Source organism: Dolichospermum lemmermannii CS-548 (assembly GCF_028330815.1).
Lineage (GTDB): Bacteria > Cyanobacteriota > Cyanobacteriia > Cyanobacteriales > Nostocaceae > Dolichospermum > Dolichospermum lemmermannii.
On record NZ_JAQMTJ010000068.1, the window covers coordinates 1 to 46,849 of the forward strand.

51 protein-coding genes and 4 pseudogenes are annotated in these 46,849 nt (G+C 38.1%); 30 read left to right on the forward strand and 25 right to left on the reverse strand.

Going from position 1 to position 46,849, the window contains the following annotated elements; translation table 11 throughout:
* The first annotated feature begins 481 nt into the window (after positions 1-481).
* Positions 482-877 carry a hypothetical protein gene (locus tag PN450_RS04130; RefSeq protein WP_271835501.1) on the forward strand — a complete coding sequence of 132 codons (396 nt, stop codon included), beginning with the start codon at positions 482-484 and terminating at the stop codon, positions 875-877.
* A 100-nt stretch (positions 878-977) separates the two neighbouring features.
* On the opposite strand, the gene PN450_RS04135 is transcribed toward PN450_RS04130, so the two are convergent.
* Complete coding sequence (locus PN450_RS04135; RefSeq protein ID WP_271835502.1) at positions 978-3,170, reverse strand: recombinase family protein; 2,193 nt, start codon at positions 3,168-3,170, stop codon at positions 978-980.
* 58 nt (positions 3,171-3,228) lie between these two features.
* On the opposite strand from PN450_RS04135, the gene PN450_RS04140 reads away from it, so the two are divergent.
* Positions 3,229-4,542: a proton extrusion protein PcxA gene (locus PN450_RS04140; protein WP_271835503.1), complete on the forward strand. Its 1,314-nt coding sequence runs from the start codon at positions 3,229-3,231 to the stop codon at positions 4,540-4,542.
* Positions 4,535-5,788 (forward strand): murein transglycosylase A, encoded by a 1,254-nt coding sequence (gene mltA, locus PN450_RS04145; protein WP_271835504.1) that lies wholly within the window; start codon positions 4,535-4,537, stop codon positions 5,786-5,788. Before PN450_RS04140 ends, mltA begins: the two co-directional genes overlap by 8 nt.
* Before the next feature lie 338 nt (positions 5,789-6,126).
* Here the strand turns inward: mltA and PN450_RS04150 are convergent, their stop codons facing one another.
* Positions 6,127-6,261, reverse strand: coding sequence for a hypothetical protein (locus PN450_RS04150; protein WP_256370317.1), 135 nt, complete (start codon positions 6,259-6,261; stop codon positions 6,127-6,129).
* Positions 6,262-6,267: 6 nt separating this feature from the next.
* On the opposite strand from PN450_RS04150, the gene PN450_RS04155 reads away from it, so the two are divergent.
* The 3 genes from PN450_RS04155 (at position 6,268) to PN450_RS04165 (ending at position 7,433) form a co-directional block, all read left to right on the forward strand.
* Positions 6,268-6,825, forward strand: a complete 558-nt coding sequence (locus tag PN450_RS04155; RefSeq protein ID WP_148764955.1) for a Uma2 family endonuclease — start codon at positions 6,268-6,270, stop codon at positions 6,823-6,825.
* Positions 6,826-7,033: 208 nt separating this feature from the next.
* Positions 7,034-7,240 (forward strand): prevent-host-death protein, encoded by a 207-nt coding sequence (locus tag PN450_RS04160; protein ID WP_148764957.1) that lies wholly within the window; start codon positions 7,034-7,036, stop codon positions 7,238-7,240.
* On the forward strand, positions 7,221-7,433 hold the full coding sequence (locus tag PN450_RS04165) for a Txe/YoeB family addiction module toxin (protein ID WP_148764959.1): 213 nt from the start codon (positions 7,221-7,223) through the stop codon (positions 7,431-7,433). Before PN450_RS04160 ends, PN450_RS04165 begins: the two co-directional genes overlap by 20 nt.
* Here the strand turns inward: PN450_RS04165 and PN450_RS04170 are convergent.
* The 9 genes and pseudogenes from PN450_RS04170 to leuC all read right to left on the reverse strand — a co-directional run.
* Positions 7,421-7,552, reverse strand: a pseudogene (locus tag PN450_RS04170) (polysaccharide deacetylase family protein); the annotation flags it as partial. The gene PN450_RS04165 and the pseudogene PN450_RS04170 overlap by 13 nt on opposite strands.
* A 135-nt stretch (positions 7,553-7,687) precedes the next feature.
* The gene (locus PN450_RS04175) at positions 7,688-8,878 is read right to left on the reverse strand and encodes a TRC40/GET3/ArsA family transport-energizing ATPase (protein WP_148764960.1); all 1,191 of its coding nucleotides are present in this window, start codon (positions 8,876-8,878) and stop codon (positions 7,688-7,690) included.
* A gap of 43 nt (positions 8,879-8,921) precedes the next feature.
* Complete coding sequence (locus tag PN450_RS04180) at positions 8,922-9,314, reverse strand: DUF2358 domain-containing protein (protein ID WP_168697187.1); 393 nt, start codon at positions 9,312-9,314, stop codon at positions 8,922-8,924.
* A gap of 74 nt (positions 9,315-9,388) precedes the next feature.
* On the reverse strand, positions 9,389-9,871 hold the full coding sequence (locus PN450_RS04185) for a hypothetical protein (RefSeq protein ID WP_148764963.1): 483 nt from the start codon (positions 9,869-9,871) through the stop codon (positions 9,389-9,391).
* Between the two features lie 91 nt (positions 9,872-9,962).
* On the reverse strand, positions 9,963-10,526 hold the full coding sequence (locus tag PN450_RS04190; protein WP_148764964.1) for a hypothetical protein: 564 nt from the start codon (positions 10,524-10,526) through the stop codon (positions 9,963-9,965).
* A 117-nt stretch (positions 10,527-10,643) separates the two neighbouring features.
* Positions 10,644-11,906, reverse strand: coding sequence for a YcjF family protein (locus PN450_RS04195; protein ID WP_271835505.1), 1,263 nt, complete (start codon positions 11,904-11,906; stop codon positions 10,644-10,646).
* A gap of 151 nt (positions 11,907-12,057) precedes the next feature.
* Positions 12,058-12,525 carry an EVE domain-containing protein gene (locus PN450_RS04200; RefSeq protein ID WP_271822545.1) on the reverse strand — a complete coding sequence of 156 codons (468 nt, stop codon included), beginning with the start codon at positions 12,523-12,525 and terminating at the stop codon, positions 12,058-12,060.
* A gap of 91 nt (positions 12,526-12,616) precedes the next feature.
* Positions 12,617-13,225 (reverse strand): 3-isopropylmalate dehydratase small subunit, encoded by a 609-nt coding sequence (gene leuD / locus PN450_RS04205; RefSeq protein WP_148764968.1) that lies wholly within the window; start codon positions 13,223-13,225, stop codon positions 12,617-12,619.
* Between the two features lie 139 nt (positions 13,226-13,364).
* Positions 13,365-14,768: a 3-isopropylmalate dehydratase large subunit gene (gene leuC / locus PN450_RS04210; RefSeq protein ID WP_148764970.1), complete on the reverse strand. Its 1,404-nt coding sequence runs from the start codon at positions 14,766-14,768 to the stop codon at positions 13,365-13,367.
* A 177-nt stretch (positions 14,769-14,945) separates the two neighbouring features.
* Here leuC and PN450_RS04215 point away from each other — a divergent pair.
* Both PN450_RS04215 and PN450_RS04220 read left to right on the forward strand, forming a co-directional pair.
* Positions 14,946-15,029 (forward strand): annotated as a pseudogene (locus PN450_RS04215) (NIL domain-containing protein); the annotation flags it as partial.
* Positions 15,030-15,562: 533 nt separating this feature from the next.
* The gene (locus PN450_RS04220; RefSeq protein WP_271835506.1) at positions 15,563-15,748 is read left to right on the forward strand and encodes a hypothetical protein; all 186 of its coding nucleotides are present in this window, start codon (positions 15,563-15,565) and stop codon (positions 15,746-15,748) included.
* 667 nt (positions 15,749-16,415) lie between these two features.
* On the opposite strand, the pseudogene PN450_RS04225 reads toward PN450_RS04220, so the two are convergent.
* The 3 genes and pseudogenes from PN450_RS04225 to PN450_RS04235 all read right to left on the reverse strand — a co-directional run.
* Positions 16,416-16,571, reverse strand: a pseudogene (locus PN450_RS04225) (M50 family metallopeptidase); the annotation flags it as partial.
* 107 nt (positions 16,572-16,678) lie between these two features.
* Positions 16,679-16,975, reverse strand: a complete 297-nt coding sequence (locus PN450_RS04230) for a hypothetical protein (protein ID WP_015080946.1) — start codon at positions 16,973-16,975, stop codon at positions 16,679-16,681.
* 46 nt (positions 16,976-17,021) lie between these two features.
* Positions 17,022-17,450: a hypothetical protein gene (locus PN450_RS04235; protein ID WP_148764978.1), complete on the reverse strand. Its 429-nt coding sequence runs from the start codon at positions 17,448-17,450 to the stop codon at positions 17,022-17,024.
* Between the two features lie 460 nt (positions 17,451-17,910).
* Between PN450_RS04235 and PN450_RS04240 the strand changes: the two genes are divergently transcribed.
* Positions 17,911-19,758, forward strand: a complete 1,848-nt coding sequence (locus tag PN450_RS04240) for a S8 family peptidase (RefSeq protein WP_271835507.1) — start codon at positions 17,911-17,913, stop codon at positions 19,756-19,758.
* Positions 19,759-20,028: 270 nt separating this feature from the next.
* Positions 20,029-21,072 carry an S-methyl-5-thioribose-1-phosphate isomerase gene (gene mtnA / locus PN450_RS04245; protein WP_271835508.1) on the forward strand — a complete coding sequence of 348 codons (1,044 nt, stop codon included), beginning with the start codon at positions 20,029-20,031 and terminating at the stop codon, positions 21,070-21,072.
* A 155-nt stretch (positions 21,073-21,227) separates the two neighbouring features.
* Here mtnA and hemB read toward each other — a convergent pair whose 3' ends face one another.
* The 3 genes from hemB to PN450_RS04260 all read right to left on the reverse strand — a co-directional run bounded on the left by hemB (position 21,228) and on the right by PN450_RS04260 (position 23,307).
* On the reverse strand, positions 21,228-22,205 hold the full coding sequence (gene hemB, locus PN450_RS04250; RefSeq protein ID WP_271835509.1) for a porphobilinogen synthase: 978 nt from the start codon (positions 22,203-22,205) through the stop codon (positions 21,228-21,230).
* A gap of 281 nt (positions 22,206-22,486) precedes the next feature.
* Positions 22,487-22,846, reverse strand: a complete 360-nt coding sequence (locus PN450_RS04255) for a DUF4870 domain-containing protein (protein ID WP_015078650.1) — start codon at positions 22,844-22,846, stop codon at positions 22,487-22,489.
* 35 nt (positions 22,847-22,881) lie between these two features.
* Positions 22,882-23,307: a Fur family transcriptional regulator gene (locus PN450_RS04260; protein WP_271835510.1), complete on the reverse strand. Its 426-nt coding sequence runs from the start codon at positions 23,305-23,307 to the stop codon at positions 22,882-22,884.
* 214 nt (positions 23,308-23,521) lie between these two features.
* Here PN450_RS04260 and PN450_RS04265 point away from each other — a divergent pair, with 214 nt between their 5' ends.
* From PN450_RS04265 to PN450_RS04295, 7 genes are all read left to right on the forward strand, one after another.
* Positions 23,522-24,094 carry a peroxiredoxin gene (locus PN450_RS04265; protein WP_015078652.1) on the forward strand — a complete coding sequence of 191 codons (573 nt, stop codon included), beginning with the start codon at positions 23,522-23,524 and terminating at the stop codon, positions 24,092-24,094.
* A gap of 252 nt (positions 24,095-24,346) precedes the next feature.
* On the forward strand, positions 24,347-24,598 hold the full coding sequence (locus tag PN450_RS04270; protein ID WP_213710372.1) for a hypothetical protein: 252 nt from the start codon (positions 24,347-24,349) through the stop codon (positions 24,596-24,598).
* Positions 24,599-24,869: 271 nt separating this feature from the next.
* Positions 24,870-25,121 carry a hypothetical protein gene (locus tag PN450_RS04275; protein ID WP_015078654.1) on the forward strand — a complete coding sequence of 84 codons (252 nt, stop codon included), beginning with the start codon at positions 24,870-24,872 and terminating at the stop codon, positions 25,119-25,121.
* A 155-nt stretch (positions 25,122-25,276) separates the two neighbouring features.
* On the forward strand, positions 25,277-25,486 hold the full coding sequence (locus PN450_RS04280) for a hypothetical protein (protein WP_148763419.1): 210 nt from the start codon (positions 25,277-25,279) through the stop codon (positions 25,484-25,486).
* A 95-nt stretch (positions 25,487-25,581) separates the two neighbouring features.
* Positions 25,582-26,745, forward strand: a complete 1,164-nt coding sequence (locus tag PN450_RS04285; protein WP_271835511.1) for a phosphotransferase — start codon at positions 25,582-25,584, stop codon at positions 26,743-26,745.
* Positions 26,746-26,760: 15 nt separating this feature from the next.
* Positions 26,761-27,840: a T3SS effector HopA1 family protein gene (locus tag PN450_RS04290; RefSeq protein ID WP_148763415.1), complete on the forward strand. Its 1,080-nt coding sequence runs from the start codon at positions 26,761-26,763 to the stop codon at positions 27,838-27,840.
* Positions 27,841-28,155: 315 nt separating this feature from the next.
* The gene (locus PN450_RS04295; RefSeq protein ID WP_148763413.1) at positions 28,156-28,578 is read left to right on the forward strand and encodes a hypothetical protein; all 423 of its coding nucleotides are present in this window, start codon (positions 28,156-28,158) and stop codon (positions 28,576-28,578) included.
* 92 nt (positions 28,579-28,670) lie between these two features.
* Here PN450_RS04295 and PN450_RS04300 read toward each other — a convergent pair whose 3' ends face one another.
* Both PN450_RS04300 and PN450_RS04305 read right to left on the reverse strand, forming a co-directional pair.
* Positions 28,671-29,459 carry a peptidylprolyl isomerase gene (locus PN450_RS04300; protein ID WP_271835512.1) on the reverse strand — a complete coding sequence of 263 codons (789 nt, stop codon included), beginning with the start codon at positions 29,457-29,459 and terminating at the stop codon, positions 28,671-28,673.
* A gap of 209 nt (positions 29,460-29,668) precedes the next feature.
* Entirely contained in the window at positions 29,669-31,255 is a 1,587-nt protein-coding gene (locus PN450_RS04305) for a glucose-6-phosphate isomerase (RefSeq protein WP_271835513.1), read from the reverse strand.
* A 182-nt stretch (positions 31,256-31,437) separates the two neighbouring features.
* Here PN450_RS04305 and PN450_RS04310 point away from each other — a divergent pair, with 182 nt between their 5' ends.
* The 6 genes from PN450_RS04310 (at position 31,438) to PN450_RS04335 (ending at position 35,973) form a co-directional block, all read left to right on the forward strand.
* Entirely contained in the window at positions 31,438-32,571 is a 1,134-nt protein-coding gene (locus PN450_RS04310) for a branched-chain amino acid ABC transporter permease (protein WP_271835514.1), read from the forward strand.
* 56 nt (positions 32,572-32,627) lie between these two features.
* Positions 32,628-33,197, forward strand: coding sequence for a Uma2 family endonuclease (locus PN450_RS04315; protein ID WP_148763405.1), 570 nt, complete (start codon positions 32,628-32,630; stop codon positions 33,195-33,197).
* A gap of 88 nt (positions 33,198-33,285) precedes the next feature.
* Positions 33,286-34,071, forward strand: coding sequence for an ABC transporter ATP-binding protein (locus tag PN450_RS04320; protein WP_271835515.1), 786 nt, complete (start codon positions 33,286-33,288; stop codon positions 34,069-34,071).
* A 13-nt stretch (positions 34,072-34,084) separates the two neighbouring features.
* Positions 34,085-34,315 (forward strand): type II toxin-antitoxin system HicA family toxin, encoded by a 231-nt coding sequence (locus tag PN450_RS04325; protein WP_148763401.1) that lies wholly within the window; start codon positions 34,085-34,087, stop codon positions 34,313-34,315.
* Positions 34,308-34,532, forward strand: a complete 225-nt coding sequence (locus PN450_RS04330; RefSeq protein ID WP_148763399.1) for a type II toxin-antitoxin system HicB family antitoxin — start codon at positions 34,308-34,310, stop codon at positions 34,530-34,532. Before PN450_RS04325 ends, PN450_RS04330 begins: the two co-directional genes overlap by 8 nt.
* Positions 34,533-34,590: 58 nt before the next feature.
* Positions 34,591-35,973, forward strand: coding sequence for a GTP-binding protein (locus tag PN450_RS04335; RefSeq protein ID WP_148763397.1), 1,383 nt, complete (start codon positions 34,591-34,593; stop codon positions 35,971-35,973).
* A 196-nt stretch (positions 35,974-36,169) separates the two neighbouring features.
* Here PN450_RS04335 and PN450_RS04340 read toward each other — a convergent pair whose 3' ends face one another.
* Positions 36,170-36,595 (reverse strand): type II toxin-antitoxin system PemK/MazF family toxin, encoded by a 426-nt coding sequence (locus PN450_RS04340; protein WP_271835516.1) that lies wholly within the window; start codon positions 36,593-36,595, stop codon positions 36,170-36,172.
* Positions 36,580-36,861, reverse strand: coding sequence for a hypothetical protein (locus tag PN450_RS04345; RefSeq protein WP_271835517.1), 282 nt, complete (start codon positions 36,859-36,861; stop codon positions 36,580-36,582). Before PN450_RS04345 ends, PN450_RS04340 begins: the two co-directional genes overlap by 16 nt.
* A 257-nt stretch (positions 36,862-37,118) precedes the next feature.
* Between PN450_RS04345 and PN450_RS04350 the strand changes: the two genes are divergently transcribed.
* From PN450_RS04350 to PN450_RS04360, 3 genes are all read left to right on the forward strand, one after another.
* Complete coding sequence (locus PN450_RS04350; protein ID WP_168635911.1) at positions 37,119-37,379, forward strand: Calvin cycle protein CP12; 261 nt, start codon at positions 37,119-37,121, stop codon at positions 37,377-37,379.
* 266 nt (positions 37,380-37,645) lie between these two features.
* On the forward strand, positions 37,646-38,215 hold the full coding sequence (locus PN450_RS04355; protein ID WP_271835518.1) for a GNAT family N-acetyltransferase: 570 nt from the start codon (positions 37,646-37,648) through the stop codon (positions 38,213-38,215).
* A complete protein-coding gene (locus PN450_RS04360) occupies positions 38,215-38,748 on the forward strand; it encodes a hypothetical protein (RefSeq protein ID WP_271835519.1) in 534 nt (177 codons plus the stop codon). Before PN450_RS04355 ends, PN450_RS04360 begins: the two co-directional genes overlap by 1 nt.
* Before the next feature lie 124 nt (positions 38,749-38,872).
* On the opposite strand, the gene PN450_RS04365 is transcribed toward PN450_RS04360, so the two are convergent.
* Positions 38,873-39,295, reverse strand: a complete 423-nt coding sequence (locus tag PN450_RS04365) for a type II toxin-antitoxin system VapC family toxin (RefSeq protein ID WP_271835520.1) — start codon at positions 39,293-39,295, stop codon at positions 38,873-38,875.
* The gene (locus PN450_RS04370) at positions 39,288-39,554 is read right to left on the reverse strand and encodes a hypothetical protein (protein WP_271835521.1); all 267 of its coding nucleotides are present in this window, start codon (positions 39,552-39,554) and stop codon (positions 39,288-39,290) included. Before PN450_RS04370 ends, PN450_RS04365 begins: the two co-directional genes overlap by 8 nt.
* A 229-nt stretch (positions 39,555-39,783) precedes the next feature.
* On the opposite strand from PN450_RS04370, the gene PN450_RS04375 reads away from it, so the two are divergent.
* Together PN450_RS04375 and PN450_RS04380 are read left to right on the forward strand one after the other, a co-directional pair.
* The gene (locus PN450_RS04375) at positions 39,784-40,005 is read left to right on the forward strand and encodes a hypothetical protein (RefSeq protein WP_148763383.1); all 222 of its coding nucleotides are present in this window, start codon (positions 39,784-39,786) and stop codon (positions 40,003-40,005) included.
* Positions 40,005-40,265, forward strand: a pseudogene (locus PN450_RS04380) (ParE family toxin-like protein). The gene PN450_RS04375 and the pseudogene PN450_RS04380 overlap by 1 nt, the downstream one beginning before the upstream one ends.
* Before the next feature lie 316 nt (positions 40,266-40,581).
* Here the strand turns inward: PN450_RS04380 and PN450_RS04385 are convergent.
* Positions 40,582-41,400 carry a TlyA family RNA methyltransferase gene (locus PN450_RS04385; protein WP_148766967.1) on the reverse strand — a complete coding sequence of 273 codons (819 nt, stop codon included), beginning with the start codon at positions 41,398-41,400 and terminating at the stop codon, positions 40,582-40,584.
* Between the two features lie 134 nt (positions 41,401-41,534).
* A complete protein-coding gene (locus PN450_RS04390) occupies positions 41,535-42,191 on the reverse strand; it encodes a DUF1361 domain-containing protein (RefSeq protein WP_271835522.1) in 657 nt (218 codons plus the stop codon).
* Positions 42,192-42,706: 515 nt separating this feature from the next.
* On the opposite strand from PN450_RS04390, the gene PN450_RS04395 reads away from it, so the two are divergent.
* Positions 42,707-44,335, forward strand: a complete 1,629-nt coding sequence (locus PN450_RS04395; protein WP_271835523.1) for a peptide chain release factor 3 — start codon at positions 42,707-42,709, stop codon at positions 44,333-44,335.
* A 198-nt stretch (positions 44,336-44,533) separates the two neighbouring features.
* The gene (locus PN450_RS04400; RefSeq protein WP_271835524.1) at positions 44,534-46,660 is read left to right on the forward strand and encodes a zinc metalloprotease HtpX; all 2,127 of its coding nucleotides are present in this window, start codon (positions 44,534-44,536) and stop codon (positions 46,658-46,660) included.
* Positions 46,661-46,849: the final 189 nt, after the last annotated feature.

Sequence of the window (46,849 nt, forward strand, 5' to 3'; positions counted from 1 at the left end):
GGGTTAGGGTGGGGTAAAAAATATTTGATACATCAACCATAACTTTTCAAACACCCTCTAAATCCTGTTAATAAGGTATTGACAATAAATTCAGAAGAAAAAATGAGAAAATGAGTCTGAATGAAATCAAAATACCAAAAAATATAAATAACAAAAAAGAAGAATTTGAGTTTCTTCTTTGTGGATAATGACTTTTATTTTCATAGTTTGAATTTCAAGTTTTTCAGTAGGGGATGATTTTAAATCCTTATATCTTAATAATAAGGTTGAGAGCCTGTGGTTGGTACTTTCTTAAAACCTATCTTGAAAAGCAATTGTTCTAGGTCAGGAAACTGAATATCTCTCATCATATTAATGTCAGTCATCTATCTTAGGGTTAATTTAAAATATCTAACTCAGGATTAATTAAATTACTTTGATTAAAGCATAATCTGTTTATAGCAGGTTAATTCCAACTATTTTATTTTGGAGATATAAGATTATGTTGCAAGCAAATTTGACGACTTTCCAGACAAAAAAAGATACTTCTTTAAACGCTTTTGATGAAAATTGTTTATCGGAATTAAGTTCGGAACAAGCTTCTAATATTGCTGGAGGATTTACACTTAAAAATAATACAGAAGCACCAAGGATTTTTTATAATTTTGGGGAGAAGTCACCCCTACAACAACAAACTTTAAAACCGGGAGAAAGCGGCACTTATCCGGGAGAGTTTCTTTTGTATAATTCTTCAGCAGCAACTTCCGGAATTAGCCCCGCAGTATTCAAAGCAGATCCTTCCGGTACATTCAGTTTAAATCAATCAGGAACTAAGATAATTCCTACTGATCTTAGCTCTTCTAATGGAGGTGGAAATGGTGGAAATGGAGATTGCTAAAAAAGCAATGAAAAGCTAAGAGTCGGTAAATAGATTTTAAATAAAAAGCCTCTATAATTCCATAGAGGTTTTATTTATAGTTATGGAAATTGCCAATTATTTACACCACTTCACAAGCATGAACTAAAGGTAATAAAGGGCCAATTTGTTCCTGTCCATTGACAGCCAAATCACTGTGACACAAATACAATTTATCAGACACCCGCGCCAGCAAATCAGCGACAATTCTTTGTAATCTTTCTTCTTCGGCTAATTCTTCATCTGCTGCTGTCCAAGGTTGTCCTAACCTATCCTGTAAAAATAAAGTAGCACCAAATAAAGTCGCCGCACCACCTTTAGCCCATAGCGGTGAACCAATATCTAACCAAAAATGCCAACGGTGATTTTTGCGACTCGCTCGGTATTGAAATATAGTTGCTAAAGTTACAGCCTTTCTACTGCTACCAATGGGACGGATAGGATAGGGATTTGCGGTAATTGTCCCCCGTCGCAGCAGTTGAATAAATATGGCTATCGCCACGCTATCGCTATCAATAATGGTAATGCTGAGAGTTTCTGGTGTATGCAGCGAAAGAAATAGAGGATCGGTTTGTTTTAAGCGGGTGTCTATTTCCCAATAATGTTGGGCTGTTTCTAGTAATTCTCTTAATACTGCTAATTCTTGATATGAGGGGTTTTTATCATTACACACAAAGTCTTGAATAGCTTGGTATAAGAAAAAAATAGGTGTGAGGAGAAGGCGCTGGTGATATTGCTCCCGTTGTGCTTGAATCCATTGTAATATTTTTTCATAGGACTGAGTGGCAATATAGCCAATTCTATCCCAACGTTCAAAGGTTTTCACGGGTAACAAATTGGGTATGTCGGGGTGGGGAACAAAACAAGCATCGGCGATTAACCCAGCCCGCACTGGATCTATTTTAGAATGATGGAATTCTTTTTCCTCTCCATTTTGAGTTTGATATTGACTCAAAACCACCAACATTTCCGCCACTGCATCCCTATCTACTAACCGTCCTAAACCGGGGTAAACTAGAGCCATGAGGGTAAGTAATGCTCTGACTACCGAGGAACTGATTAAAGGGCGTTGTTCGTTGAGAGATGCAACTTCGATATTTTGTTTAGTTAATATTTCTACCAAGGTATAACGAGCGATCGCATCTAACCCCGGTGCAATAATCGCTACCTCCGCCGCCGCTATTTCCCCGGATTTAACCCCATCAATAATCATCTCGGCTGTTTGGCGTAATAGCTGGGCGCGGGAAGTGGTTTGAATCGGCTGGACATAACTGGGTAAACGTAACATTGTCATGGGCTGTGTTACCAATTCTACCATTTGACTGGTGAGAGAATAACCCAAACTATTCTTAGGTGGTGAGGTTAAATTTTCTACTTGACAACGGGCAGATAATCTGGATAGATATTCAGGATCTCCACCTAAACCCCAGCGTACCTTCCCATGAGAATTGTAGCTAAACGCGCCCACAGCACCAGCATCTAATAAAAATTCAAATAAGTTAGCAGCGATCGCCGGATAATCATCTACATCATCTGCTATGATGCCCTGATAGCGTTGTTTTAGATGTTCCTGATAGCTACTATTAGTTAATAATTTTTGGTGATACAGTTCAGTAATTAGCGCATAAGTCAATAACCCCCGTTCTAAACACCAATTCCGCCAATTTAGTAGTAAAGAACCCAAAAACTGTGGTTCTAAATTGATAGAACTATCTTCTAAACCACTGTGCAATATTTTAGGAATGTCTTCACAGGGTACACCGCTATAAGCTGCTAATTGCCATAAATCCAGGATACGTCTGACCAAACGATTTTCATTCATCCCTACACGCCGCAAAACCTCTGAATCTAGCTGACAACTCCAGAGTTTTGTCGCCAATTCTTGTTCCGTTTCTGGGCGTAATCTGACGGGAAATTGAGCTTTAATTGACAACAAATCAATTAGTAACGGCCAAAATAAAATTACCTCATCTTGGAAAAAACCCAAAGCTGTTTTAACGCGAATAGGATATTTTCCTAATGTTAAAGTGGTAACTCTATCAGCTAATTCCCTGCGGTTATCATCATTAGCAGCTAACAATAAAATACTTAGTTCTTTTTGGTGTAAATTCACCTTTGAATCTATAGGTTGAGGTTGGGAATTGTGAATATTTTTATTATAAAATAAATCAGGTACTTGACTATCAATTTGCAACCAAGCACTAAACTGGTTTACCAAGCGAGTAGTTTTACCACTACGACTAGTACCAAAAATCCAAAGGGAATCAGAAAGCATGGTTTTTGCGTTAACTTAAGTTTAATAATTTAGTAAATAATGCCAAATAATTGTCTCGATGAAAAATACCGTGTTTAGCCAAAAAATATACCCCTTTTTACTAGCTGCTTACAGATGGTATCTACTGACACCAGAACGTTCTTTAGATACAGCTTATCAAGCGGCTATACAAATTAAGGAAATTGAAGATAAACACTTCAATGGTAACAAAATAGACTCCGAATTTACCATGCACAGCACCAGCGTCATGGATTATTTTCAAGGAGATTTGCAAAAGTTATTAAAAACTGTCCAAATGCGGCTGACGGAATTCAAAGCCAGTCGGTGGTTTGCGAATGAATCTAAACAAAAAGCTGCTATGAAAGTGGGGATAGAATATTCTAGCCCAGCATCAATTTTAGAGAAACTAGAATTCATTGATCAAGTTACTTCCAAATACACTAATAATGATATAGATGCAAATTATAGAAATGTCAATTATCAACCTGTTGAACCTTCCACAGATTTAGTTAATTCTCCACAATTTATCCCTAAAACATCAAATAAATCCCCCAAAAATATAACGAAAGGAAAAACTAATACTACAGGTATTTTACCTCGTTCAATTTTAAGTACAATCACGCGGCTACAAGTAGAATTAGATCCAGAATCTGAACAAAATGTAGTTAAGAATTTTCGTCAAGCCCAACAAAGAAGTATTATCTCAATTCGGTTTATACTGCTACTCATTATCGTTCCTCTTCTGACTCATCAATTATCCAAAGCTTTAATTGTTGGTCCATTGGTAGAACATTTCCGCAATGAGAAAACAGTAGAAGTTTTCTTAAATGGAGAAATGGAAGAAGAAGGATTATTAGCATTACAAAGGTTTGAAGAAAGAATCAAATTTGAAGCCTTAATTAGTAATGCACCTGCGCTTGGGGCTGAAGAATTAGAAACAAAAATGAAGGAAAAAGCAGAGGAAGTAAAAAAGGAATTTCGCAAACAAAGTGATAATGCCATTAAAAATGTATTTGCTGATATTTTCGCGGTAATTACTTTCACTATCTTATTACTTGTTAGCAAATCTGATATCGCTGTATTAAAAGATTTCTTCGATAATGTAGTCTATGGTTTAAGCGATAGTGCTAAAGCATTTATTATCATTTTATTTACCGATGTTTTTGTCGGCTTTCACTCTCCTCACGGTTGGGAAGTTCTCTTAGAAGGAATATCACGGCATTGGGGATTACCAGCCAATCGAGATTTTATTTTCTTATTTATTGCCACATTTCCCGTAATTTTAGATACGATTTTTAAATATTGGATTTTCCGCTATTTAAATCGGATTTCACCTTCTGCCGTTGCTACCTACCATAACATGAATGAATAACCAGCATTTTGCTAACATTACTATTAGCTTACCTGTATTTATGGCCAGTTTGATTGTGGGCATACAGCCACTCCCCAATCAAGAACTTAGTCCCCCAGAATGTCGGTTAGGAAAATGGAATTTACCAGCGTTAGTAAATCCAATAAAAAAGAAATTACCTGTACTGATTCCCAGAGTCCCAGTTACCTGTTGTCAAGAGGATATTTCTTGTTTAGATCAGGCAATTTATGATGAGAAGAATGACGAAATTGCTAATAAAAAAGCATTATTACAATCTATAGATTACAGTCTTCAATATTTACAAACAGAACAGGCAATTACGGCTTATCAAAAATCAGAAATTACCAGAGAAAGAGTTTATAATAGTTTGCAAAGATTTCGGCAATTATTGATTTCCACAAAATCGCCTCAAGCACTCCAAGCAGCTATCGAAAAAGAGTTTGTTTTTTATCAATCTGTAGGCAGAGATAATAAAGGAACAGTTTTATTTACCGCTTATTATGAACCTTTATATTTAGCCAGTCGTCAACCAACAAAAGAGTTTCGCTATCCAGCTTATCGTTCTCCTGCTGACTTAGAATCTTGGGCTAAACCTCATCCTAGCAGATCACAATTAGAAGGTGTAGATGGTTTACAAGGTAGCAAAGGGAAATTAAAAGGATTAGAGTTATTTTGGTTTAAAGATCGTCTTGAACCTTATATGATTCAAATTCAAGGTTCAGCCAAACTCAAATTAACAGATGGAACTCAGACAACTATCGGTTATGCAAGTAATACAGCTTATAATTATCGAAGTTTAGGCAGATCATTAGTTGATGATGGTAAATTTCCCTTAGAAGGGTTAAATATGCCCATTATCCTCGACTATTTCCGCAAACATCCCCAGGATTTAAATATTTATATTCCTCGTGATCAAAGTTTTGTATTTTTCCAGGAAACCTACGGAAAACCAGCCCAAGGTTCTATTAGTGTACCACTAACTCCAGAACGTTCTATTGCTACAGATAAATCTCTCATGCCTCCCGGTGCTTTAGCATTAATTCGCGCTCCTTTTCCCTATATTAATAAGAGTAATAAAATCGAAAATCGGCTGGTGAGTCGTTACGTTTTAGATCAGGATACAGGTGGTGCAATTAAAGGTGCTGGGAGGGTAGATTACTTTCTAGGAACAGGTGAAGCCGCAGGAGAAAGGGCTGGGGTAACAGTCAGTAATGGACAATTATTTTATCTGTTACTAAAACCCTAATTTCCAACTCTTACTCTCTGTGCCTCTGCGCCTCTGCGTGCAGTAAAATCATTCTTTTAATGATTAATCAATCAAGATGATCCTCAAAATCTACTTTTTATATTGCCTGTAGATTGCGAAAGCTCGGTTATTGCTCAAGAAATACCATTGGATATTTTACTTGAAGCTATAAAAGCTGCTGTTGAAAGGCTTGGTCATAGATAGTAGGATCATCTTTTTTGATGAGTGCGATCGCTTTTTGGGGATGTGGGAATGCGATAGCCAGGGCAAGCGCATCTTATTTTTAGAATGCTTACTGGACAAAGGTTTTGACGATTGTTAAGTTTTGTAACTAAAAGTTAAAACCCTTGCTGGGCATGGATTACAGAATTTAGGTGCGTTTGCCCTGGGGCGTAAGCGTTGCGCGACCTAGGAATCACTTTTTGGGGTGTGGGTGCGATCGCTGTTAAAATTAAAGAGGTTTGAGAAGGCATAAAGCTATGACTATTGCAGCAATTAAACCCACAACTATCGGAGAATTTTTGCAATTGCCAGAAACAGAACCTGCTTCTGAATTTATTCATGGACAAATCACACAGAAACCTATGCCTCAAGGGGAACATAGCCAACTTCAGATCGATCTATGCGAAACTATTAATCAAATTACTAAACCTCAAAAAATTGCCAAAGCTTTTCCAGAACTACGCTGTGTTTTTGGTGGGTTAGCGATCGTTCCAGATATAGCTGTATTTCTTTGGGAGCGAATCCCTCGGTTGCCATCAGGAAGGATTGCCAATCGTTTTGAAATCCATCCAGATTGGGCTATTGAAATTCTCTCTCCCGATCAGAGATATAAACAAGTCCTAGCCAAATTACTACACTGCGCTGAGTATGGTACTGAGTTGGGTTGGTTGCTTGATCCCGAAGATGAGAGTATTTTAGTAGTAGACAGCGATCGCCGAGTTAGGGAACTTAAAAATAGCGATCGCTTACCAGTTCTTACAGGGGTTGAATTAGATATAACTGTTCAAGAAGTATTTAGCTGGTTAAATTTATAACATGATTTATTTTTGTGAATGTGGAAAAGCTCCGTACGAATCGCTTTTTGGGGGATGTGGGGGGTGCGTAAGCGTTGCGCTGCTGCAAGCAGTTCGCTTTTTGGGATATGAGAGGGCGTAAGCGTTGCGCGACCTAGGAATCGCAAATATTTCATAAAAACTTTTGCGGTTATAATTATTAGCAATCCAGTAAGTTATATTGGCCGCTATGAATAACGCATTACAATACATCTGTGATTCAGAAGGGCAAACAGTTTCCGTAGTTGTACCCATTGCCCTTTGGCAAGAAATAATTGCTGAGAGAGAAACTGCTTATCTACTGAGTAGTCCAGCTATGAAAGCAAGATTACTTACAGCTAGAAAACGTCAAGATGGAATTTCTTTAGAAGCAGCCTGTGAAAAACTTGGAATTTGATGCAGATGCTTTTGAGGACTTAGCTTGGTGGATCGAAAGCGACCGTAAAAAAGCATTAAAAATCATCAAACTAATTCGTGAAGTACAACGTAATCCATTTGAAGGCACAGGACAACCTGAAGCTCTAAAACACGATCTATCTGGCTGCTGGTCACGGCGAATCGATCAAGAACATCGTCTATATTGGGGATGAGGTCCATCATCAAAGGTGAGGGCGATAGTTTTGCTGTTGGAGTTTCCACACCATAGACAATGGGGAAAAGTGGGTTGGAGAAGCCGATAAACAAGGGGAAATAGAGGTGCAAATTCCATTGTTAAAAATAAATTTGTACGTAAGAATTCAGGTTATTTAATAAATAGTTGGGTAAGATCACCGACTTCTTCGCATTAATTATAATTTCTTAACACAATCAAGGAAGAAGTCGGGGATCTAAAAGTTTTGAAAGTTTAGATAGAATTTACATTGTCAGCAAAGCGAATTTTCAGATAATCATCTTCCATTTTTGCTCCTGCTGGTTGCAGTGCTGCCAAAGCTTGAGGTAATACCAAATTACGGCGATGATTGCCAATAGTAATGTTTAATTCATCTCCCGTTTTTTTCAGTTGAATTTGGCTTTTAGGAATATTGGGTAGATAAAGTTCCAAACTGTATTGGTTATTATCTTTTACCACTCTGATTGTGGTTTCTTTATAATAAATCTGAGTTGGATCTTCATCTTTGTACAGAGTTTCTTTCAACCTTTCCAAAGCTGCTAAACCACACAGTTCTTCAGAGTAGAGAGGGACTTCTTTGACTGGGAGAGGGAGAAAATTGTCGTGAATTTCTTGACGGTATTGTTCTTGATTTTCCTTCCACCGTTGGAAAAATGGATCTGTAACTTCTTGAGGAATAATCCGGTTAGCAATAACTAAATCTGTGGCTACATTATACAAACTTAGATAAGCGTGAGCGCGAAGAGATTCCTTAATTACCATTTTTTCGGGATTGGTAACTAGACGGACTGAGGTTTGAGTATTATCAGTTAAAACTTTTTCCAAAGCTTCAATTTGCTCATAAAACTCATAAGGTGCATCCATTACCTCTTTATTTGGTAAAGAAAAACCAGCAATGGGTTTAAAAATAGGTTCTACAAATGGTCTTAGGGCTACGGAAATATTTTGGAACGGTTTATAAAAACGACGCATATACCAACCGCCAACTTCAGGCAAACTTAACAGCCGTAATGCTGTACCAGTCGGGGCAGAATCAATAATTAAAACGTCAAATTCCCCTTCATCATAATGACGTTTCATTCTCACCAAGCCGAAAATTTCATCCATGCCTGGTAAAATTGCTAACTCTTCCGCTTGTATCCCGTCTAAACCACTGGCTTGTAAAACTTGGGTAATATAGCGTTTGACAGCCCCCCAATTACCTTCTAATTCTCGCAGTGCATCCAATTCTGCACCCCATAAATTAGGACGAATAAGGCGGGCATCATGGCCTAATTCAACGTCAAAGCTATCAGCAAGGGAGTGGGCTGGGTCCGTACTTAAAACCAATGTCCGATAGCCGAGTTCTGCACAACGGAGTCCAGTGGCTGCGGCAACGGAGGTTTTACCCACGCCACCTTTCCCTGTCATTAAAATTACTCGCATCAATGATTCCTTACTGCCTGAATTTTGTTTACATTTATTTACATTATGATTGATTTTTCACAGAAATGAAATGCTGCTTAATGACATCCAAACGGGAACAGTGCCAATAATCAATATGGGAAACGATTAAACCGTCAGCATTTAGACGTAATTCACTCCAACCAGAAACAGAAATGTGAGGTTTCCAAGGTAAAGGAGAATTCCAACTCATAGTCCATTCAGTTTTAATATTTTCTTGCTGAGATTGGATATTATGTAAATCTAGTTTGAGATTGGAGAAAAAAGTTTGAATGAATTTAATCATCCATTTATAAAGTTCAATTCCCCGAAACTTAAAAACAGCATCTTGAAAATAAACATCATCGGCATAAATGCTGTAAGTTTGATTTACCGGAAATCTAGCATAATCGGCTTTAAGAGTTTCAACAATATCCATAAATTGATGTTTTGCTGGTGGTAATAAATTTATTGCGGAAGTTAAGCAGTTTTAGGAATTGATCCGGTCGTTTATTACTGCTTTACAAAATTACCTATGATAGATTGTAGCTTTACTCTTGCACAATCTCTTTCTTCTACAGGTAAACAGGATAAAGCAAATTCAAAATCATCTAGTTTCTCCGTTAAGGCATTGACCAATTCTTTTTGACCTTCTGCAATACTAAGCTCAGATTTTTCTAGATCAATTTCTATAGACCCTAAAATTAAACTATTCTGGTTATATTCTTCTATGTCAAAGTCATTTTCTCCTTCAGGGCTAATCATTTTTGATTTAGTTATGTCGAGAATATCTTCATTCGTAAACTCTAAATCAGCTTGGGCTTCTCTTAATAACTGGACGGCTGCTTTAATTTTTTTGTATGCTACTTGTTCCATGATTTTTTTCTTCTCCAAAAGCAAAGATAATTCTTTTTGAGAATCTAGCAATGCTTGTTGTTGCTCTTCAATTTTAGCTACTTGGTTTTTGATTTGAGTTTGGATTTCTGCAAGTGTCATTCCCCGGATTCCTTAGAGTTTGCTTTAATAATTTTTACGATGTTGTTATTTGTAATTGGTAAATATCTCCCCTATTTCCCGATTACCTTCTTTACATTTCCACCCAAAGACGTTCCAATTGTCGTTGCCAAGCCGCTAAAACTTGTAATCTTGTCTGGGGGTTTTGGTCAATATCTCCTAATAATCCTTCTGCATAAAAACGGTCTAAATTTTGCATAGTGGCTTCGAGAGATTGTCCCTGTTGTTTAGCTGCTTTAATAATTTCGCGCATACGAGTTTCTACTAAATTATTAAAAACATCATTAACACCGACTTGATATAATGAAATCAGGCGAGCGATGGCATTAGCAAAATCTGCATTACTTAAAGTGCCACTATTATGCTGAAATACCCCCCATACTACCCCATCATATACAGCATACCGTGCTTCTTGGGTATCATCAAAATTAGCTTCTAGAAACTGGGTGAGAAATGCTGCGGCCTCTTGTAAAGGCATAATTGGCAGCAATACTCGCAACCAAGAATTATCATCTGAAAGCAGCACCAATAACCGAAAATCAGGAGTTTCTACCTGCCAAGAACCAGGGGCAATAGATTTTACAACTTCAGCACTAAATAACTCTGTTAACGTACCTGCTATTTCTTCCGGTGTCATAATAATATTTGAACTTTACCGTCTAGAGTAACGCTTATTGGATAATTAAAACTTCAAATTTCCAAAAATTTCTTCCTTTGCGCCTTTGCTTCTTAGCGTCTGGGCGCGAAACCCTCGTTAACTTTTCATCCCCTTAAACCGTTCTTTTGCCCCTGTAAAAGCCTCTTGCATGACTGCTTGAATTTTTTGAGGATCGGGTTTTTTCCCACCCATTAAATCGCCAAAATACACACAAGCAGCTTCACCTAAAGCCCATGTATAAGCCCCTGCCCACGATGCCGCAATAACGCTGCCAAAACCAGGGATAAATTTAATTAATTCCCGTGCTACCGCTTGGGCGACAAAACCACCGGCAATGGTACTGACAATACCCCCAGCTTGAGATGGTGTGATAGTCTGTCCATATAATTTACCCAACAATCCCACCATGGACACCTGCAAGGCAGTTAAAACGGGCATAGTCGCAAAAGGTAAAGGCACAGCGGACAAAGTTGCCGCCATGATAGAAAATGGCAAAATATAACGTCTGCCAGCGTTTCGATAAATATTACCTAATTTTTCGCCAGCTTGTTGATCTAATAATTGATAAATTGCCTTTGATTCTGCTTCTGGGAGGAGTTGGGCTAAATTATCTCGCAGTCCTTCTAAACCGTAAAATACAGGATTATAACCATCTTCTTCTAAAGTGAAATCAATTAAAACCGCACTATTATATAAACCTGAAAAATTTTCTTTAATGGCGATAAATGCCCGCTGCAATTCTAGAAAATCTGGGGGATAATCAGGATGATTGGCAACTTCTGACGGATAAACTTCATGTAAGCAAGTTACTACTAATAAACAGGGAATATCTGGATATTGCTGTCGTAATTTTTCAGCAATTTGCCGCAAAGTATCAGTTGCAAAATCATGAATTTTGACAGTGATAATCAAAACTCTAGCTTTATTTGTTTCCTGTTGTAAATCGCCGATTAATTCCTGAATAATAGCTTCAGTATCTTGACTGACATCTCCTAAACCTACCGTATCTGTAAAAATCAGCAATGGTAAATCATTAGCAGGATATGCGTAACGTTGGGTATTTTGGGTATGAGGACGAAAACCCTGGCCGATAATTTCCGCAGATACCCCAGTTAAACCCCTGACAATCGAACTTTTACCCGCTTGGGGTTTTCCTAATAGCAAAGCTTCCGTAGTTGGTAATTCAGCCCGAATAGTTTCGAGAATTTCCGCAACTTGAGTATCACTCACACTAAACCATTGTCCTACAGTTTGTGTAACTTGTTCTATTGGTAAAAGTTGGGTTAATTTATCGGTAGCTTGATTAAAAACCCCAGTTATCTTTTTTTTCCAGGAGTTATTATTATCTTGTTCAGTCATAAATTTCACTCCCTACAATTTGATAGAGAATATTTTTAGGAACTATATATATCATACTATTTTACCGACAAAGAACTGATATCGAACCACAGAGGCACAGAGAACACAGAGGTAGAGAAGGAAGAGATTTTAATATCTTATTTTAGGATTGCTAAATATATCTTCCCATTTCTAAAATCCTACTTCCGACTGATTCTATGACAGGAGTGATTGATAGACGATTACCTTTTTTCACTACTAATAATTCATCATCACTAAACTTTAATTTGAGTGTTGATAGTGAAAGTGGATTACTAAAAACTTCCACAAATTCCACTTTCACAGTTTGCCAACGGGGAGATTCAAGAGTTGATTTGCTATCATAATATTTACTATTTATATCAAATTGTGTCGGGTCAGCAATACCTGTTTTCACAACTCGCATTAAGCCAAAAATCCCCGGAGGTTCAGCATTAGAATGATAGAAAAATGCTAAATCTCCTATGTGCATTTGTCTGAGAAAATTCCGGGCTTGATAATTACGCACACCGTCCCAAATTGTTTCTCGTTGTTGTTCTAAGTCAGTAATACTATAAACTGCTGGTTCTGACTTCATTAACCAATAATTAATTGCATTCATCTAATAATTAATTCAATATGATCTTTTCTCTGTGTTCTCTGTGCCTCTGTGGTTCGATAAAATACTACCACAGAGGCAAAAAGATCACCGACTAACTAGCTGCTAAATGACCCCAAGCAATGTAAGGTAATTTTGCTGCTGTTGCTTTTACCTGTTGGGCATTTGCTACCAACTGTCCGCAAGCGTCCCAAGTTCCCGCAATAAAAGCGCTTCTTGTCCCTTCACTTATGACAACTGAGGCAGTAAAATCACCAATTTGTACTTGCAATTTTTCCAAATCTATGGTAAGGACTTCTTGAGGATTAGCGATAACTAATTCTTGCAACTGTTTAACTACTTCGCATTCAGCAGTTACGCATGGTATTCCCATTGCCACGCAGTTACCAAAAAAGATTTCCGCGAAGCTTTCACCAATCAGGGCTTTAATTCCCCATTTAGCCAGGGCTTGGGGCGCGTGTTCTCGTGATGAACCACAGCCAAAGTTGCGGTTAGCTATGAGGATTTTCGCGCCTTGGTAATGGATTTGATCAAATGGGTGTTCACCATTTAAGGCTTTTCTATCGTCCACAAATACGCCTGCTCCTAAGTCGTCAAAGGTGATGGCTTTTAAGTAGCGGGCGGGGATAATTCGGTCGGTGTCTATGTCGTTACCAATGAGGGGAACGGCGTTACCGGATATTTGTTTGACTTCACTTACCATAATATTAATGAACCACGAAGGCACTAAGGACACGAAGGAAGAAGAAAAGAAGGGGTTTTTGTAGTACAGGCTTCTAGCCTGTATTGGGCGGGCAAGACTTGTACTGAGCTTGTCGAAGTATGCCCACCCCACAAGATTTTTATAACAACTCGCGCACGTCGCCAATTTCGCCTTTTATGGCTGCTGTGGCTACCATTGCGGGACTCATTAACAACGTGCGACCGGATGATGATCCTTGTCTGCCTTTAAAGTTGCGGTTGGAGGAGGAGGCGCTGATTTGTCTGCCTTGGAGTTTGTCGGGGTTCATGGCTAAACACATGGAACAACCTGGTTCTCTCCATTCAAAGCCAGCTTGAACAAAGATTTTATCTAGTCCTTGGGCTTCCGCTTCTTTTTTGACTCGTTCTGAACCGGGAACTACAAAGGCTTTTACACCTTTGGCAACTTGGCGACCTTGGGCGATTTTGGCGGCTTCTCTGAGGTCGCTTATGCGTCCGTTGGTGCAGCTGCCAATGAAGCAGATATCAATTTTTGTTCCTTGAATGGGTTGACCTGGATATAAATCCATGTAGCGATATGCTTCTTCGGCGATAAAGCGGTCTTCTTCTGGGAGTTCTGCGGCTGTGGGGACTTTTTCATCTACGCCAATTCCTTGACCTGGTGTAATTCCCCATGTGACTGTGGGGGGAATGTCTTCGGCATTAAATACTACGACATCATCATATTCGGCATCAGCATGACTACTGAGAGATTCCCACCAAGAAACAGCTTTTTCCCAGTCTGCACCTTTGGGGGCAAAGTCTCTATTTTTTAGATAATCGTAAGTAATTTTGTCGGGGTTGACGTATCCGCATCTTGCACCACCTTCTATGGCCATGTTACAAACTGTCATCCGTTCTTCCATGTTCATCTGCTCAAAAGTAGTGCCGGCAAATTCGTAAGCGTAGCCTACACCACCTTTTACGCCCAGGATTCGGATAATATGCAATATTACGTCTTTGGCGTAAACTCCGGGTTTTAATCTGCCGTTAACGGCGATTTTGCGGACTTTTAATTTTGATAATGATAGGGTTTGGGAGGCGAGAACGTCTCTAACTTGGCTTGTACCGATACCAAAGGCGATCGCTCCAAATGCACCATGACTTGATGTGTGGCTATCTCCACAAGCGATGGTCATTCCCGGTTGGGTCAGTCCCAATTCCGGGGCAATGACGTGAACTATACCTTGATTCCCTGAACCAATATTGTAAAAAGTTATATCATTTTCTTGACAATTCTTTTCTAATGCCTGAATCATTTCTTCGGCCATGCTATCCACAAAGGGACGGGCTTGGTTTTCTGTGGGAACAATATGATCAACTGTGGCTATAGTCTGTTCTGGAAATAATACTTTTAAATCCCTTTCTTTGAGCATCGCAAAGGCTTGGGGACTTGTAACTTCATGAATAAGATGTAGTCCAATAAATAGTTGCGTTAATCCTGATGGCATTGTACCAACGGTGTGTAAGTCCCAAACTTTGTCAAATAGTGTACCCTTGCTCATACGTCAATCTATGTTAAAGGAGTCGGATTTTTGATTGTATCAGAAAAATGTCACATTAGAGAATCTAGTTGATCATGCTCTGATAAGTAGGTTGGCGTTGAAAATTGTCGTCATAGCACTAGGCTTGAGGCAAGAGGCAAGAGGCAAGGTTGGTTTGACTTAGATTTACAAGGAACAGAAACACAAATTCAAAATGGGTTAAATTATTTGCAAGAATTGAAATTGCAAGTTTGGGATGAAAATAGCATTAGTGATTGGTGAAAATTATACAGCATATTTCAATTAAATGAAGTACACCCCCCAGTGCGCGGGTGGGTTGTTTCTGTACTATGACTTACGCAAGTGTCACACCAAAAATCTATTGTAGGGTGCATCAGATATCAACAATCCGTTTCTTTGATAAATTTTTGCGTTGTGATGCACTTTACCAATGTGCTAGTTGCGTAAGTCCTGTATACCTTGCGAAACCGATCTTTTCTGTAAATTGCTTATATTAAGCTATAGCACTATCCAATACACGCAAATTACTAGTATAAGAAAACTCAATATTTGCGCTTGTAACTTTTTATGTCAAATAAGTGTTTGTAGTATTTAACTAAATAATCAAATATGATACTCTTCATTTTTAATAGCACTTACGTAAGTGTCACACTAAGAATCTGTTGTATTGTAGGGTGCGTCAGACTGTATAAATCCTGCAAATAAACAGATTGTTGATATCTGGCACACCCTACTAATGTGCCAGTTGCGTAGGTCTTGATTTGGTAATATCAATTATTTGAAGGGTACGTAAAATGAGCGAAATAGTACTAGTTACATCTTTGAATGAAGCAGCCGAAAATCAACGGAAGAAGGAGTTATCGATCACCCTCCAGTTTGACAAAGGAGTTACAGAGAAGTATTCGATTAATACTAAACCAGCACGTACCTCTAAGTTGGTGTTTGAATCTGAGAACTGTCCGTTCGCTGATTTTGAATAGACAACAGGAATTAAAGTCTTGAAGAAAAAGGAAGACAGAGATTTTGTTCTCCACAGAGCGAAGGAAGGATTGAAGCGGGAGAGGAGTAGGGTATTATCAGGGGAGTTGAGGGGAAGGAGAATAAAACAGTGGAAATAAGTTCAGAGCGAATAAGTAAGTTGGCGTTAAACAATCAACATATGTAACGAAATGTAAATTCGACAAATACCTTATAGATAGGTTATTTAAGGGTTTTTACGAAAAAAATGTATATTGATTTTATCGTGCCGACTTACTTAGACGACATACCAGTGATAGTAGAATGGCTCAAACAAATAGAAATATTCCTTCTTTGATTTCTAAAATGAGCGAACGGACAGTCATCTGACAACAATTATAAATTTTTATTTCCCTTGAATTCTCTATTCTAAAACCTGAACGACGAACTGAATTTTCCCCATTCGTTGTCAAGCAATCTCTCTAGTTTATTGAGTATTTATACTTATTTTTCAACCCGACTGTTTTTTTAGCCAGAGGCAATCGCTAACAAATAGTTATTTTGTACTATATTTTGAATTCCAAAATCGGGGTTAATACTTTATTTTTTTCAAAATGAGAATTGCTGATGACACTGTGTGTACCTCGTTGCACTTATTTTCCTCTGTTACCCCTATTTATTGAGCCGATACGAAAATGGGTATAAAATGTAATTACCTATGGGTATCTGCCACATAATTGCTGTGACTATAGCCGCTGCTACTAACCAGGTTAGCCCCATTTGTTCTACTTCTATGGGAGTTTCTTGAGTAAATAAAGGTTTGAAATTTTTACTGGGTTCTCTCATTAGTGACTCTCCTGTCCGTAATTACACTAATTAGCTGAATATTCTTACATCTATCCTAATTTACTTCTCTGAGCAAGTAGGAATAGCAAATAAGAGGAAATGGTAATTTATTCCCAAGTGGCTGCATTCCGTAACACAGTAGGAATTTCACCTTGTGATAAGGGAAACTCTAACATTGTTTCTTTATAACCTAAATACCCAGATTCAGTAAATGATAAAAGCATTCGTTCTAGTGCTAACCAAACTTCTGATTCGTATTCCCAATCATGATAACGTCTAGCACGTCCAGCAATGGAACGTAAAGCCCAAAAGTAGGAATTTCTAACTACAGAACCGCCTTTTTTAAATTCTGGTACGTCTTCATGGTGAATAAATAAAATGTTATTTTCAATTCTGGATCTCATAATTATGTGCTGATAACTGAAAGGGGCTATATACCCTCATAATTTTTTACGGTGTTTGCATCTGCAAATTCTTTAATGTCCTCTGTAAAAACTTACCCCATTCTGCTGCGAGGGGAACTTCTGTAAATGGAACACAAATTGATTTAGGAGTAGTTAATAAAAACTCTAATTCAATTTTTCGACCTTTGGGGGGGGGATTTTCTATATCTACGGCATTACCATTTACTAAAAAACGAATTTCTTGAACATCCAACAAAGAAAAAGTTTCTAATTCAATTGGTCCTTTAGTTGTGGGTTTTCCCCAAGTGATATCATCACCTTTTTGAGCTAACACTGCATAAATATCATATTTAGCCCGTTCAAATTGTTCTGCCCAAATTTGATAAGCTTGAAGTTTCTTAAATTCCTGTGAACCTTGCCACGCTAACCAGAAAAATGCTACTAACAGAGGCAACCATAAAAGACCACGTTCCATAATAATTCGTAATGCCTCTTTGAGAGGAGCGTCGTTAATTTAATTAGAAAACAGTTAAGCAAATATAATTTGCTCTAAAATCTCCCAAATACCATTTTACAATATCCAATATAAATATAGGTCATAAGCAAAGATACAAAAATTAATGTATTATATAATATTAGTATATTAAGTAATTTATCATCGGATTTCCCTCGACTCACGCCACCATACCCCAGAATTAATTGAATGTACCTACTAAGTAGGTGAACACAATAAAACCAAACTGTGTAAAGAGATGTAAAATCGCTGAAAACTTCTTTACTCTTGCCTCTGGTTACTGAGCGAAGTCGAAGTATTGCCTCAAGCCTAGTGCTATGACGACAATTTTCAACGCCAACCTACTTGTATGAGTTATGGTAGTAAGAAAATTCCCTCTCCGTTCTGTCTTTCTTTGAGGACGGGGATATAAGAGAAAAAAATGAAAAAACTGCTATTATTGTGCTTGTTTGTCATTGGACTGACTGCTGCTGTGTTTGGGTTTCTGAATTTTCAGGGACTGGCAGCTAAAGGTGAGTTTGAGACAATTTTGCTAGATTTTCGGGAAGATGTGGCAGAAAATGTGATTGAGAAGGATCTACAAGCGATCGCTCAACAATATCATGTTACCCCGCAACTGGATAATAAATATTCAGCGGTGGACCATGTATATGTTATCAAAGGCGATCGCCAAAGACTCAACGATTTAAGAAAATCTTCCTTTGCCAAAGTTACAGAATTTATCGAGCCAAATTACATTTACAAAATCGTCCCCCAAGGACAAGCCACTTGGTTAGGAGAACTGTTAGCACCGCAGCAAAATGAAGAACCAAGTTCGTCTTTAATTGGTCCAAATGACCAGTATTATAGCAAACAGTGGAACTTACACAAAATCGGCGTAGAAGCGGCATGGACTCGGAGTAAAGGTAGTGGTATCACTGTTGCCGTAATTGATACTGGCATTACCAAAGTCCGCGATTTATATGAAACCAAATTTGTCAAAGGCTATGATTTCGTCAACGACACAGAGGCAGCCAAAGACGACAACGGCCATGGTACTCATGTCGCCGGTACAGTTGCCCAAGCCACCAATAACGCCTATGGTGTCGCTGGAGTTGCCTATGAAGCCAGCCTCATGCCCTTAAAGGTATTAAATGCTGACGGTGCAGGAACAGTAGCCGACATTGCCGAAGCCATCAAATTTGCGGCTGATAACGGCGCAGACATCATTAACATGAGCTTAGGTGGTGCTGGAGAAAGCCAACTCATGGAAGATGCGGTTAAATATGCCCATAACAAAGGTGCAACTATCATTGCTGCCGCAGGTAATGAAAACACCAACGGCGTAAGCTATCCTGCCCGTTATGATCATGTTATTGGCGTTTCCGCTTTTGGATCTGACGGTGAAAGAGCATCCTATTCTAACTATGGTGCGGGTGTGGATATTTCTGCCCCTGGAGGGAGTGAAACTGGGACAATTCTCCAAGAAACTATTAATGAACAAGGTGAAGGCGTATTTCTCGGACTTCAAGGCACAAGTATGGCTTCTCCCCACGTTGCGGGTGTAGCGGCATTAATCAAAGCCTTGGGAATCAAAGAACCCGATGAAATTTTGCAAGTTCTCCAACAGTCAGCCAGAGTCATTCAAGACGACGGTTTGAACTATTATGGGGCTGGACAACTCAACGCTGAAGCCGCAGTTAAATTGGCCAGCGACGGTATAATTAGTGTTCCTGACTTTTTCCGGTGGTTGCGAGAACAGGGTTATCTTAATCCCGGCTTTTGGATAGATGGCGGAGCGATCGCTTTAGTGCCTAAAATATTCATGGTAATAGGTTCTTATCTTCTAGCTTGGTTCTTACGGGTTTACTTCCCCTTCACTTGGAGTTGGTCTTTATTCAGCGGCTTAACTTTCGGCAGTTCTGGCTTATTCTTCCTCAAAGGATTTTATATCTTTGATCTTCCTCAATGGCCTTTCCGGGTTTTAGGTAGTTCCATTCCCGAACTAGGTAACACTTTACAGGGAACAGACGCATTAAATCCTCTTTTTGCCAGTGTTTTAATTCCTTTTGTTTTAATAGCCTTATTTTTAGGACATCCTAGTTGGAAATGGTTTGCTATTGGTGCAACTTTAGGAATAACAGCTTTTCTCACCGTTAGTGCTGTTTATGATCCTGCCATTTGGGGTTTAGGAAATAGTAACCTAGCTCGAATTTTCCTTCTTGTTAATGCTGTACTTTGTTATGGACTAGCCCGGTTAGTATTGAAAAAAGACGGACAAACTGCTTAATTAGGTAATTGGTAATTGGTAATTGGTAATTGGTAATTGGTAAGATTTTTTCCTATTATCCATTGCTAACCAACTAACAACTAACAACTGTACGGGCGAAGCATTTGGAGAACTATTTTTGCAATGACCGATAATTTATCTTGCAAATGCTTCGCCCCTACTAACAACTGACAACTGTACGGGCGAAGCATTTGGAGAACTATTTTTGGCAATGACCGATAATTTATCTTCCAAATGCTTCGCCCCTACTAACAACTGACAACTAACAATATGGTTTATCCCGTTATTTGGCGCAATAATTCAGTATCACTCATTGATCAAACTCGCTTACCTAATGAATATACAGTGGTGGAGATTCACCGCAGTGAAGATATGGCACAAGCCATTACAACCATGATTGTGAGAGGTGCGCCGGCGATAGGAGTGGCTGCGGCCTATGGAATGTATTTAGGTGCAAGGGAAATTGAAACAAGCGATATCCAAGAGTTTTTGACTAAATTGGAAACAGTCGCTAATTTGTTGCGTTCTACCCGTCCCACTGCGGTAAATTTGTTTTGGGCCATTGGCAGAATGATGAAAACGGCTTATGAAACCGTGGGAACAGTCGCCGAAATTCAACAAACTCTTTTAGAAACTGCCCAAAAGATCAATGCCGAAGATATACAAACCTGTCAAGCTATAGGTGATCATGGTTTGGCAGCATTACCGCAAACCCCAGACCAACTAATTATACTCACTCATTGCAACGCTGGGGCATTAGCCACTGCCGGTTATGGGACAGCATTAGGTGTAGTCCGTTCTGCGTGGAAAGAAGGACGTTTAGCCAGGGTATTTGCTGACGAAACCCGTCCCCGGTTACAAGGTGCAAAACTCACCGCGTGGGAATGTGTCCAAGAAGGCATTCCAGTGACAGTAATTACCGATAATATGGCTGCCCACTGCATGAAACAAGGTTTAATTGATGCTGTAGTTGTGGGTGCTGATAGAATTGCTGCTAATGGTGACACTGCCAATAAAATCGGAACTTATAGTTTAGCTATTGTCGCCAAAGCTCATAATATTCCTTTCTTTGTCGCTGCACCTTTATCTACAGTAGATTTTGAATTAATTGATGGTAGTCAAATTCCCATTGAAGAACGTCACCCAGCAGAAATATATCAAATAGGTGAAACTGTTCTCACACCTCCAGGAGTGGAATTTTATAACCCGGCTTTTGATGTCACACCTGCGGATTTAATTACCGCCATTATTACGGAAAATGGGGCTTTTCTGCCAGGTGATTTATTAAAGGGTGAACTACCTAAACTGACCTGACGGTACAGTGTGGGCTTCCTGTCCAACAAATGCGTCGGGTTGCGCTGTCGCTTAACCCGACCTACAAAAAATGGACAAGGTATTGTAAAATATACCAAAAAACCTCACGCCCAAACACAAAAACACTCTTTGCGCCAGTGTGAGACATTATCTTATTACAACCACCGAGCCGCATCCTTAGCGTGGTAAGTCAAAATTAAATCAGCACCAGCCCGTTTAAAACCAGTCAAGGTTTCCATAACAACGCGCTGCTCATCAATCCAACCATTTAAAGCCGCAGCCTTCACCATCGCATACTCACCAGAGACATTGTAAGCCGCCACAGGTAAATTAGTAGCTTCCTTGACGCGCCAAATAATATCCATATATGCCAAAGCTGGTTTGACCATGAGCATATCAGCACCTTCAGCAATATCCAACTCAATTTCTTTTAGCGCTTCCCTAGCGTTACCGGGGTCCATTTGGTAAGTGCGTCTATCCCCGAATTGTGGTGTTGAGTCCGCCGCATCTCTAAATGGCCCATAATAAGCCGAAGCATATTTAGCAGCATAGGACATAATGGGAATATCTTCAAATCCCGCCTCATCCAAACCTGCGCGAATAGCTTGCACAAAACCATCCATCATCCCCGAAGGTGCGATAATATCTGCACCAGCTTGAGCTTGAGAAACTGCGGTTTTCTTTAATAATTCCAAAGTTGGATCATTTAAAACCCGTCCAGTTAAATCACCAACTTGTAAATAACCACAATGACCATGACTTGTATACTCACATAAACAAGTATCTGCCATAACAATTAAATCAGGAACAGCATTTTTAACTGCGGTTGCTGCTTTTTGAACAATACCACAATCATGCCACGCCCCGGTAGCATCTATGTCTTTATCTGCCGGAATTCCAAATAAGATAATTGCCGGAATTCCTAAATCATAAACTTCCTTAGCTTCTTCAACAATCTTATCTACTGAAAGTTGATAAACACCGGGCATAGATTTGACTTCCTTGGCAATACCTGCTCCTGGTACTGCAAACAATGGATAAATCAAATCGTTAGTAGTTAAAACGGTTTCACGTACCATCCGACGCAATTGGGTATGGCTACGCAGACGACGAGGGCGATGTATAGGAAACATAAATTTTGTGCAGACAAAATAATACAATGGACATAGAATAAAGCGTCACAAAAGCAAGTTTTTAACTTGCTCTATTCAGACAAACTACAAGCAGTGCGTAACTGTCTTTTGCCCTACTGTTGATGAAGCTGTGGGGCAATTTTATATTTTACAACTTGATAGACATTTGCTTATAACAAATTTGCAAAAAACAATCTTAAAAAATCATGGAGTTAATTTTGGTAAGTTGTTTAATCAAAAGTCTATGATTAATTAAATTACCATATTTTCCCTGATTTGATCTAAAAAACTCGAAAAATAAACGGATAACGGCAAGGTTGATTAGGATCACTAAAAACGCCAATTAGCGCCCAAATTGTCAATCCCCAGTGGAGGATATAACCTAAACCTGCGAGTGGAAACAAGATGAATAATGGTAAAATCAACCAACCAAACAGAAAAAACAATGCTCCCAGAATTGCTCCATATAACCAAACGTTAAAATGGAAATTGATAGATTCTTTGGCATTCTCTTTGACAACAGGATCATCTGATACAAATAGTATGGCTATGGGTAAGCCAACGGAGACAATTGTGGTACTAAAAAAAATTGCTCCATGACACAATGCTGATAATAATTTACGTTTATCGCTGTCGTACATTGTCTACTCCTATGCAATTTTAGTTAACTATTATATCAAACATGGGTGCTGCAAACATCGCACACTCCCTCAACTGTCACTTCATACCGTTCCACTTTTAACCCCTGTCGCAATTGACTGACATCAATATCGGGGAAAGTATTCCAGTTGATATCTTCAATTGCACCACAGCATTTACAGCGAAAATGATGATGGGGGGCAACGTTAGCATCATAACGGGAGACACCCTCCTCTAATAGCACTTCTCGCACCAAACCCACCTCTCGCAGTGCCTGAAGTGCCGCATATACGGTTGCCTGAGAAGAAGTGGGTGCTTCATGATTCAAGTCTCTCATGATTTGATCAACCGTCGGGTGATCTCGTCTGGCTAATAGGTTGGCATAAACGCCAAATCTCTGGGGTGTGACTCGCAACCCTCTAGTTTTCAAGGTTTTGACAATATCATTAGCTTTTTGCTGCATAGGATTTACTTAGCTATATAAAAATATAATCTCTCATTATAACGTTCATTTTTTGAGAACTAATATTTTTTAATAAATACATTATAAAATAAGTATTTATAACTATTGACTAATTCCTAAATCAGAATTATTCTGATTTATGAGATAAGCTACTGATGCCCTAAGCAAAAGCAGCAACACGAGTTAAAATCTTCCATCTAAAAAAGAGGTATTTATGACTGCTATTACTCACGTTCCAAATGTAGTATTCAAGACTCGTGTGCGGGATGAATCTATCGGTGGACCAAATCCTTACACTTGGAAAGATGTCACCACACAAGAAATTTTTGCCGGTAAGAAAGTAGTATTATTTGCGCTTCCTGGTGCTTTCACTCCTACCTGTTCTTCTACTCATTTGCCTCGCTATGAAGAACTGTTTGAGGAATTTAAAGCGCAAGGTGTTGATCAAATCATTTGTTTGTCAGTTAATGACGCATTTGTAATGTTCCAATGGGGCAAACAACAAGGCGCTAAAAATGTTTTCTTGTTACCAGATGGTAGTGGAGAATTTAGCCGCAAAATGGGAATGTTAGTTGATAAATCTAACATCGGTTTTGGAATGCGTTCTTGGCGTTATGCAATGGTTGTTAATAACGGCGAAATTGAAAAAATGTTCATTGAACCAGGTTTTGAAGATAACTGTGGTAGTGATCCTTTTGAAGTATCTGATGCTGATACCGTTCTTGCTTACCTCAAAGGTGTAGAACGTCCTGCTGCGGTTGCACCTCGGTTAGCATTTGTTGGTTAATTACTAAAGCTAGAAAGAAACTTCCACCTTTTGATAGAGGTAGATAGTTTTTAATTCATCTAAGGCAAGGGAAGTTACCTTTATGAAACTTCCTTTGCTTTTTTTGTTTCCATAGACAAAATACCCTTGATTCTGTCTAATAAATTAGTTTCAAATCATTTATTTTGTCAGATACTATTCCAGAATATAAGAGCAGGATAAATTTATAGCCTGATTCCATATAAATGGAGCATTCAAGGAGGTGAATCAACAATGAGAATTACAATTTCTGAATTAGAAATTAGGCTTGCAGAACCGATTCTGGATCAACTAACACCTTGGGAAATGAAGACTCTTAAAGGTGGTTACGTGATGAGAAAAGACAGAAGAAATCCGCCAACAACCAATATAACCAATACAACTGATCTTTCAACAGTATTCAAAGAACTAGACAGTAGTATGGAAAGGTGGAAAATCAGCCTCAAAGATACAACAGATAGTCTAAGAAGCAAATTCGATTTTTAATATCTGCTGTGAAAAAATTCAATATTTTACTTATTTTCGTGTGTTTTCAGATTTATTAACCTGAAGATACACGATTTTTTATGGAGGTTAATTCCATAGTTTGCAGTTTTTATAAAAGACAGAATTCAGATATTTGTGTCTTTTTTACTAGGTTCAAAGCCTTGATTTTTCTATTTTTTATGAATAAAAATAGGAGTAACGGTTAAGGAAACACCAACTTAACCGACTCACAAATTCTAACTTACAAAAACAAATCTTCTTGGAGGAAATTATGGCAACTATTACCCTTTCTCAACTAAATACAACTGGTTCTGAATTATTTGCAGATTCTGAAAGCTATCTTAATGAATTGAATGATGCAGCTTCCGTATCAATCAATGGTGGTGGTAGCGATTTCAGCGGTTTTAGTGCTTATGGTGACTTTGGTGTTAAATATCTAGAATTCTTAGTTGATGGCTATGCGATTGCTAGTATTAAGCATATCGCTAAATCCTTCAGCAATGATTCTCACTACGGACACTAATTACTTGGCTTTGTAGTCAACTACAAAGCCGATATAACTATCCAGGAGTAAAAGTAAAAACTAATCTATGTTACTTACATGAGATTGATTACTAATAATCCTGGATAGTTAATAAAATTGCATCCACAAAAATCGAATCTTTCTAGAGGTAAGAAATGGCAAACATTAGGATTTCTAATCTAGAGAATACTGATGAAAAAAAGTTTATTATTAATTTAAGTAATTTAGACGCAGTATCTGTATTTGGAGGTGAATATAATAATGCTAGTCAAATACTTAATTATGGCGTTAAGGCTCTAGAATTTGTCTTAGTAATTTATGCTATAGATGCCATTTCACTATTAACGAAGACATTTAGAAAATAAATAATTTCCAACCTATCAAGTTAATGATTTTACTAAAACTGAAATTAACTGAGCAATAGCAATTTCACACACATATATTATTATCATTTGAAATCATGCCATTCTTAATAAGTTTTGCAAATGTTTTCAATTACCTTGTTGAAAACAAAATTTGTCAGCCACAAGAGGAGTCCCTAAGTAAAATCGAATTAAAATCTGCTAAAAACTTTAACCTATTAATCACTTTATCAGATGGTCGTCAACTATTAGTAAAACAAGAGCGTTATGATCAAAATGGTAAAACTTTAGGTGAATTTATAGATGAGTGGAGAGTTCATGATTTTTGGCAAAAATTCCCAGAAATAACTCATTTACGAGCATCTTTGTCAGAAGCAATTCATTTTGATTTAGAAAACTCTATCATTGTTTTTAACTATCTAAATCAATATCAAGACTTAGCTGAATTTTACGCCAAAGATCAGGAATTTCCCGAGGAAATTGCTCAGGTAGTTGGCACAACTATTGCAGCTATTCATCGCATGACAATAGACAATAATAACTATCAAAAGTTCTTTGAAAATTCTTTAAAATCTCAAAATATTAACAAAGGATTAGATAGAATTACACCAGAAATATTTGGTCAACTTCCGGCTGATGGTTTAAAGTTTTTTACTCTCTATCAACGTTACGATAATTTAGGAAAAGCAATTACACAATTAAATCAGGCTTTTACTCCTGCTTGTCTCACCCATAATGATCTCAAACTTAATAATATTCTTGTATCTTTGAACTGGGAAATAGAAATAGAAGATAAATTACCTGAAAATAAAAATATCATCCGACTAATTGATTGGGAAAAAGGTAATTGGGGAGATCCTGCTAATGATTTAGGCACAATAATTGCTAGTTATCTGCAAGTTTGGTTATATAGCATAGTCTCTAGTAAAACCATACCAATTGAGGAATGTTTGCGTTTAGCTGCGATTCCCTTATCAATGATTCAACCTTCTTTATCAACATTAGTTACTGCTTATTTAACTACTTTTCCAGAAATTTTAGAATTGCGTCCAGATTTCTTACAATTAGTGATGCAGTTTAGCGGTTTAGCTTTAATTAGAGCTATTCAAGCTAGACTTCAACATGAAAAAACCTTTGATAATTCAGGTATTTGTATGCTCCAAGTTGCTAAAAGTTTATTATGTCGTCCCCAAGCATCTATTTCCACAATTTTGGGGATGGAATTTTCAACAATAACTTCTAAAAATTTATCTCTTGTTTAGAAAAGGAAGGCTTATATGCAAGTATTAGATTCTGTCTATAGTCAACTTTTTCAACTTCCAAAAGAATTACAAATAGCACTGCAAAATATTGTTGATCATCTGGAAATTAAATCATTTTATTCTATTAAGCATCCAGATTACAAATTATTAGAATTGCCAGAATCAGTAATCGCTCGGTTTAAAAATCTATCCTTAGATATTCAAGAGAAGCATTTGCGTATTCACTTACGTAATTTTCTCTATAGTGCTTATTACAATGGTTCTTGGCATGATTCTCTTGGTGATGACAATCAAATAAATAACCTCAGTAATAATAGCTTATTTGGCATGGATTTGGCGTTTTATGAAAGACTCCATACGAGTAATACAGGTGGAGGTTATTGGAGTAAAAATTGGTTAGTAGTTAATGAAGAAGAAGATGGTTGTTTAGCAGTCCAAAAAAATGGGTTAACTTTGCATATTGAGCGGGATTTATATTTATCAGAAATTGATAAATCAGCTAATGTTGGTGATTTGGTGGCAATTAAAATGCCTAAAAATCTAGTCCAGAATGGATTTTATATGGCAGTATCTAATCTAGGCACTCAAGATAATCAAGATATTGTTAGAATCTACTTTAATGTATCACCTGATGGGGCGGTATCAGTGATGGAGAATGTGACTACAGAACTCAATAATATGCAAGTTTCTTTCTCATTTAAAGCTCTATATAATCCTGATGAATATAGACGTTATGATTCGGCAGTTCTTTACTTTAATAAACATCAATATAAAACAATTTATCCTATGTTACAACAGGTATATTCAGAAAATCAAGATAGTTTTTTTCCACAAGTACCGTTGTTTACTAAGCAACTAGCACCAGGATTAGGTTGTGCTGAAGAACCAACCAATAAGTTGGCAGAAAAAGAAAGTTTTGGGACTAATCGTTGTCAAATGATTGCTAATGGTTTAATTGCTGCTTGGCAAGCGGGTAATAATCATCCTGAAAGTCGAATGACAGCTATTTTGGAACAATTTACTTTACACAAAATCAAATTACGATATCCTTATCTTAATGGCTATTCAGATGATATTTATACGACTTTAGATTGATAATATCAATATCCCCGAATTCTCTAAGAATTCGGGGATCTCAAGTATTTTTTAGACAGTAATTATTAGCTTTTTGGCTACTGTTAATTAAGATCTTCGAGTTTGGTAATCTCCGATGTCTAAGATCATGATAAAATCGATTTGTGCAACTAACGCAGATTGTAAATTTATCAAGGTTAACTTTACTGTAAGTAAGTCGGCACGATAAAATCAATATACATTTTTTTCGTAAAAACCCTTAAATAACCTATCTATAAGGTATTTGTCGAATTTACATTTCGTTACATATGTTGATTGTTTAACGCCAACTTACTTATGAAAAATAACCATGTTTTTCTAACTTTAGCCCTATTGGCTTGTTTTGCCGCTCCCCAAAAAGTTCTAGCAGATGAGATGTGGAAAACGAAGGAATATAATGTGATCTATCAAACAGATCGTAACAAAACTGCTATCTGGAGTTATGGCCGCAATAGACTTATATTTATTGATGGTTTAGCAGGAGTCACCACCAACCGGGGTTCATACAGCGGCTATTGGGCACAAGATCGTGATCGTTCATCGGTACGTTGCGATACCTATAGAGAAGGTGCTAATGGTAAACCTACTTATTATTGGGGCAGATTTGAAATTACCTTCATTGATCCAGATTTCCCTTCTCGCTGGCAAGCTAATCTTAGTCTTTGTGATCGCCTTCCTACAATGACTTTAAATGGTAAACCGATTACATCCGATCAATAAGACTCAAATAAATTCTGTAGAGACGTTGCATAAAACGTCTTGACAACTAAAAATAAACTCCATATCAATGAATAGCATAATTATCTCCTGTTTTAACTAGCTTCACTAAACATTTCTATGGGAGAAGGAGGAGAATTTATTTCATCTCCTAATGTGGCAACAATTTCTAATTTATTAATTTGCTCTTTTAACCAATTGGTAAATAAATCTCCGAGAATTGCTACGCGCATTTGTTCATTCAATTCGGGGGCAATAATTTCTTCAACTATAATGATATGGACTCCTTTAGGTGTAATGACTGGTTTAATAATTTCTGGGGGATTAGCTGCAAAAACTGTGGCAGCAATTTCTGGTCGAAAATCACTACGTTTGCGGATACCTTGATATCCTCCAGCGCGACGAATTTCGGGATTTTCGATATATTGACGAGCTACTTCTTGAAAACTAATTTCTCCTTCTTGAAGAGCATAAAATATTTCTAAAGCTAGATCTTCATCATCTAATATGACTTCATAGGTAACTGCTCCGCTGTAATCAAGTTGGTGAGCATAAAAGAATGGTTCAACTTTTTCAGCGAATAAATGATGGGCTAATTTTGCTGATAGGAGATTGAGATTTGCTACTTCTTCAAAGTTATCTAAGGAAAGATAATGTTTTTGTAACCATTGCCATGTGTCCTCTGCTTTAAGTAGATTATTAACTAATCGTAAACTGTCTGCGGATTGTTGTAATTCTGCTATTTCGATGGTAATATTTTCTTTTTTAGCAGTTTGTGTAATAATGGTTCTGGTAGCGATCGCTTCTAACAAACTAGGGATTTGACAAGATATTTTGAGGTGATAAATAATATCTTCTTTGGATATTTTTACAATATTGGACATAATTTAATCTCCTGAATTTACTGAATTTATTAAAAATTCTTTTTTCTTGCTTAAATAAGTTATTAGCGTATCTATCATATTTACCTAATATGTTATTTTTTTATCTCTATCTAATGATACTTTTAATATTTTTGATAATTTATAGCCACAAAACAAGATCCCCGACTTCTTTAAGAAGTCGGGGATCTAAATTAAGGGGATCTAAATTTTTAACCGAGAGAAACAGTTAAACTTCCAGGTTTAGCTAAATCACCAGTTAACACCACACCCCGATTATTGGTGTGTAAATGACGGAGAATTTTGTAAATTGCTTCCACTTCCTCAGTAGCGCCGGACATATCTGCAAGTTCAGAAATAGAAAGTGCTTTTTTCTGGGTTTGCAACACTTCTAAAACTCGTTTTTGTAAATCGAGAATCACAGCGGCAGCTTTTTTACCAGCTTCCACACCTGGTTGATGATAAGCATTGACATTTACTAAACTGGCATATAAACCTACAGCCCGTTCATACAATGCAATTAATGCGCCAACTGTGCGAGCATTAACTTGAGGAATGCTGACTGTAATCGAATCGCGGTGATTCTCATACAATGCTTGACGAGTTCCTAACAAGAAACCACAAAGATAATCACCGGAAGTGACTCCAGGATCAACTTCTGTGGATTTTCCTTGACGATCTTCTAAAACTTCAATTAAGGTAGCAAAGAAATTGGGGACACCTTCGCGCAACTGTTGCACATAGGCGTGTTGGTCGGTAGAACCTTTGTTACCATAAACTGCAATCCCTTGAAATACAGTGTTCCCATCTAAATCTTTTTCTTTACCCAAAGATTCCATGATCAGTTGTTGCAAATAGCGACTAAATAGCAACAGGCTGTCTTTGTAAGGGAGGACTACCATATCTTTTTCACCTTTGCCATTTCCTGAGAAATACCAAGCAAGGGCTAATAAAGCGGCTGGGTTGTTTTTGAGATTGGGGACGCGGGTGGCATCATCCATTTCTTTTGCACCATCCAGCATGGCACGGATATCAATGCCCTGTAATGCCGCAGGTACTAGCCCTACAGCGGACATTTCTGAGGTACGTCCACCTACCCAATCGTACATGGAAAACCGGGCTAACCAATTTTCAGCTTTGGCGACTTGATCCAGGTTGCTATCTTGTCCGGTAATAGCGACTGCATATTTAGCAAAGTCTAATTTTTGGGCTGTGTAGGCTTGTTTAACCTCAATCATGCCGTTGCGAGGTTCGGGTGTGCCTCCAGATTTGGAAATGACTAATACCAAAGTGGTGGCTAGTTTATCGCCAAGTTGGGCAAGAACCCGATCAATTCCGGTGGGGTCGGAATTGTCTATAAAGTGAATTTGTAGGGGTGGTAGGTCGGGAGATAGGGCTTGGGCGACAAATTGGGGACCCAAGGCTGAACCACCAATACCAATGGAAATGATATCTGTAAAGCGGCATTCCTTGGGGGGATGAATTGCCCCGGTGTGTACCTGGTCAGCAAAAGCTTCGATTTGTTCTAAGGTTTGAACTATTTCTTGGGTGAGTTCGGGGGTGGGGGCTAAATCTGGATTCCGCAACCAGTAATGTCCTACCATGCGGTTTTCGTCGGGATTGGCGATCGCCCCTTTTTCTAATTCCACCATATCCGCAAACGCTTTGTCAAACTTAGGCTGCAATGATGCCACGAACCCATCATCAAACCGCATTCGACTAATATCTAGATATAGTCCTAATCCTGGATGAAAATACAGCCAGTCCTGGTATCGTTGCCAAAGTACCCTAGAATCCATAGGGAAATCTCAAATAAAGTGTTGGTCAAACACAAGTTTAATGTATGCTTTTGGCGATCCCTGCTTTGTCTTATACAGTTTTTAATAGAATAACGGATATAGAGGGGTTTCAGTTTACATTGCGTTACATTAACGGCTGATAACTGACAACTCAAACATGACCAATGACCACTAGCTAAATTATGATCGAATACCTGATTTTTCTCGCCATTTCTACCGCCACCTTCGCCCTGTTCGGACTAGGACTCAATCTCCAATGGGGTTTTACCGGTTTAATTAACTTTGGTCACATTGCTTTTATGACCTTGGGTGCGTATACGACGGTTTTATTAAGTCTCAAGGGCGTACCATTGCTGCTATCAGCCGGAATCGGTGCAGTTGTTGCCGCAATGCTTGGTTTATTAATTGGCTTTGCAACTTTGCGGTTACGCGAAGATTATCTTTCAATTGTCACCATTGGTACAGGTGAATTAATTCGATTAATAGTCAATAATCAAGATTTACCTGTAGGTAATACGTGGATATCGGGATCTTTCGGTGTGCAAAGTTATGTTATCCCGTTATCAACAACTCCCAATTTATTTTTCCGTTTGGTAATGATTGGAGTATTAACTTTATTAGCAGGAATCACATTATTTTCTCTATGGCGTTGGGTGCGAACTGCTCAAATTTCTGCAAGTAATAATATAGTTAGAAATAGTAGTATTCAACAAGAATTTATCTCCCGGTTAATAGTCGGAATTGCTTTAGGATTATTAGCTACTGCAATTTATATTTCTGGTGTGATTGGACTATATAATTATAATCCCAAAGCCGGGTTAATGTTGTTCATATTATTAGTTTTAGCTTTCGTTTTTTGGCGGTTAGAAATTTTAGTCCATTCTCCTTGGGGAAGAGTGCTAAAATCTATTCGTGAAGATGAAGAAATTCCCAAAGCCTTAGGAAAAAACGTTTTCTCCTATAAACTACAATCATTAATGTTAGGTGGGGCAATTGCGGGGATTGCTGGAGCATTTTTCGCTTGGCAACTAGGCGCAATTTACCCCGATAACTTCCAACCCCAACTTACCTTTGATGCCTGGATTATGGTAATTTTAGGTGGTTCTGGCAACAATCTGGGAACTATTTTAGGTGCAGTCATTTTCTTTACCTATGATGCCCTCACTAGGGAATTTTTACCCAAAATTGTTCCCCTAGATGTAGAACGAATTGGTGCGTTTCGGATCATGTTTATTGGCTTACTTTTAATGGTATTGATGATTTGGCGACCTCAAGGTATTTTAGGGAAAAAGGAGGAACTGACTCTTGGTAAATAATTAGAAATTTGTGATGTTAAAATAGTTGATACAAGCCGTTTATGGGAGGAATAGCCATGATAGTTGCAACTGCTAACAAGATGACTTTTGAGGAATTTCTTAATTATGACGATGGGACAGATAATTTATATGAATTTGAGAACGGAGAATTAATTCCTATGCCTTTAGAAAGTGAGCTAAATCGGCGCATAGCAATGTTTTTAGTTGCCTATTTTCTGCAATTGGGTATTCCCTATTACCGCTTGAGTATGAAAACAGAAATTGCTGTGAATAGTCGCCAGGTGGGGGTGCGTGTTCCTGATTTGACGGTGTTTTCTGAAGAATTAGCTCAAGTGATGCAGGGGGCTACACGCTCGCTGATTTTAATGGATATGCCGCTGCCTTTGCTGGTGGTTGAGGTAGTGAGTCCAAATCAGGAAAATCGTGATTATCGTTATAAGCGTTCTGAGTATGCGGCGCGGGGAATTACTGAGTATTGGATTGTTGATCCAATTGGGCAAAAAGTGACGGTTTTAGAATGGGTGGAGGGTTTTTATGAGGAGCAGGTTTATAGGGAAGATGATATAATTTGTTCGCCTCTATTTAGTGATGTAAAGTTAACTGTGGCTGAGGTTTTACAGGGATGAAATTTGATGAACTCCGACAATTTTTATTTCATAACAATCATTAAAAACCAACAAAAAACCTAAAAATGAAGTTGAGAAGAAAATTATAATGGTAAATAATATCGCATCACCCCAACTACCTCTTTTAGCTGCAACTGGACTTTGTAAAAATTTTGGCGGAATTAAAGCAGTTCAGGAAGCGAATATCGAAGTTATCAAAGGTAGCATTACTGGGTTAATTGGTCCCAATGGGGCTGGGAAAACTACTTTATTTAATTTACTCTCTAATTTTATTCGTCCCGATAAAGGTAGAGTGAGTTTTGATAGTGAACCTATTCATCAGTTGCAACCATACCAAATTGCCCAACAGGGATTAGTGAGAACCTTTCAAGTTGCCCGGGTTTTGTCGAAGTTATCAGTATTAGAAAATATGCTTTTGGGAGCGCAAAAACAAACTGGTGAGAATTTTTGGCAAGTGCAATGTCAACCCCACATTATTGCTAAGGAAGAAAAGCAATTAAAAGAACGGGCAATGTTTTTGTTAGAATCTGTAGGCTTAGAAAAAAAAGCCGCTGATTATGCCGGTGGTTTATCTGGAGGACAGCGGAAACTTTTAGAAATTGGTCGGGCATTGATGACTAATCCTAAGTTAATATTGCTAGATGAACCTGCTGCTGGTGTAAATCCCAGATTAATTGATGACATATGCGATCGCATTTTAGCCTGGAATCGTCACGACGGCATGACATTTTTGATTATTGAACATAACATGGACGTAATTATGTCCTTATGTGATCGAGTTTGGGTATTAGCTGAAGGACAAAATCTAGCCGTTGGTAGCCCTACAGAAATCCAAAATAATACCAAAGTTTTAGAAGCATATTTAGGACAATGATATTATATTAGATATGCCCAAAAAAATTAGAGAACTGAAAAATTTATTACTGCAATCAGGTTTTACTTGTCGGACTGGAAAAGGTAGTCACACTAACTGGTATCATCCTTTATTATCTGGACGAGTTACTATATCAGGTAAAGACGGAAAAGATGCAAAAGAATACCAAGAGAAAGATGTTAGTAACGCCATCAAAAGAATAGAAGAAATAAAAAAAGCTCAAGAGGAAGCACAAAATGAATAATCATTACACAATCATTATTCAATGGTCAGAAGAAGATAAATGCTTTGTGGTAAGTCTTCCTGAATGGGGAGAATTTTGTCATACTCATGGAGACACTTATGAAGAGGCTTTAAAAAATGCCCAAGAAGTTTTAGAAATGCTGATTTCATCTTATTTAGAAGACGGACAACCAATACCCGAACCGCAAATTATCGGCAAGTCATTAACAGCAGCTTAATTAGATACCCGACTTCTTAAAGAAGTCGGGTATCTGGAAATTCAAAATCCAGAATCCTATGAATCGTAACCTACAAGAAACTCATTTAAACCGCGCCCGTGCTAGTCTTAGACAAGCATTATCTTGGTATGGATATCTCCGTAAATCGGGACAAATGGCAGCAAATCCAGAATTAGCAAGTTTGCTAAAACCAGAAATAGAAACCTTAAATGCCACACTCAATAAATTAGATGCAAATGTCATCAGAATTGCGGCTTTTGGTTTAGTCAGTCGGGGAAAATCAGCAGTATTAAATTCTTTATTGGGAGAAAAAATTCTGCAAACCGGACCCCTAAATGGTGTCACTCAATGGCCGCGTTCTGTACCTTGGAAACCAGGAGATAAGGTATTAGTCGAATTAATTGATACTCCCGGTTTAGATGAAATTGAAGGCGATTCACGGGCGCAAATGGCAAGAGATGTAGCGCGTCAAGCTGATTTAATCTTGTTTGTGGTTTCTGGGGATATTACGAGAACTGAATATCAAGGATTATTAGAATTACGTCAAGCCCAAAAACCTTTAATTTTGGTATTTAATAAAATTGATTTATATCCCGATACAGATAAAAATGCAATTTATAAAAATCTGCAACAATTAGGGGCAGGAAATATCCAAAATCAGCCATTATTACCTGATGAAATTGTGATGATAGCGGCTGAACCTGCACCAATGGAAGTGAGAGTAGAATATGCAGATGGAAGCATCACTTCTGAATGGGAAACACCACCACCGCAAGTAGATGAATTAAAGCAAACAATCTTAAATATATTAAATCGAGAAGGACGATCTCTTTTAGCTTTAAATGCACTTATTCAAGCTAGAGAATCCGAAGAAAATATCGCTCAAAAAACCGTTCATATCCGCGAAAAAGAAGCAGAAGATATAATTTGGAGGTTTAGCCAATATAAAGCCCTAGCCATTGGCTTAAATCCTATTGCTTTCTTAGATATAATAGGTGGTTTAATTACCGATTTAGCTTTAATTCGGGCATTAGCTAAATTGTATGGTTTACCCATGACTGGCTATGAAGCTAGTGAATTATTAAAAACAATTTTATTTAGTTCTGGTGGTTTATTATTAAGTGAAATTGGCAGCAGTTTTATATTAGGCTTAGGTAAAAGTGCCGCAGCTATAGGCAGTGGTGATAATCCCTTTAATATTACTACTTTTTTCGGGAGTGCGATAGCGCAAGCGCTGACTTGTCAGTTCGCCCAAGGTGGAATTGCCGGTTATGGTGCTTATACAGTCGGTAAAGCCGCCCAGTTGTATCTAGAAAAAGGCTGTACTTGGGGACAATTGGGCGCTAACACCGTCATTCAGGAAATTTTGTCACAAGTTGATAAAAATACTATTTTGTATCGCTTACAGCAAGAATTAGGCGGTACTTTTGGTGAGTTTTGAGAGATTGAATCTAAGAGGGTGTTTGAAAAGTTTTGAATGTATAAATTGACCCCTCTCCAAACCTCTACCCGACGCGGGGAGAGGCTTTGAAAACCCCATTCCCTGGTAGGGAAGGGGGGCAGGGGGGTTAGGTTTTTGGAGATTATGGGTTTCATCTGATACTTTTCAAACAACCTCTAAGTAACCATCACAAACTTTATGATTTGGGATTTTTACCTCTTTCCCATGCTTTTATTGCTGGAGGTTTATGTGAGGGTTCACAAGGCTTTTGTAAAATTTCAATAATGGTAGCAATAACTTGATTTATTTTTTCATCCCTTAATTTTCCGATATTCCTAATAACATTACTTTTGTCAACTGTTGCAATGATGTTAGGACGAATATAACAGGGACTTAAATTAAGTTTACCAAACATAAAATCCTGGTCTTCTAACTTAATTTCATATTCTCTACCTGGTTTACTGGTAATAGGACAGAGAATAATATTATTACTATCTGATTCTGCTATAATCAAGGCAGGTCTTCTTTTAGTAGCAGATGCGTCAGAAAATGGAAAAGGTACAGAGATAACGTCACCTTTAGCAAATTTTTCCATAAGCATAAATTCTATAAATCCTTCCAAGCTTCGTCTTCTTCTGGTTCAAGCCAAACTTTATTGAGTGATGATTCACTTAACTCAAGAAAATCTTTTACTAAAATTTCCAAATCATCTACATTACTAACTTGCAAATTTTGAATCTTTTCAAGTGGTAGATTAGTTAGTCTAGCTACTAGAGATAAATCAATACCTTCTTGTAGCATATTGAGTGCAACTTGAGTTAAACCTTCTTGTAACCCTTGTTCCCAGGCTTCACGTAAAGATTGAGATTGAAGTGCTAATTCACGCATAATTATAAGTTACAGATACTCTGTTTAAATTATAACTAAAATATTTAGATTATCTACTACTTTAGCATTAATAAATCCCTATTACGGAATGTTTAAGTCATGGTTATCTCATCATAGAATCAAAAAGTATATAAATTAACTAAAAATAATTATTTGAATTGTTACTCTGAAAAAGAGTTTACCAACTATGAGTAATTCTCTTCATTAGCAATCCTTAAAATTCCTAATTAACCTTTATTTTCCTCAACAAAGGTAACATGATCATGGTATCCCTAAACGAAGTTATTAATGGGAAAAAACCCATTGAAGCAGCAATTCTCGAAGCTATTACAGAAGCGCGGATAACCTGTACAGAAAATGGTAATAATTCTGCTAATTGTGCAGTAGCATGGGATATTGTCGAAGAATTGCAAGCAGAAAAAGCCCATCAAAAGCAAGCAAAACACCGCAAAACAGCCCTAGAAACCTACTGTGAAATGTATCCAGATGCTTTGGAGTGTTTGATTTACGATCTTTGATTTAGATCAGCAGCAATTCTCATTTTAAAGAAATAAGATGAACTTCTCTTATTTAAAGATAGGACTCCTATTTAATTTTTGATAGCTTGCGTGGCGTAGCCATACAAAACTCGGTACACCTTCATATTCTCAAATCCTCTTGCCTTCCTACGCAGGAAAATATGGCTAACGCCACGCTATCCTATCAGGAATCAAACCGGAGTCCCATATTAATGATACTATTTTAGTTTGTTACCACAGTCATTTTCACCAACAAGGAGTAACGAGTGCAACTGCAAGTTCAGCTAATTCGTGGTGAGGATAGCACTCTTGTAAATGCGTATTTAGTGGAACTGGCACAAAAGCACGTTGATGATTATCTATCGCTGTGGAAAAGCCGACTAAATTTATACGTACAAGCTGATAAATTTTGGGACTGGGAGTTTAAACTGAGATTTATTGCCAGCAGTTCAAACCGTGAAGGTTATGCCATTGAGTGCGAAGGTGAAACCCAAGGATTGATGCTGATGGAAACTCAGATGCACGGCTCACGCATTACAGAGGGTCAACGCTTAGTATATATTGATGGAATTGCTACAGCACCTTGGAATCGCCAGGATGTCCAACGCCCACCACGATACAAAGGTGTTGGGAGTGTATTTCTGGTATTTGCCCGAACCCGCAGTTTCCAGCTAGGTTATGAAGGTAGAGTAGGCTTGCATTCTTTACCAGGAACGGAAAAATTCTACGATAATCAAGGAATGCTAGATTTAGGGCAAGATGAAGATTACGATGATTTGGTTTATTTTGAGTACGGTGTATGGCGTTCTTATAACAAAAGCAGTGAGGGTAAGTAATGAGTCAGCAAGAATCTAATTATATTCCGTTCACCTCTAACCAAGAATTAGCAAACCCGATGGATTTATTACTTAACAAAGAATGGTTGAGAAAAAGCATCCAAACTGAGGAAGAAGTAGGGGGTAATATTGGTGCTGGTTTAGATTGGGGTTCTGGTTTTAGTCAACTATTACTTAATCCTGAATTGTTTTATCGTTTAAAAACTTTGCGGATTTCTTTGAATAGGGAAGTGCGTTTGTTACTCAAAGATTGGAATTTAGGAACTGCGACTTCTACAGCATCTGCTACCGCCAGAGAGAAGTTGCTGGAAAGATTCAGGCTACCTACATCTACTGTTAAAGAATATATTCAAGCTGTGTTGCAGAGGGATGAACTTTTTGGTGAGGAGTTTATTTCTAATCATCAGGTATTGCGGGAACTGCTTGGGGTAATGTTGACAGAAAACGATTGGGAAATGATTGCTTCAGTTGCGGCGGATTCGTTGAAACAGCAAATTATGAATCAGATTTTGGTTGAGATAATTTCGGTATAGTAGAGGTAAAATAATTGGAAGTGGCGCACTCCGTTATCACAAATCAAAAAATGAATTGACAAGTCAGCGATCGCCCTATCGCCCTTTATCTCAAAGCAATACAAGTTTAATTTTGCTCGTCTAATTAAGGTAAAAATATGCGATTAAATGGTTGCTTGCGATAGCGGCGATAAATATTAAAGTCTTTATCTAGAGTGGCAATAGCAGAAATGTTTAATCTTTCGGAAATGGCAATAAGCGATAAATCGGTAAAATCTGCGGGTAAATCTTGATAAATTGTGTTAAGTTCTTGGATTCTTTGATAGTCTGATGGCAGTAAATGTTCGCATAAGAAAACTCTTATTGATAAGGCAGATAAAAATTCGTTTTGCACTTTTGTATTTGGAGCAAGTAACCACATCACTTCTGTAACACAGGCAATTGTTGTGATGAGTTGACTGGTACAGGTGCTAAAAAAGTTAACAACTTGTTGGTGATACTTGTATTTACGGTCATAGAAGGCAACAAGAATTCCAGTATCAATTAAAATCAGGGGATAATTATTCATGAGTTCTTGTTTGATGTTTTGCCTGAATTCTGTCAGCGATCGCTTTTTTGCGTACATCTCTATCTGAAAAATCTCCTGATCCTTCTAGTAAAAATTTGGGATAACCACCCATTCGTTCTAAAACTGTTTTAGCTGAAGTTGGATAATTGTTAACAGGTGTTTCTAGGGATGAGATAAATTGCAAGACAAGTGGGATTTGTTGATCACTAAGGTTAGCGATCGCTTCTAAGAGTTCTTGGTGTGGATTAGTGGAGTACATAGTGATTAATTGGTGTTATGATGATTGCAATTTTAGCAAATGTATCGCTCTTTGGGAATTGGGGGGTAGGATAATCATACAATGATACTCAGGAAATTTAGTAGTTGTCATAAATGTGCAAATAGAATTATTAATAGTATAGTAAAATAAATACACTGAGATCAAGGATTAAACTCTAGGACAAAATAAAGCTATAATTTTCTCAAGAATAAAGAGGTAAAAACTATTTATGTCACAGCTTGAACAAATTGAAACTGCAATTCTCTCACTTCCATCTCATGATTTTGAGAAACTGAGACAATGGTTTTTAAACCTAGATTATGAACTTTGGGATGAGCAGATAGAACGTGATATTGCAGATGGTAAGTTGGAAGCATTAGCAGCAGAAGCGATAGCGAAGCGCTCCGTAGGAATCGCTGAGTTTCAAGCAGGACATAGCCGCGAAATCTGATGCACTATACAACACAATGATTCTGGAAATATTATAATGCCCTCCCTGAAAGTGTACAGCAAACGGCTGATCAATGCTATGAGTTGCTCAAGGCTGATAAATCTCATCCATCGTTACATTTTAAAAAGCTAGGTAACAAATATTGGTCAGTTTGAGCAGGTTTAAATTATCGTGCTTTGGGTGTTGAAGTCGAAAACGGCATTTCTTGGTTTTGGATTGGAACACACACAGAGTATGACAAACTGATTGGTAAGCTGTGATTTATTCACTTAAATACTCCTGTCTGCGTTCCTGGATAAGTTCATCTACCAAGTTTCTATCAGGTGATTTATCTTTTAATAAACCTCTTAATTTTTTAACTTGTTGTTTGAGGCTTACTAATTGGAGTTTTCCATTATCTTCCAGAGTTAAAATTAATCTATCTCCTGATTCTAAATGAAGTATTTCTTGGATTTCTTGGGGTAAAGTTAAAAGCCTTGTTAGCTCTAGAACTTTGCGGAGAAGGTGACGATGATGACAAGATTAGAGGCGAAGTAAGTACCAACCCAAAACACCAACTAAAACCTTGATTACTCATCATTTTTTCCCAAACTCCTGCATGACTTGTTTAGTAATTTCTTGAATTGCTGCTAAAGTTGGGGGTATGATTTCGCTGTCCATTCCCAACCATAACAGATATTCAATATTTCCCGCAGGTCCTGTTATGGGTGAATAAGTTAAACCCTGATATTTCCATCCTAACTCTAATGCCCCTTTCATCACATTAAAAATTGCATCTCCTTGGTCATCAGAATCGCGGACAACGCCTTTTTTGCCGATGCGAGACTTGCCAACCTCAAATTGTGGTTTTACCAGCAATACAGCCTCTCTGGGAGCTTGTGTTAATTGCCATACCGCCGGCAAAATTTTGGTTAAAGAAATAAACGAAACATCCACAACTATCAAATTAGGAAATATGGCATTTTCAGCATATAATTCCTCTGGTTGTAGTTGACGTAAATTCGTCCGTTCTTTTAAAATTACCCGTTGATCATTTCTGATTTTCCAGTCAACTTGTCCATAACCAACATCTACACCATAAACTTGTTTTGCACCGGCTTGTAATAAACAATCAGTAAAGCCACCTGTAGAAATTCCCCCGTCTAAACAAATCCTGTCAGTTACAGAAATCTCAAAAAATTTTAAAGCCTTAGCCAGTTTTTCACCACCACGAGAAACAAAAGGAGGACGTTCTTTAACTTGAATTTCTGCGGTAATATCAACTTCAGTCCCGACTTTATCAACCATTTGTTGATTTACAGTCACTTCTCCAGCTTGAATTAGCCGTTGTGCTTGCTGACGGGAGGGACATAATCCCAAATCTACTAATAATGTATCTAATCGCTGTTTAACCAATTTCACTTTTTATAGCTGTTTATATTTGCTTTCCTATTCTAAATCCTAAATTATACGATTAATCTTAAATATTCAAAAAATAGATCCCCGACTTCTCAAAGAAGTCGGGGATATTTGATTTTAATTTAATGTCATTAGTTAATATTGTGAATATGATGATCATTTATTTGTGAATTAACACCCTTATTCAGAAAACCCAAAGTAATTCGTTTCATAAACCAATACAAACCCCAAAGGATTATAAAAGTGAGAGTAATAATTATCAAGGGTTGTTTACCAAGAATTTCCTCTACACCTTTTGTGATTATGGCATCTGGTTGAGTAATAAAATCCCAACTGTTAAATCTCAAAAATCGTCCCCAATAAATACCGATAGCAGAAAGAGCATGAGTAATCAACTCAACAGGAAAAATCCATTGACTTTTACCCGTTCGATGTAAATAGTAACCCAAATTTATTAAAGATATAACATAAGCTTCAAACCCGCCAAAAATGACGACAAAATACACAGGAATTAAGACTAATGTAATCATCCATATTGACTGAACTCGCCGGATATCATTTATCAAATGAATGACATCAGTTAATAAATAAGGTGCATTTGGTAAAAAAGCATAGAAACTCAAAAATCCTAGCCACCAAACCCATGAACCACTGCGCTGACGGCGAAATAGCCAAACACTCAAAGCTAAAGGAATAAAAGCCAAAAATAAATTCCAAGTCATCCACCGCAGATTAACTTGTAAAACATGGAAAACCGTTGTTATTAATTCAATCACTTCTGCTTTCATGGAATTGCAATAGCTAGAATAAATTTGTTTTTTTGGTTACACAAAATTTGCAGTTGTAGATTTGTTAAAAATCTAAAAACATTGTTTGTGAAACTCTATTTTAGATCACTGTTGCATGAAATGGTTATTTATCAACATTTCTATCATGGAGCAGTTGATATTCACAAGGTTTTTGCCTATGTTCGGTGAATTTAGAGATTAATACTTTCGGAAAAATTCAACCCCTATATATATGGGCGCACGGATTTCCACTATACTCTTATAATAGGGGAAAGTCAGGCATTTGTCAACTATCTCACCCATAAATTTCTGATAGCGTCGTCTGACATAAACCAGGTTAAGATTGAATTAACGGCAAGAATTAATATAGCAGTATGCACTTGAATCAGATCCTAATTTTAATCCCAGAGCGTTATATTTAAAGGGTTTTACTGAAAGCTGCTAGAGAATTTATAAATTTGTTCCCCCGTCCTGAAAAAGATTACATTTAGTGAAGTTACAAAGAAATTACAGATATGTCCATTGAACTGCAAGCAGAATTAGGTCAAGCGGTGGAACAGCGTCGCAACTTTGCGATTATTTCTCACCCTGATGCTGGTAAAACTACACTGACAGAAAAACTATTATTATACGGAGGTGCTATTCACGAAGCTGGAGCAGTAAAAGCCCGCAGAGACCAGCGCAAAGTCACTTCTGACTGGATGGCAATGGAACAACAACGGGGAATTTCCGTAACTTCTACGGTATTACAATTTGCCTATCGTCACTGTCAAATTAATTTACTCGACACTCCTGGACACCAAGATTTTAGTGAGGACACCTATCGGACTTTGGCAGCAGCCGATAATGCGGTGATGCTGATAGACGCGGCTAAAGGTTTAGAACCCCAAACCCGGAAACTGTTTGAAGTCTGTAAAATGCGGGGTATCCCAATTTTTACCTTTGTGAATAAACTCGACCGTCCGGGCAGAGAACCCATAGATTTGTTAGATGAAATTGAGAAAGAATTGGGATTACAGACTTATGCAGTGAATTGGCCTATTGGCATGGGCGATCGCTTTAAAGGCGTATTTGACCGCCAACAGGAGCAAATTCATTTATTTGAGCGCAGTTCTCATGGTAGTAAAGAAGCAAAGGAAACTATCCTCAATATAGGTGATCAGCGACTTGAAGAATTACTAGAAAAAGAACTATACCACCAACTTAAAGACGAGTTAGAACTCTTAGAAGGAGTTTGTCCAGAACTAGATTTAGACTTAGTACACGCCGGCAAAATGACCCCAGTATTTTTTGGTAGTGCCATGACTAACTTTGGGGTGGAATTATTCCTCAAGAACTTCCTGGACTTTGCCCTCAAACCAGGTACACATAGCAGCACTGTCGGCGATATTCCTCCTACCTATCCAGAATTTACCGGATTTATTTTCAAACTGCAAGCCAACATGGACCCAAAACATCGAGATAGGGTGGCTTTCGTCCGGGTTTGCACAGGCAAGTTTGAAAAAGATATGACAGTAAATCACGCTCGAACGGGCAAAATTGTCCGTCTATCACGTCCGCAAAAACTATTTGCCCAGGAAAGAGAATCTATTGATGTCGCTTATCCAGGGGACGTGATTGGTTTAAATAATCCAGGTGTTTTCGCAATTGGTGATACAATTTACACAGGACAAAAATTAGAATATGAGGGAATTCCTTATTTCTCACCTGAACTTTTTGCCACGTTGAGAAACCCCAACCCATCGAAATTTAAGCAGTTTCAAAAAGGCGTTTCCGAATTGCGAGAAGAAGGTGCTGTCCAAATTATGTACTCCACCGATGAAGCCAAGCGGGAGCCAATTTTAGCAGCGGTTGGTCAATTGCAGTTTGAAGTAGTCCAGTTCCGCTTAGAAAATGAGTATGGTGTGGAAACTATTCTCGATTTATTACCTTATAGTGTCGCCCGTTGGGTTGAAGGTGGTTGGGAAGCTTTAAAGCAGGTGGGACGTTTATTCAATACCACTACTGTTAAAGATAGCATGGGACGACCAGTATTGTTATTCCGCAATGAATGGAATTGTCAACAGTTGGAGGGTGATCATCCGGAGTTGAAATTAAGTGCCATCGCTCCCGTCTTTTCCCATCAACAATCAGCAGAAAGTTAGGCAAAAGGCAAAAGGCAAAAGGCAAAAGGCAAAAGGCGAAAGGCAAAAGGCAAAAGGCAAGAATTACCAATGACCAATGACCAATGACCAATGACCAATGACCAATCACCAATGACCAATCACCAATCACCAATGATCAGGGTATCTCAATAAGCGTGCTATTTGTCACCTAGAACAGATTGGAGTACCAAAGTTTGTATGCCTTCCCACGCTGAATCATGTTTAGAGGCTGGTTTAGCTGCTCTCAAGCAGGGGAATTACTACACAGCGATCGCTAACCTTCAACCACTAGCCAAAGATCAAAGTCAAGAAAGGATTTGTTTACAGGCGCAAGTTGGGTTAGTGATGTCCTATGCCCGCACGGGTGAAGTCTCTAAGGCGATCGCTCTGTGTCAAAATCTGATTGCTAATAGTAATCCCCAAGTTCAAGAGTGGGCAACACTTGCTCTTGAACACCTGCATAAACGCAAAAACCAGAAGAAAAAATCCCATAAAACCAATACTGGACTTGTTTCTAGTTTAAATCCTGCCCAACCACAGCTACAAACAGCTTATATTGGTACTGATGGTAACAACACTATCAAACCCGTTAGCGTTTATTGGCGCAATGCTAGACGCGCTAAAGTGTGGCAACCCCTAGGCAAGCCTAACATCATTCCCTCTCGACTACTTGCTCTGGGAACATTCATGGCATTGTTCTGGACTTGTCGAGAAGTGCTTAAATTAGTATTGGGTTTAATCAATCAAATTCTCTATCAACTGCCCTACTTAGAACCCATCCAGATTTTATATAGCGATCCTAGTTCCTTGATGTTGGGATTGTTGATCATCTTCATGGCATCGTCTCCTTGGTTGCTCGACTGGGTACTAACAAGATTTTCCGGTCAAGAAGAGTTAACCAAAGAGAAATTAAACTCCTACAGCCGGGAAACACCCAGAGTATTACAACGCGCTTGCCAACAGCGGCACTGGTCAACCCCTCAACTGAGAATCTTACCAATTTCCGCCCCGATGATTATCAGTTATGGCAACCTCCCCCGCACAGCGAGAATAACTGTTAGTCAAGGTTTATTAGAACAACTGGCAGATGACGAAATAGCTGCCATCTATGCTTTATCTTTAGGACAAATTGGGCGTTGGGATTTTGCGGTCATGTCCCTAGTTTTACTCGTGGCCATGCCATTTTATGGAATATATCAGCAAGTGTCAGTTTGGGGAAATCAACATGACAGTAAAATTTGGCGTTGGCCAGGTACAGTTTTAGCAGCCATCAACTATGCAATTTGGTGTCTGTTCACGGGTACAGCCTTACTTAATTGCCAATTGCGGCTTTACCATAGCGATCGCCTGGCCGCAGAAATCACCGGTAATCCTAATGGACTAATTCGCGCTTTACTGAAAATATCCATTGGTGTAGCCCATGATATCAGCCTCAAAGAACAAACCTGTTGGCAGTTAGAAAGCCTGAATCTCCTCTCGCCAGTTGCATATCAACACAGCATAATTTTAGGTAGCACCGCCGGTCATCTACCTTTTGAATCATTTTTAAGGTGGGAAAATTTTCATCCCTATCGGCAATGGTTTACAATTAATAGTTGTCATCCAACAATAGGCGATCGCATCGAACGCCTTTGTCAAATAGCCCGTCATTGGCATTTAGACACCGAATTATATCAAACAAAGCCATCACAACCCATTCTCATCAAGCCCCAATCCTTCTATTTACAAATTGCCCCTTGGTTGGGAATCCCCCTCGGTGTTGTATTTGCCTGTCTAACTTGGTTAATTTGGCAAACAGCATACACCTTACACTTGTTAAACCTCAAGTGGATCTATGATAATTGGTCTTTTGTCGGAGGTTGTATGTTGATTGGCTTTAGCATTGGCACAGTTATGCGGATAAATGCTTTATTTCCCGATATTACACCTGTCAATGTTCAAAAAGATGAAAACTTTACCAACCTCTTAGCAAATCCCGCTATTTTACCAATTGATAGCATTAGAGTTCGGTTTACTGGTAAGCTATTAGGCCGCCCTGGTATTGGCAATTGTTTAGCACAAGACCTAATCCTGCAATCTAGCCAAGGTTTAATTAAATTACATCATATTCCCTGGTTAGGAAAGTCATTCAATCCTCAAGACTTGATTGGCAGACAAATCACTGTTACAGGTTGGTTACGAAGGGGGGCAACTCCTTGGATTGATATCCAAACTTTAGAAACTAAAGGTGGCAAAAAAATTAATAGCCCTCATCCTATCTGCTCCACTGTCATCGCAGTTGTTGCCCAAGCCTGGGGTGCTTATATTATGCTCACAGGTTCTTAGATATTAGTCAGTTGTCAGTAGGGGCGAAGCATTTGGAAGATAAATTATCAGTCATTGCCAAAAATAGTTCTCCAAATGCTTCGCCCGTACAGTTGTCAGTAGGGGCGAAGCATTTGGAAGATAAATTATCAGTCATTGCCAAAAATAGTTCTCCAAATGCTTCGCCCGTACAGTTGTCAGTAGGGGCGA

Excerpts from the sequence above, each read along its gene's own strand:
- PN450_RS04295 (WP_148763413.1), top strand. The coding sequence starts at position 28,156 with ATGAAAAATAACCATGTTTTTCTAACTTTAGCCCTATTGGCTTGTTTT.
- PN450_RS04190 (WP_148764964.1), bottom strand. The coding sequence starts at position 10,526 with ATGACACCGGAAGAAATAGCAGGTACGTTAACAGAGTTATTTAGTGCT.
- PN450_RS04150 (WP_256370317.1), bottom strand. The coding sequence starts at position 6,261 with ATGCCTTCTCAAACCTCTTTAATTTTAACAGCGATCGCACCCACACCC.
- PN450_RS04395 (WP_271835523.1), top strand. The coding sequence starts at position 42,707 with ATGTCCATTGAACTGCAAGCAGAATTAGGTCAAGCGGTGGAACAGCGT.
- PN450_RS04285 (WP_271835511.1), top strand. The coding sequence starts at position 25,582 with ATGCCATTCTTAATAAGTTTTGCAAATGTTTTCAATTACCTTGTTGAA.
- PN450_RS04275 (WP_015078654.1), top strand. The coding sequence starts at position 24,870 with ATGGCAACTATTACCCTTTCTCAACTAAATACAACTGGTTCTGAATTA.
- PN450_RS04180 (WP_168697187.1), bottom strand. The coding sequence starts at position 9,314 with ATGGATATTGTTGAAACTCTTAAAGCCGATTATGCTAGATTTCCGGTA.
- PN450_RS04220 (WP_271835506.1), top strand. The coding sequence starts at position 15,563 with ATGAGCGAAATAGTACTAGTTACATCTTTGAATGAAGCAGCCGAAAAT.
- PN450_RS04240 (WP_271835507.1), top strand. The coding sequence starts at position 17,911 with ATGAAAAAACTGCTATTATTGTGCTTGTTTGTCATTGGACTGACTGCT.
- PN450_RS04260 (WP_271835510.1), bottom strand. The coding sequence starts at position 23,307 with ATGCAGCAAAAAGCTAATGATATTGTCAAAACCTTGAAAACTAGAGGG.
- PN450_RS04160 (WP_148764957.1), top strand. The coding sequence starts at position 7,034 with ATGAATAACGCATTACAATACATCTGTGATTCAGAAGGGCAAACAGTT.
- leuD (WP_148764968.1), bottom strand. The coding sequence starts at position 13,225 with ATGGTAAGTGAAGTCAAACAAATATCCGGTAACGCCGTTCCCCTCATT.
- PN450_RS04325 (WP_148763401.1), top strand. The coding sequence starts at position 34,085 with ATGCCCAAAAAAATTAGAGAACTGAAAAATTTATTACTGCAATCAGGT.
- PN450_RS04350 (WP_168635911.1), top strand. The coding sequence starts at position 37,119 with ATGATCATGGTATCCCTAAACGAAGTTATTAATGGGAAAAAACCCATT.
- PN450_RS04345 (WP_271835517.1), bottom strand. The coding sequence starts at position 36,861 with ATGCGTGAATTAGCACTTCAATCTCAATCTTTACGTGAAGCCTGGGAA.
- PN450_RS04375 (WP_148763383.1), top strand. The coding sequence starts at position 39,784 with ATGTCACAGCTTGAACAAATTGAAACTGCAATTCTCTCACTTCCATCT.
- PN450_RS04370 (WP_271835521.1), bottom strand. The coding sequence starts at position 39,554 with ATGTACTCCACTAATCCACACCAAGAACTCTTAGAAGCGATCGCTAAC.
- mltA (WP_271835504.1), top strand. The coding sequence starts at position 4,535 with ATGAATAACCAGCATTTTGCTAACATTACTATTAGCTTACCTGTATTT.
- leuC (WP_148764970.1), bottom strand. The coding sequence starts at position 14,768 with ATGAGCAAGGGTACACTATTTGACAAAGTTTGGGACTTACACACCGTT.
- PN450_RS04185 (WP_148764963.1), bottom strand. The coding sequence starts at position 9,871 with ATGACACTTGCAGAAATCCAAACTCAAATCAAAAACCAAGTAGCTAAA.
- PN450_RS04270 (WP_213710372.1), top strand. The coding sequence starts at position 24,347 with ATGAGAATTACAATTTCTGAATTAGAAATTAGGCTTGCAGAACCGATT.
- PN450_RS04365 (WP_271835520.1), bottom strand. The coding sequence starts at position 39,295 with ATGAATAATTATCCCCTGATTTTAATTGATACTGGAATTCTTGTTGCC.
- PN450_RS04130 (WP_271835501.1), top strand. The coding sequence starts at position 482 with ATGTTGCAAGCAAATTTGACGACTTTCCAGACAAAAAAAGATACTTCT.
- PN450_RS04330 (WP_148763399.1), top strand. The coding sequence starts at position 34,308 with ATGAATAATCATTACACAATCATTATTCAATGGTCAGAAGAAGATAAA.
- PN450_RS04290 (WP_148763415.1), top strand. The coding sequence starts at position 26,761 with ATGCAAGTATTAGATTCTGTCTATAGTCAACTTTTTCAACTTCCAAAA.
- PN450_RS04335 (WP_148763397.1), top strand. The coding sequence starts at position 34,591 with ATGAATCGTAACCTACAAGAAACTCATTTAAACCGCGCCCGTGCTAGT.
- PN450_RS04305 (WP_271835513.1), bottom strand. The coding sequence starts at position 31,255 with ATGGATTCTAGGGTACTTTGGCAACGATACCAGGACTGGCTGTATTTT.
- PN450_RS04300 (WP_271835512.1), bottom strand. The coding sequence starts at position 29,459 with ATGTCCAATATTGTAAAAATATCCAAAGAAGATATTATTTATCACCTC.
- PN450_RS04360 (WP_271835519.1), top strand. The coding sequence starts at position 38,215 with ATGAGTCAGCAAGAATCTAATTATATTCCGTTCACCTCTAACCAAGAA.
- PN450_RS04195 (WP_271835505.1), bottom strand. The coding sequence starts at position 11,906 with ATGACTGAACAAGATAATAATAACTCCTGGAAAAAAAAGATAACTGGG.
- PN450_RS04235 (WP_148764978.1), bottom strand. The coding sequence starts at position 17,450 with ATGGAACGTGGTCTTTTATGGTTGCCTCTGTTAGTAGCATTTTTCTGG.
- hemB (WP_271835509.1), bottom strand. The coding sequence starts at position 22,205 with ATGTTTCCTATACATCGCCCTCGTCGTCTGCGTAGCCATACCCAATTG.
- PN450_RS04265 (WP_015078652.1), top strand. The coding sequence starts at position 23,522 with ATGACTGCTATTACTCACGTTCCAAATGTAGTATTCAAGACTCGTGTG.
- PN450_RS04230 (WP_015080946.1), bottom strand. The coding sequence starts at position 16,975 with ATGAGATCCAGAATTGAAAATAACATTTTATTTATTCACCATGAAGAC.
- PN450_RS04135 (WP_271835502.1), bottom strand. The coding sequence starts at position 3,170 with ATGCTTTCTGATTCCCTTTGGATTTTTGGTACTAGTCGTAGTGGTAAA.
- PN450_RS04320 (WP_271835515.1), top strand. The coding sequence starts at position 33,286 with ATGGTAAATAATATCGCATCACCCCAACTACCTCTTTTAGCTGCAACT.
- PN450_RS04400 (WP_271835524.1), top strand. The coding sequence starts at position 44,534 with ATGCCTTCCCACGCTGAATCATGTTTAGAGGCTGGTTTAGCTGCTCTC.
- PN450_RS04315 (WP_148763405.1), top strand. The coding sequence starts at position 32,628 with ATGATAGTTGCAACTGCTAACAAGATGACTTTTGAGGAATTTCTTAAT.
- PN450_RS04310 (WP_271835514.1), top strand. The coding sequence starts at position 31,438 with ATGATCGAATACCTGATTTTTCTCGCCATTTCTACCGCCACCTTCGCC.
- PN450_RS04390 (WP_271835522.1), bottom strand. The coding sequence starts at position 42,191 with ATGAAAGCAGAAGTGATTGAATTAATAACAACGGTTTTCCATGTTTTA.
- PN450_RS04155 (WP_148764955.1), top strand. The coding sequence starts at position 6,268 with ATGACTATTGCAGCAATTAAACCCACAACTATCGGAGAATTTTTGCAA.
- PN450_RS04255 (WP_015078650.1), bottom strand. The coding sequence starts at position 22,846 with ATGTACGACAGCGATAAACGTAAATTATTATCAGCATTGTGTCATGGA.
- mtnA (WP_271835508.1), top strand. The coding sequence starts at position 20,029 with ATGGTTTATCCCGTTATTTGGCGCAATAATTCAGTATCACTCATTGAT.
- PN450_RS04175 (WP_148764960.1), bottom strand. The coding sequence starts at position 8,878 with ATGCGAGTAATTTTAATGACAGGGAAAGGTGGCGTGGGTAAAACCTCC.
- PN450_RS04200 (WP_271822545.1), bottom strand. The coding sequence starts at position 12,525 with ATGAATGCAATTAATTATTGGTTAATGAAGTCAGAACCAGCAGTTTAT.
- PN450_RS04140 (WP_271835503.1), top strand. The coding sequence starts at position 3,229 with ATGAAAAATACCGTGTTTAGCCAAAAAATATACCCCTTTTTACTAGCT.
- PN450_RS04280 (WP_148763419.1), top strand. The coding sequence starts at position 25,277 with ATGGCAAACATTAGGATTTCTAATCTAGAGAATACTGATGAAAAAAAG.